The 57,033-nt window shown below is 69.3% G+C and carries 49 protein-coding genes and 3 pseudogenes (2 of these 52 cut by a window edge); 21 read left to right on the forward strand and 31 right to left on the reverse strand.

Going from position 1 to position 57,033, the window contains the following annotated elements; translation table 11 throughout:
- A protein-coding gene (locus DIE21_RS04000; RefSeq protein WP_124496244.1) for a LysR family transcriptional regulator crosses the window boundary here: on the reverse strand, positions 1 to 127 show its 5' portion. The gene continues 743 nt to the left of window position 1, outside the view; 127 of the gene's 870 nt are visible here — the first part of the coding sequence; the start codon lies at positions 125 to 127; its stop codon lies off the left edge, out of view.
- Positions 128 to 302: 175 nt separating this feature from the next.
- Between DIE21_RS04000 and DIE21_RS04005 the strand changes: the two genes are divergently transcribed.
- Positions 303 to 1,691, forward strand: a complete 1,389-nt coding sequence (locus DIE21_RS04005; protein WP_124496246.1) for a DHA2 family efflux MFS transporter permease subunit — start codon at positions 303 to 305, stop codon at positions 1,689 to 1,691.
- 25 nt (positions 1,692 to 1,716) lie between these two features.
- On the opposite strand, the gene DIE21_RS04010 is transcribed toward DIE21_RS04005, so the two are convergent.
- Complete coding sequence (locus tag DIE21_RS04010) at positions 1,717 to 2,097, reverse strand: DUF4377 domain-containing protein (protein WP_124496248.1); 381 nt, start codon at positions 2,095 to 2,097, stop codon at positions 1,717 to 1,719.
- A 333-nt stretch (positions 2,098 to 2,430) separates the two neighbouring features.
- Between DIE21_RS04010 and DIE21_RS04015 the strand changes: the two genes are divergently transcribed.
- Positions 2,431 to 3,624, forward strand: a complete 1,194-nt coding sequence (locus DIE21_RS04015; protein ID WP_124496250.1) for a tyrosine-type recombinase/integrase — start codon at positions 2,431 to 2,433, stop codon at positions 3,622 to 3,624.
- A gap of 22 nt (positions 3,625 to 3,646) precedes the next feature.
- On the opposite strand, the gene DIE21_RS04020 is transcribed toward DIE21_RS04015, so the two are convergent.
- Genes DIE21_RS04020 through DIE21_RS04030 form a run of 3 tightly spaced genes read right to left on the reverse strand, consistent with a single transcriptional unit; the run spans position 3,647 to position 6,493 of the window.
- On the reverse strand, positions 3,647 to 3,865 hold the full coding sequence (locus DIE21_RS04020; protein ID WP_124496252.1) for a YXWGXW repeat-containing protein: 219 nt from the start codon (positions 3,863 to 3,865) through the stop codon (positions 3,647 to 3,649).
- A 58-nt stretch (positions 3,866 to 3,923) separates the two neighbouring features.
- The gene (locus DIE21_RS04025; protein ID WP_124496254.1) at positions 3,924 to 5,087 is read right to left on the reverse strand and encodes a DUF1501 domain-containing protein; all 1,164 of its coding nucleotides are present in this window, start codon (positions 5,085 to 5,087) and stop codon (positions 3,924 to 3,926) included.
- Between the two features lie 2 nt (positions 5,088 to 5,089).
- Complete coding sequence (locus DIE21_RS04030) at positions 5,090 to 6,493, reverse strand: DUF1800 family protein (RefSeq protein ID WP_124496256.1); 1,404 nt, start codon at positions 6,491 to 6,493, stop codon at positions 5,090 to 5,092.
- Between the two features lie 62 nt (positions 6,494 to 6,555).
- On the opposite strand from DIE21_RS04030, the gene DIE21_RS04035 reads away from it, so the two are divergent.
- Positions 6,556 to 6,759, forward strand: a complete 204-nt coding sequence (locus DIE21_RS04035) for a hypothetical protein (RefSeq protein WP_124496258.1) — start codon at positions 6,556 to 6,558, stop codon at positions 6,757 to 6,759.
- Between the two features lie 38 nt (positions 6,760 to 6,797).
- Here DIE21_RS04035 and DIE21_RS04040 read toward each other — a convergent pair whose 3' ends face one another.
- The 5 genes from DIE21_RS04040 to DIE21_RS04060 all read right to left on the reverse strand — a co-directional run bounded on the left by DIE21_RS04040 (position 6,798) and on the right by DIE21_RS04060 (position 9,930).
- Positions 6,798 to 7,643, reverse strand: coding sequence for a GNAT family N-acetyltransferase (locus tag DIE21_RS04040; protein ID WP_124496449.1), 846 nt, complete (start codon positions 7,641 to 7,643; stop codon positions 6,798 to 6,800).
- A gap of 75 nt (positions 7,644 to 7,718) precedes the next feature.
- Entirely contained in the window at positions 7,719 to 8,222 is a 504-nt protein-coding gene (locus tag DIE21_RS04045; RefSeq protein ID WP_124496260.1) for a periplasmic heavy metal sensor, read from the reverse strand.
- Positions 8,219 to 8,644: a hypothetical protein gene (locus DIE21_RS04050; RefSeq protein ID WP_124496262.1), complete on the reverse strand. Its 426-nt coding sequence runs from the start codon at positions 8,642 to 8,644 to the stop codon at positions 8,219 to 8,221. Before DIE21_RS04050 ends, DIE21_RS04045 begins: the two co-directional genes overlap by 4 nt.
- Positions 8,641 to 9,405 (reverse strand): RNA polymerase sigma factor, encoded by a 765-nt coding sequence (locus DIE21_RS04055; RefSeq protein ID WP_124496264.1) that lies wholly within the window; start codon positions 9,403 to 9,405, stop codon positions 8,641 to 8,643. The genes DIE21_RS04050 and DIE21_RS04055 overlap by 4 nt, the downstream gene beginning before the upstream one ends.
- Positions 9,406 to 9,621: 216 nt before the next feature.
- The gene (locus tag DIE21_RS04060) at positions 9,622 to 9,930 is read right to left on the reverse strand and encodes a YXWGXW repeat-containing protein (RefSeq protein WP_124496266.1); all 309 of its coding nucleotides are present in this window, start codon (positions 9,928 to 9,930) and stop codon (positions 9,622 to 9,624) included.
- Positions 9,931 to 10,237: 307 nt separating this feature from the next.
- Between DIE21_RS04060 and DIE21_RS04065 the strand changes: the two genes are divergently transcribed.
- Positions 10,238 to 11,923: a metallophosphoesterase family protein gene (locus tag DIE21_RS04065; protein WP_124496268.1), complete on the forward strand. Its 1,686-nt coding sequence runs from the start codon at positions 10,238 to 10,240 to the stop codon at positions 11,921 to 11,923.
- Between the two features lie 127 nt (positions 11,924 to 12,050).
- Here DIE21_RS04065 and DIE21_RS04070 read toward each other — a convergent pair whose 3' ends face one another.
- The gene (locus tag DIE21_RS04070; protein WP_124496451.1) at positions 12,051 to 12,683 is read right to left on the reverse strand and encodes a LysE family translocator; all 633 of its coding nucleotides are present in this window, start codon (positions 12,681 to 12,683) and stop codon (positions 12,051 to 12,053) included.
- 131 nt (positions 12,684 to 12,814) lie between these two features.
- Positions 12,815 to 13,711, reverse strand: a complete 897-nt coding sequence (locus tag DIE21_RS04075; RefSeq protein ID WP_124496270.1) for a LysR family transcriptional regulator — start codon at positions 13,709 to 13,711, stop codon at positions 12,815 to 12,817.
- A gap of 405 nt (positions 13,712 to 14,116) precedes the next feature.
- Here DIE21_RS04075 and DIE21_RS04080 point away from each other — a divergent pair, with 405 nt between their 5' ends.
- Together DIE21_RS04080 and DIE21_RS04085 are read left to right on the forward strand one after the other, a co-directional pair.
- Entirely contained in the window at positions 14,117 to 14,377 is a 261-nt protein-coding gene (locus DIE21_RS04080) for a hypothetical protein (RefSeq protein ID WP_006760082.1), read from the forward strand.
- Between the two features lie 263 nt (positions 14,378 to 14,640).
- On the forward strand, positions 14,641 to 14,940 hold the full coding sequence (locus DIE21_RS04085) for a DUF4148 domain-containing protein (RefSeq protein WP_124496272.1): 300 nt from the start codon (positions 14,641 to 14,643) through the stop codon (positions 14,938 to 14,940).
- A gap of 98 nt (positions 14,941 to 15,038) precedes the next feature.
- Here DIE21_RS04085 and DIE21_RS04090 read toward each other — a convergent pair whose 3' ends face one another.
- From DIE21_RS04090 to DIE21_RS04100, 3 genes are all read right to left on the reverse strand, one after another.
- A complete protein-coding gene (locus tag DIE21_RS04090) occupies positions 15,039 to 16,820 on the reverse strand; it encodes a diguanylate cyclase domain-containing protein (protein WP_124496274.1) in 1,782 nt (593 codons plus the stop codon).
- Positions 16,817 to 17,941, reverse strand: a complete 1,125-nt coding sequence (locus DIE21_RS04095; RefSeq protein WP_124496276.1) for an extracellular solute-binding protein — start codon at positions 17,939 to 17,941, stop codon at positions 16,817 to 16,819. The genes DIE21_RS04090 and DIE21_RS04095 overlap by 4 nt, the downstream gene beginning before the upstream one ends.
- Positions 17,942 to 18,153: 212 nt before the next feature.
- Positions 18,154 to 18,876: a FadR/GntR family transcriptional regulator gene (locus DIE21_RS04100; RefSeq protein WP_124496278.1), complete on the reverse strand. Its 723-nt coding sequence runs from the start codon at positions 18,874 to 18,876 to the stop codon at positions 18,154 to 18,156.
- Between the two features lie 18 nt (positions 18,877 to 18,894).
- Here DIE21_RS04100 and DIE21_RS04105 point away from each other — a divergent pair.
- The 5 genes and pseudogenes from DIE21_RS04105 to DIE21_RS04125 form a co-directional block, all read left to right on the forward strand.
- A pseudogene (locus DIE21_RS04105) lies at positions 18,895 to 19,095 on the forward strand (MFS transporter); the annotation flags it as partial.
- A gap of 159 nt (positions 19,096 to 19,254) precedes the next feature.
- The gene (locus DIE21_RS04110) at positions 19,255 to 20,688 is read left to right on the forward strand and encodes a PLP-dependent aminotransferase family protein (RefSeq protein ID WP_124496280.1); all 1,434 of its coding nucleotides are present in this window, start codon (positions 19,255 to 19,257) and stop codon (positions 20,686 to 20,688) included.
- 86 nt (positions 20,689 to 20,774) lie between these two features.
- Positions 20,775 to 21,176 (forward strand): hypothetical protein, encoded by a 402-nt coding sequence (locus DIE21_RS04115; protein ID WP_124496282.1) that lies wholly within the window; start codon positions 20,775 to 20,777, stop codon positions 21,174 to 21,176.
- 199 nt (positions 21,177 to 21,375) lie between these two features.
- On the forward strand, positions 21,376 to 23,160 hold the full coding sequence (locus DIE21_RS04120; RefSeq protein WP_124496284.1) for a nitrite/sulfite reductase: 1,785 nt from the start codon (positions 21,376 to 21,378) through the stop codon (positions 23,158 to 23,160).
- Entirely contained in the window at positions 23,157 to 23,615 is a 459-nt protein-coding gene (locus tag DIE21_RS04125) for a DUF934 domain-containing protein (protein WP_124496286.1), read from the forward strand. Before DIE21_RS04120 ends, DIE21_RS04125 begins: the two co-directional genes overlap by 4 nt.
- A 73-nt stretch (positions 23,616 to 23,688) precedes the next feature.
- On the opposite strand, the gene DIE21_RS04130 is transcribed toward DIE21_RS04125, so the two are convergent.
- The 7 genes and pseudogenes from DIE21_RS04130 to DIE21_RS04165 form a co-directional block, all read right to left on the reverse strand.
- Complete coding sequence (locus tag DIE21_RS04130) at positions 23,689 to 24,969, reverse strand: virulence factor family protein (RefSeq protein ID WP_124496288.1); 1,281 nt, start codon at positions 24,967 to 24,969, stop codon at positions 23,689 to 23,691.
- A complete protein-coding gene (gene mprF / locus DIE21_RS04135) occupies positions 24,966 to 27,560 on the reverse strand; it encodes a bifunctional lysylphosphatidylglycerol flippase/synthetase MprF (protein WP_124496290.1) in 2,595 nt (864 codons plus the stop codon). The genes DIE21_RS04130 and mprF overlap by 4 nt, the downstream gene beginning before the upstream one ends.
- Positions 27,561 to 27,929: 369 nt before the next feature.
- Positions 27,930 to 28,034 (reverse strand): annotated as a pseudogene (locus DIE21_RS37625) (LysR family transcriptional regulator); the annotation flags it as partial.
- 71 nt (positions 28,035 to 28,105) lie between these two features.
- Positions 28,106 to 32,293: a bifunctional nitrate reductase/sulfite reductase flavoprotein subunit alpha gene (locus DIE21_RS04150; RefSeq protein ID WP_124496294.1), complete on the reverse strand. Its 4,188-nt coding sequence runs from the start codon at positions 32,291 to 32,293 to the stop codon at positions 28,106 to 28,108.
- Positions 32,294 to 32,309: 16 nt separating this feature from the next.
- The gene (nirD, locus tag DIE21_RS04155) at positions 32,310 to 32,657 is read right to left on the reverse strand and encodes a nitrite reductase small subunit NirD (protein ID WP_124496296.1); all 348 of its coding nucleotides are present in this window, start codon (positions 32,655 to 32,657) and stop codon (positions 32,310 to 32,312) included.
- A gap of 38 nt (positions 32,658 to 32,695) precedes the next feature.
- Complete coding sequence (gene nirB, locus DIE21_RS04160; protein WP_124496298.1) at positions 32,696 to 35,281, reverse strand: nitrite reductase large subunit NirB; 2,586 nt, start codon at positions 35,279 to 35,281, stop codon at positions 32,696 to 32,698.
- Positions 35,282 to 35,302: 21 nt separating this feature from the next.
- Positions 35,303 to 36,628 (reverse strand): MFS transporter, encoded by a 1,326-nt coding sequence (locus tag DIE21_RS04165; protein ID WP_124496300.1) that lies wholly within the window; start codon positions 36,626 to 36,628, stop codon positions 35,303 to 35,305.
- A gap of 656 nt (positions 36,629 to 37,284) precedes the next feature.
- On the opposite strand from DIE21_RS04165, the gene cobA reads away from it, so the two are divergent.
- From cobA to DIE21_RS04205, 6 genes are all read left to right on the forward strand, one after another.
- Positions 37,285 to 38,055 carry a uroporphyrinogen-III C-methyltransferase gene (cobA, locus tag DIE21_RS04175; protein ID WP_124496302.1) on the forward strand — a complete coding sequence of 257 codons (771 nt, stop codon included), beginning with the start codon at positions 37,285 to 37,287 and terminating at the stop codon, positions 38,053 to 38,055.
- A 165-nt stretch (positions 38,056 to 38,220) separates the two neighbouring features.
- The gene (locus DIE21_RS04180) at positions 38,221 to 38,814 is read left to right on the forward strand and encodes an ANTAR domain-containing response regulator (protein WP_124496304.1); all 594 of its coding nucleotides are present in this window, start codon (positions 38,221 to 38,223) and stop codon (positions 38,812 to 38,814) included.
- Between the two features lie 5 nt (positions 38,815 to 38,819).
- Positions 38,820 to 39,863, forward strand: a complete 1,044-nt coding sequence (locus DIE21_RS04185) for a CmpA/NrtA family ABC transporter substrate-binding protein (protein ID WP_124496306.1) — start codon at positions 38,820 to 38,822, stop codon at positions 39,861 to 39,863.
- Positions 39,864 to 40,025: 162 nt separating this feature from the next.
- Positions 40,026 to 40,625 carry a uracil-DNA glycosylase family protein gene (locus DIE21_RS04190; protein WP_124496308.1) on the forward strand — a complete coding sequence of 200 codons (600 nt, stop codon included), beginning with the start codon at positions 40,026 to 40,028 and terminating at the stop codon, positions 40,623 to 40,625.
- 298 nt (positions 40,626 to 40,923) lie between these two features.
- A complete protein-coding gene (locus tag DIE21_RS04200; protein ID WP_124496310.1) occupies positions 40,924 to 41,865 on the forward strand; it encodes a helix-turn-helix domain-containing protein in 942 nt (313 codons plus the stop codon).
- A 129-nt stretch (positions 41,866 to 41,994) separates the two neighbouring features.
- On the forward strand, positions 41,995 to 42,693 hold the full coding sequence (locus tag DIE21_RS04205) for a fumarylacetoacetate hydrolase family protein (protein ID WP_124496312.1): 699 nt from the start codon (positions 41,995 to 41,997) through the stop codon (positions 42,691 to 42,693).
- Positions 42,694 to 42,813: 120 nt separating this feature from the next.
- Here DIE21_RS04205 and DIE21_RS04210 read toward each other — a convergent pair whose 3' ends face one another.
- Both DIE21_RS04210 and DIE21_RS04215 read right to left on the reverse strand, forming a co-directional pair.
- Entirely contained in the window at positions 42,814 to 44,397 is a 1,584-nt protein-coding gene (locus DIE21_RS04210) for a trypsin-like peptidase domain-containing protein (RefSeq protein ID WP_124496314.1), read from the reverse strand.
- A 259-nt stretch (positions 44,398 to 44,656) separates the two neighbouring features.
- Positions 44,657 to 45,532, reverse strand: coding sequence for a LysR family transcriptional regulator (locus DIE21_RS04215; protein ID WP_124496316.1), 876 nt, complete (start codon positions 45,530 to 45,532; stop codon positions 44,657 to 44,659).
- 146 nt (positions 45,533 to 45,678) lie between these two features.
- Here DIE21_RS04215 and DIE21_RS04220 point away from each other — a divergent pair, with 146 nt between their 5' ends.
- On the forward strand, positions 45,679 to 46,932 hold the full coding sequence (locus tag DIE21_RS04220; RefSeq protein ID WP_124496318.1) for an MFS transporter: 1,254 nt from the start codon (positions 45,679 to 45,681) through the stop codon (positions 46,930 to 46,932).
- Between the two features lie 39 nt (positions 46,933 to 46,971).
- On the opposite strand, the pseudogene DIE21_RS04225 reads toward DIE21_RS04220, so the two are convergent.
- From DIE21_RS04225 to DIE21_RS04245, 5 genes and pseudogenes are all read right to left on the reverse strand, one after another.
- Positions 46,972 to 47,777 (reverse strand): annotated as a pseudogene (locus tag DIE21_RS04225) (alpha/beta fold hydrolase).
- A 94-nt stretch (positions 47,778 to 47,871) separates the two neighbouring features.
- The gene (locus tag DIE21_RS04230) at positions 47,872 to 49,089 is read right to left on the reverse strand and encodes a pyridoxal phosphate-dependent aminotransferase (protein ID WP_124496320.1); all 1,218 of its coding nucleotides are present in this window, start codon (positions 49,087 to 49,089) and stop codon (positions 47,872 to 47,874) included.
- Positions 49,086 to 49,721, reverse strand: coding sequence for an RraA family protein (locus tag DIE21_RS04235; protein ID WP_124496322.1), 636 nt, complete (start codon positions 49,719 to 49,721; stop codon positions 49,086 to 49,088). Before DIE21_RS04235 ends, DIE21_RS04230 begins: the two co-directional genes overlap by 4 nt.
- Positions 49,722 to 49,724: 3 nt before the next feature.
- The gene (locus DIE21_RS04240) at positions 49,725 to 50,405 is read right to left on the reverse strand and encodes an RraA family protein (RefSeq protein WP_124496324.1); all 681 of its coding nucleotides are present in this window, start codon (positions 50,403 to 50,405) and stop codon (positions 49,725 to 49,727) included.
- 29 nt (positions 50,406 to 50,434) lie between these two features.
- Positions 50,435 to 51,094 (reverse strand): RraA family protein, encoded by a 660-nt coding sequence (locus DIE21_RS04245; protein WP_124496326.1) that lies wholly within the window; start codon positions 51,092 to 51,094, stop codon positions 50,435 to 50,437.
- Positions 51,095 to 51,294: 200 nt separating this feature from the next.
- Between DIE21_RS04245 and DIE21_RS04250 the strand changes: the two genes are divergently transcribed.
- On the forward strand, positions 51,295 to 52,191 hold the full coding sequence (locus DIE21_RS04250) for a LysR substrate-binding domain-containing protein (RefSeq protein WP_124496328.1): 897 nt from the start codon (positions 51,295 to 51,297) through the stop codon (positions 52,189 to 52,191).
- A gap of 51 nt (positions 52,192 to 52,242) precedes the next feature.
- Here DIE21_RS04250 and DIE21_RS04255 read toward each other — a convergent pair whose 3' ends face one another.
- Positions 52,243 to 53,715 (reverse strand): PLP-dependent aminotransferase family protein, encoded by a 1,473-nt coding sequence (locus DIE21_RS04255; RefSeq protein ID WP_124496330.1) that lies wholly within the window; start codon positions 53,713 to 53,715, stop codon positions 52,243 to 52,245.
- Between the two features lie 186 nt (positions 53,716 to 53,901).
- Between DIE21_RS04255 and DIE21_RS04260 the strand changes: the two genes are divergently transcribed.
- Complete coding sequence (locus DIE21_RS04260; protein ID WP_124496332.1) at positions 53,902 to 55,101, forward strand: GNAT family N-acetyltransferase; 1,200 nt, start codon at positions 53,902 to 53,904, stop codon at positions 55,099 to 55,101.
- Between the two features lie 23 nt (positions 55,102 to 55,124).
- Here DIE21_RS04260 and DIE21_RS04265 read toward each other — a convergent pair whose 3' ends face one another.
- Positions 55,125 to 55,619 carry a DUF3331 domain-containing protein gene (locus tag DIE21_RS04265; RefSeq protein WP_124496455.1) on the reverse strand — a complete coding sequence of 165 codons (495 nt, stop codon included), beginning with the start codon at positions 55,617 to 55,619 and terminating at the stop codon, positions 55,125 to 55,127.
- A gap of 545 nt (positions 55,620 to 56,164) precedes the next feature.
- Here DIE21_RS04265 and DIE21_RS04270 point away from each other — a divergent pair.
- A protein-coding gene (locus DIE21_RS04270) for a 2,3-butanediol dehydrogenase (protein WP_124496457.1) crosses the window boundary here: on the forward strand, positions 56,165 to 57,033 show its 5' portion. It continues 196 nt past the right edge of the window; only the first 869 of its 1,065 coding nucleotides appear in the window; its start codon is at positions 56,165 to 56,167; its stop codon lies beyond the right edge, outside the window.

The raw sequence follows: 57,033 nt of genomic DNA on the forward strand, positions 1-57,033 counted from the left end.
TCTCTTCGAGACGACGGATGTGTTCGCTGACGCTCGACTGGTTGAGCCCGAGCTGCCGGCCCGCTTCGGTGAAGCTGCGGCAGTTCGTGACGGTCGCGAACGTCTTGAGCCAGACGGGATTGAGCATTCCCGCATTGTCATCGGCAACTCCGATGACAGTCAATGTCTTCAGGCGGCTTCCCGATGACTGGCGGAATCGGTACCATCGAACGCTTGTAGACCGGCCGTGCGCCGGCGCGAGCCTGCCAGGCCGTGTCGCCCGTCACGTCGCCATCGCCGGTCGCCGCACTTCCCATTTCGTCATGCCCCGCGAACCCTCACACTCCGCGCTGCTGTGGATCGTCGCCGCCGCGTTCTTCATGCAGTCGCTCGACACGACGATCGTCAACACCGCGCTGCCGTCGATCGCCCAAAGCCTGCATGCGTCACCGCTCGCGATGCAGCCGGTCGTGGTCGTCTACACGCTGACAATGGCGATGCTCACGCCGGCGTCCGGCTGGCTCGCCGACCGGTTCGGCACGCGCCGCGTGTTCTCGGTCGCCATCCTGGTGTTCTCGCTCGCGTCGATCGGCTGTGCCGCGTCGCACACGCTCGGCCAGCTCGTCGTCGCACGCGCCGTGCAGGGTATCGGCGGCTCGATGCTGCTCCCGATCGGGCGGCTCGCCGTGTTGCGCCGCGTGCCGGGCGAACGGTACGTCGCGGCGATCGCGTTCGTGTCGATCGCCGGGCAGCTCGGCCCGATCGTCGGACCGACGCTCGGCGGCTGGCTCACGCAGGCGATTTCCTGGCACTGGGTGTTCATCGTCAACGTGCCGGTCGGCGTGGTCGGCTTCCTCGCGGTGCAGCGCTTCCTGCCGCACGACCAGGCGACGCAGCCGCCGCCGTTCGACTTCGTCGGCTGCGCGCTGCTGTCGGTCGCGATGATCGCGCTGTCGCTCGCGATCGATCCGCCGATGCCCGCGCACCGCACCGGCTGGGCGATCGGGCTGGCCGTGCTCGGCGTGGCGAGCGCGCTCGCATACCTGCCCCATGCACGACGCCGCGCGCAGCCGCTGTTCCGGCTCGGGCTGTTCCGCGAGCCGAACTTCGGCTCGGGGCTGCTCGGCAACCTGCTGTGCCGGATCGGCACGAGCGCCGTGCCGTTCATGCTGCCGCTGCTGATGCAGGTGCAGCTCGGCTATACGCCGCTGCAGTCGGGGATGATGATGCTGCCGGCCGCGATCGCCGGCGTGATCGCGAAACGCTGGATCGCGCCGCTCGCGAAACGCTTCGGCTATGCGACGTTCCTGGTCGTGAACACGGGGATCGTCGGCTGCGCGATCGCGGGGTTCGCGCTGGTATCGGCACGGCCCGCGCCACTGCTGGAGATTGCGTTGCTGATCGTGTTCGGCGCAGCCAACTCGATGCAGTTCGCCGCGATGAACGCCGTGACGCTCAAGGGGCTGTCACACGCCGACGCCGGCAGCGGCAACAGCCTGTTCACGATGATGCAGATGCTGGCGATGGGGCTCGGCGTATCGATCGGCGGCGGGCTCGTGAACCTGTTCGCCGCGCATTGGGGCTCGATGGCGAACGGCTTCATGCTGTCGTTCGCGTGCATGGGCTCGGTCACGCTGCTGTCGTCCGTCGTGTTCCGGCGGATCGACACCGCCGCGCCGCCGAGACCGGTCGCGCCGCGGCCGTCCGTATGAGCGGTGCCGCGGGCGGACGTGGCCGTCAGTTCACCTGGCGGCGCTCGACGACACGCCTGAGCACCCAGCGGATCGACGAACCGTCGGCCGGGGGTTGCGCGACGCGGTACTCGTCGACTTCCAGTACGTATTGATAACCGGGCTGGTACGCAAAGCCTTCGATCCCTGCGTACCACAGGCTCCACGGCTCGGCCGGGCTGCCGCGCACCTGCAGGCAGTCCATCGGCGCGACGCCCGTGCAGCGCGCCGCCTGCGGCGCGACATGAACGGTCCTGGTCACGGGCCGGCCGTCGGCCGGGCGGGCCGCGCGCGCGGCCGTCGCGGCCGCGTCGGTCTGGCATCCGGCCAGCAGCGTGCTGCCGGCAATCACGGCCGCGCCGAGCAGCCTTTGGGTCTTGCGAATCATCCGATGTCTCTCAGGAAGCGTTGGCGGGCCGGTTAGACGAGTGGTGCGCCGGGAAAGTTCACAATCGGCTTACAGCAGGCGTACCGCCACCTTCATTCGACGTCGGCAGGAACACCGCGCACTCGCATCTGCGTGCGATCTTTTCGAAGACGGATGTCACGCGGCCGGCGACGCTCGTGCGGACGTTGCTGAACAGCGTGTTGTCGCTGGAGCGATGCGATCGACGGCGGCTTCACCGCGTGGTGATCGTGTATTACCATCGGCGCTTCCTCGTACGCTTCGTCGCGCCGCCTGCGCCTGCCCGGCCACGGGCAGGCAGCGCCCCCTGTTCGCATGACCTCACCCGTTCCGTCCGACGCCGCGCTGCGGCCGCAGCCGATCGATGCGCTGACCGTGCCGGCCGCGCTCGACGGACGCGCGGGCACGAACCGCTCGACCGGCGCACACCCGCAGATCGCCGCGACCCATGATCTCGATGCCGTGCGCGCATGGCTCGCGCGCTTCGTCGATACGCCCGCCACATTCCAGAACTACCGCAAGGAAGCCGAGCGCCTGCTGCTGTGGGCCGTGATCGCGTGCGGCAAGCCGCTGTCGTCGCTCACGCACGAGGATCTCGTCGTCTACCGGCAGTTCCTGCTCGCGCCCGCGCCGGCCGACGTGTGGTGCGCGAACGGCGGCCGCAAGCATCCGCGCGGCGACCCGCGCTGGCGGCCGTTCTACGGGCCGCTGTCGGCGGCCAGCCAGCGCCAGGCGATGGTGATCCTGAACGTGATGTTCTCGTGGCTCGTGCAGGCCGGCTATCTGGCCGGCAATCCGCTCGCGTTGTCGCGGCAGCGGCAACGGCGGCCCGCGCCGCGCGTCACGCGCCATCTCGGGCCGCCGCTGTGGCAGGCGGTCAAGGACGCGATCGCCGCGATGCCGCGCGACGATGCGCGCGCATCCTTCCATGCGGACCGCGCGCGCTGGGTCTTCACGCTGCTGTATCTCGGCGGGCTGCGCATCACCGAGGCAGCCGATACGACGATGGGGCAATTCTTTGCACGGCGCGACGCGAACGGATACGATCGCTGGTGGCTCGACGTGACCGGCAAAGGCGGCAGGCAGCGGCTCGTGCCGGCCACCACCGAAATGATGGCCGAGCTCGCGCGCTACCGGCGCGCGCACGGCCTGCCCGCGCTGCCCGCCGACGGCGAGGACACGCCGCTCGTGCTGCCGGCCGGTCACACGCGCAAGCCGCTCACGCGCGCCGCGCTGCACCGGATCGTGAAGCAGGTGTTCCGGTTCGCGGCCGACCGGTTGCGCGCGCAAGGGGATGCCGGCGAGGCACAGGCGCGCGTGCTCGACCAGGCATCCGCGCACTGGCTGCGCCACAGTGCGGGCTCGCACATGGCCGACGGCCGCGTCGACCTGCGGCTCGTGCGCGACAACCTCGGACACGTCTCGCTGACGACGACGAGCCAGTATCTGCATGCGGACGACGACTGGCGGCACAGCGAAACCGACGAGAAGCACCGGATCGGCTGGTGAGCGGCGGGCCGTCCGGTCCGCTTCAATACACGGCCACCCAATGCCCGGGCACCCACGCCCAGTGGTTGCCGGCCCAGCGGTAATGGCCCTTCGCCCAGCGATAGCCGGGTGCGGGCGGCGGCGGCGCCACCTCGGCGACCGGTGCGGGCTGCGGCGGCCGCGCGGGTTCGACCACGCACGCGGACAGCAGCGCGGCGCTCGTGGTCACCAGTACGGCAAGCGATACGGATCGGATCTTCATCGTCACTTCTCCCTGTTGTGTCATCGGTTGGCGGATGCGAACGCGCGCCTGCCGCGCGTCACGCGGTTCCGCGAACGAGGCCCGTCATCGGCCGCGTCGCGCCGCTTTCCGCGAACAGCGTGGCCGCGGTGCGGCCGGGATCGAGCCGCAGGCTTTCGGCGGCCGCGCCCGCGATCAGCGCATCGAGCGACGCGGTCGGCTTCAGGTCGCGCCCTTCGTACAGGTCGGCCGGCCGCAAGCCCGGCCAGTCGGCGATCACCCGGCCGCCCGCGACCGCCCCGCCCGCCAGCATCGCGACCGACGCCTGCCCGTGATCGGTGCCGCCCGTGCCGTTCGCGGCGGCCGTGCGGCCGAACTCGGTCGCGACCAGCACGGTGGTCTGCTGCCACACGGGCCCGAGACCGTCGCGCAATGCGGCGAGCATCGTGTCGAGCGCCTTCAACTGGTTCGCGAGCCGTGCGTTCTGCGCGCTGTGCGTGTCCCAGCCGCCCGTCTCGATCATCGCGATCCGCGGGCCGTCGTCGCGCGCGAGAAACGCCGCCGCGAGCGTGCCGACGCCCGCCGGATCCTGACGCGCATGCGCATCGCCGGCGAGGCCGCGCGCCGCCATCGCCGATTGCCACAGCGGCGCGAGCTGCGCATCGGCCTCGTAAAGCGCCGACACGCGCGCGAGCAGGTCGTCCGGCGCGGCCGGCAAACCGGACGCCGCATACGACGCGGCCTGCACGCTGCCGCGCAACGCAAGCGGCACCGTCGGCGCGAACGCGATCGCGCGCTCGCGCGTCGCCGGCAACATCGCGGCGAGGCGGTTCAGCCAGCCGTCCTTCACCTGGTATGGGGCGCGGCCGCCCGTCTCGAGCACGTTCTGGCCGTCGAAATGCGAGCGGTCGCGATACGGCGACGCGATCGCGTGAACGAACAGCGCCTGTTGGTCGCGAACCATCTGCGCGGTCTGGACAAGCGACGGATGCAGCGCGAACGTGCCGTCGATGCGCGTCGCCGCCGCGGCATCGATCGCCAGCGGGCCGCGCAATGACGCATACGCGGGTTCCGCATACGGGACGACGATGTTCAGCCCGTCGGCCGCGCCGCGCTGGATCACGAACACGAAGCGCCGGTCGGTTTCGACGTTCGCGAACACGATGCGCGGCGCGACGAGGATCGCGCCCGCGCCGGCCGCCGCGACGCTCAGGAAATGACGACGGGTAAGGGATCGAGCCATGTTCATCTCCGCTGGAAATCGGGCGACACGAGCAGCAGCGCGAGCGACGTCGTCGCGCTTTCCGCGCGCGACAGCGCGGTCGCCGTCGGTGCGCTCAGCGAGCCGGCCAGCAGCGTGTTGCCGAGCGTGCGTGGATCGAGCCGGTCGCCCGTACGCGCGGCGAGCCGCTGCGCGATCTCGACACGGCGCACCAGCGCGTCGGGCGCGGCCCAGCTCGCGGCGACGTCGTCGTAGCCGGCCGGCGACCCGGGCCGCCACACCGGCTGGCCGAGTTGCGCGAGCAGCGGCGCGGCCTTCAGGTCGCCGAAGTCGCCCGTATCGCGCCAGCCGAGCCCGCGCAGCGACGACACGGCCCACTCCCACGGCGTCTTGAACTTGCGGTTGACCGGCAACCAGGCATCCGGCGCATCGACGAGCGCGCGATAGACGGTCGGCAAATCGCCGCCGCTCGTCTCGAATGCGCGCGCGAGCCGGTCAGTGAGCGCGGGCGGCGGGTTGTCGGCGACGAAATGGCGAGCGAGCTGGAACGCGATGTGCCGGCCCGTCGCCGGCGAAGCTGCGAGGTCGCCCAGGATCGCGCGCGCCTGCGCTTCGCCCGGCTGGTCGTAGGCGCGGCCCATTACCGCGCGCACGCCCGGTTCATGCAGCTTCGGGCGAAACACGAACGCGCCGGGCGCCGCGTCGCCGGGCTGCGGCCCGCGTTCGCCGGCAATGCTCCAGCCGGTCAGCGCACGCGCGAATTCCGTCACGTCCGTTTGCGTGTAGCCGGTGCGTACGCCGAGCGTATGCAGCTCCATGATTTCGCGCGCGAGATTCTCGTTGAGACCGCGCCGCGCCGCGGGATTGCGCGCTTCGGCGCGCAGCGCGGCCGGACTGTCGGGGCCGACCGAGCGCGCCTGGTCGAGAAACAGCTGCATCGCGGGATGCTGCTCGGCGGCGACGAGCATGTCCTCGAAGCGGCCGAGCACGTGCGGGCGGATCGCATCGCGCTCGAATGCGCCCGCGTACGCGGCGACCTGCCCCTTGTCGACCGACACCGCGAAATGGTTCGCCCAGAAATGCACGAGCCGCTCGACGAACGGCGCGGGCGTGGCGAGCGCGCTGTTCAGCCGCGCGGCGACCGCGCTGCGATACGCGTCGTAGCCATCGCGACGGATCGACTGCGCGGTCGCGCGCTTGGCCGCCGCGTCGTCGCTCGTCATCGCGTGGCGGGTGTTCGCGAACCGGGTGGCGAGCGTGACCGCGTCCGGCTCGGCGGCCCACGCGGCGGGACGCGGGTCGTAGCGATCGAACTGGGCGACCAGCGCGGCCTTCGGGTCGACCGGCGGCGCTTCGTTGGCTCGCGCGCCGAGACCGAAGCGGTTCAGCGCGATGGCGGCCGGTGAGATGTCGTTCGGATGGTCCATGACGGGGGCTCTCGCGATGCGTACCCGTGTTTAACGGGGGCCGGCGGGAAATCCGTCGCGGGATGGGCGAAATATTTCGGATGCGGCGCGGCGATGCTGCCGGACAGCACCGCCTGAACAACCTCACGGACCTCACGGAACGGGATATCACCGGTGGCACCGGCAAGTTCCGCGGCATCCACGGCATCGTGCGCGCGGAAACCGTATCCGACGCCAAGGCCTTCAACCGGACCCACACTGAATTCGAAGACTGGTTCGACAAGTAGCCGGGAGGATGGCCTCGGGTCGGCGACGCCCGTGACGATCACCCCAGCTCGAACGACGTCACCCCGAACACGCGCTCGATCGCCATCGCGGGCACTTCTTGCGTATACATCCGCGCGGTTTCGAATACGCTCGACATGCCGTGCCGTTCAGCGAGCGCGACGGCCGCGGGGTTCGTTTCAGGCACGTCGAGCACGATCACCTCGCCGGGCATGCGCGACGCCAGCGCACGAAACAGCCCCGTGGCGACGCCTGCGTCATCGGCGAAGAGCGGGCCGATCTTGCAACCCGCCCTGCAGCGGCGCACGACGCCGTACCCGGCGACACGACCGGCCTCGACCGTTGCGAGCGCAACGGCATCGGGTTGCGCGATCCAGGCGGAAACAAAACGCTCGCGCGCCGCGGGAAAACACTGGCGATCGTAGGCAAGCAACTGCTGGAACGGCACATCGGCCACGGACGCCACATGAGCGCACCCGATGCCGTCCACGCGCCCCTGATAGCGGATGTTGCGATACGCGAGCCGGAACCCGGACTTCCTGTAGTTCGCCTGCTGGGCCACGACGCCGTCGAGACCGACGTTGCGGTCTCCGAGGTAGCGCATGCCGTGCTGCCAGATGCGCAAACCGAAGCCCTGGCCGCGAAACCCGGGTTTTACGATGTAGAGACCGATGAAGCCGAAGCGCTCGTCATAGGCGACGGCGGAGATGCACGCAACCGGCTCGCCGCGCAACACCCCGACGAAAAAGCCGGCCGGGTCCGCTTCCCTGAAGCACTGCGGATCATGCCGGCCGGGGTTCCACCCTTCGGCAGCCGCCCATTCGACCGACATGGCCACCTCATCGGCCGACATGGTGCGCACGATAAAGTCTTCGCTTCGATCCATGGTTCGCCCCCATCGCGGCACTCGAGATGGCCGCCAACTGATTCGCGAACGTCGCGCGTCGTCACGCAACGCCGCTTACTGACTCCCCGCCGCGTCGCGTTTGCTCTGCAATTTCGCCGGCAACCGCCAGTTCCCGCTCCGCCGCAACCCGTCGACGAACTTCGCGCGCTCGTCCGGCGTCAACGTCGCCGCGAAATCGACGACACTGCGCTCCACCTGCCCGCGCAACGCACTGTCCGCCGCCCGCGTCCGGTCGAGCGCCGCATCGATCGCCGGACGATCGAGCTGCGGCGCAGCCAGCAGATCCAGCACCGTAATCCGCCCGTCACGCCCTTCCCGCGCGACATCCCGGCCGTCCTTGCGCGCCGCCTTCAGCGCGGCGGCAAATTCCTGCCGACGCGCATCGGACAATTCGTCCGCGGCGAACCGCAACGCCGTACGCTGCCCGGGCATCCCGGCCCCATGCAGATCGCGATGCGTCGCGAACCACTGATACGCGCCGCCGCCAATCGCGCCGAGCATGAACACGTTCAGCACGACGGACCCGACGAGAATGAATTTCCAGCCGCGCTCGCTCAATCGTCGCCTCCGTCGATACTTGGGCCGCCGAACGTCGTCGTCAGGTAGCCCGGTTCGTGTTGCGCGACCGGCGCGCTACCGAGCATCAGCATCGACACGGCCACCGCGCCCGCCAGCGCGCCCGCCAGCCCGACGCCCGCGAACGCCGCGCCCGACCACCACACTCTTCCTCGCCGCCGCGCACCTCGCGGCGCAGGCGCCGACGCGACGATGCGTTCGACGAGCGCCGGCGCCGGCGCCGGCGGCGTGACCGCATCCTGCGCGAGCCACGCATCGAGTTCGGCGGCTTCGTCGAGCGCCTCCAGCGCGTCGCGCGGATGCGCTTGCGCCCACGCTTCGGCCGCCGCGCGTTCGCCTGGCGGCCAGCGCCGCGCATCCGCGCCGTACGCGGCGACGATGGTACGAAATCGTTCGGGTGTCATCGCTTGTCCTCGCTAGGTGGGTCGCCGGCCAGTTGCGCGCGCAGGTTGCGCCTCGCGCGCGCGAGCAGGCTTTCCAGCGCATCGACGGTGATGCCCATCAGGTTGGCCGCTTCAACGTTCGACATCTCCTGATAGTACTGGAGCACGAGCGCTTCCCGCTGCCTGGGCGGCAACGCGGCGAGCGCCTGCCGTACGCGCGCGTCGCGCGAGCGCGACTCCGCGTGCGCGGCCGGCTCCGGTTGCGGGTCCGGCACGTCGGGCAGCGCGTCGACCGGCTCCTCGCGCCGCCCGCGCAAGCGGTCATAGCACAGGTTCAGCACGACGCGATGCAGCCAGGTGTCGAAGCGCGCTTCGCCGTCCCGCCAGCGCGGCGCGTGATTCCAGATCCGCAGGAAGGTTTCCTGCGCAACGTCTTCCGCCTCGCTCCGGTCGCCGAGCATGCGCGTCGCGAGCGCGAGCAAGCGCGGCAGCTTGCGTGCGACGAGCGCGCGCACGGCCGACGCGTCGCGCGCGCCGACCCGCGCGACGAGTTCCGCGTCCGGATCGGCGTTGCTCAACGCGGACTGCTCCACAACGTGCCGGGCGAACGCCGCATGCTGCCGGCGGGTCTGCCCGCCGTCCGGCTGAAGCTCATCGTCGTGCTCTCCTTGCATGCGCCGGGCCGGCGCCGGACGGCGCCATGCCGGCGCGTCGGCAACGCGCGGTGCGCCGCGCCCGAGATCGGCCTGGTCGGTTTCGTCGACATCCGGTTCGAAGGGCATATCGATCCTGTCGATCGCCAGCCGGCCGCGCGATCAATATACGACGACCGGCGCGGGCCGGTAATACACGGGACGCGCCGGCACCACGACACAGCCGGTCAGCACGGCGGCCGCGGCTGCCAGGATCACGAGGGTTCGAAAAGGCATGGCTCGACTCATGAGGTTGCGTGGAAGTCCCGCCGCACGGACGCTGCGCGCCGCGCGGCACCGTGCGCGTCACGCCCAGTGACCCGGCACCCAGCGCCAGTTCGGGCCGCGCGCGGCCCAATGCCCGGGCACCCAGTGATAACCGGCACGAACCACTTGCCAGTGCCCGGGGATCCATACGTAGCGACCGTACCGCCAGTGCCAGTGGCCCTGATCCCATACGTAACCCGCGCGCGGCGCCGGCATCACTTCGACGCGCGGCGGCGGCGGTGCGACCGGCGCGACCGGCGCGACGATGACGGCCTGAGCGAATACGGCGGATGTCGCCAGCGCGGCCGCGCACGCCGCGGCAAACCGTAATGAAATGGAAAGTTTCATGCAAGACTCCGAAGCATCGTGTATCGACCGTTCATGGCCGGACGCGGCCGTTCATTCGTTAAACGACGCATGCGGCAACAATCCGTCGCGACACCAGCAAAAAAATTTCCGCCGCGCCTGCCACGCCACACGCGCCCATCGACGCATCGGGTCCGCGCACCGATTACCGTCTGTCACAACCCGGCAAAACTGCGCTTCGACAATGCGTGTCACCGGGATCCCGCTCGTTTCCGGCCCACGCCCCGGACGCGCTCGCGCACGGCCGGGCGGTTCCGCATCTCGCGTGCCACTCAACGAAAATACGATCATGTCGAACCAGGACAACTTCCCCGCCGAGTCGAACGAGCCGGCCGCTTCCGTATCGCGTCGCGGCTTCCTGAAACTGGCCGGCGTCTCCGGCCTCGCCACCGCCGCGGGCGGGCTCGCGGCCACCCGGGCCGCCGCATCGAGCCCGGACGGCACCCCCGAACAGGTGCACCTGACGTGGGGCAGCGACCCGACGTCCGAAGTCTCGATCTCGTGGGCGTCGCTCGCGCCGGCCGTCAATCCGCGCGCGCGCATCGTCGCCGACGGCGAGCCGGCACACACCGTGCATGGTGTTCAACGCCTCTACACCGACGGCCTGAACGGCGAAACCGTGTTCACGTACCACGCTCGCGTGCACGGCCTGAAGCCGAACACGCGCTACCGCTACGAACTCACGGCCGACAACGACAGCAACGCCGCGCAGCCGTTTGCCGCGACCTTCACGACCGCGCCGCGCGGGCGCGCCCCCTTTCGCTTCACGAGCTACGGCGACCTCGCGACGCCGAACGGCGCATGGGTGCTGTCGTCGCCGCAAAGCCGCTTCGCGGTGCAGGCCGTCGAGCAGTTCCAGCCGCTGTTCCACCTGCTGAACGGCGACCTCTGCTATGCGAACCTGAACCCCGCGCACCAGCCGGAAGTGTGGCGCGACTTCGGCAACAACAACCAGACGTCGGCCGCGAACCGTCCGTGGATGCCCTGCCCCGGCAATCACGAGATCGAATTCAACAACGGTCCGCAGGGGCTCGACTCGTATCTCGCGCGCTATACGCTGCCCGAGAACGGCACGCGCTTCCCGGGCCGCTGGTACAGCTTCCGCGTGAGCTCGGTGCTGTTCATCTCGCTCGACGCCGACGATGTCGTGTACCAGGACGCCGCCGCGTTCGTCGGCGGCCCCAATCCGCTGGTGCCGGCCGCGAGCACCGGCCGCGCGCCGATCGAGCCGGGCACGTCGTTCTACGTGCGCGGCTACAGCAACGGCGAGCAGACGCGCTGGCTCGAGCACACGCTGCGCCATGCGTCGCACGACGACGACGTCGACTGGATCGTCGTGCAGATGCACCAGGATGCGCTGAGTTCGTCGAAGACGGGCAACGGCTCGGACAAGGGCATCCGCGAGGCATGGCTGCCGCTGTTCGACCGCTACGGCGTCGACCTCGTGCTGTGCGGTCACGATCACGACTACGAGCGCAGCTACCCGGTGCGCGGCTGCAATCACCGCGCGGGTGTCGATGTGTCGACCGGCGAAGTCGTCGAGACGCTGCAGCCGCGTCCGGTCGGATCGACCGATCCCGATCGCACGACGTTCGACACGAGCCACGGCACGATCCACCTGATCCTCGGCGGCGGCGGCACCAGTGCGCCGCTCGACGTGTACGGCGAGAACCCGGCGACCGGCTATGCGCAGGCCAAGGTCTTCACGAAGCCGAACCGGCCGGTGCCGGGCGCGGCGGCGAACACGTTCGTGCGCAAGCCGGCCGATGCGCTGGAGGATGCGATCTGGTCCGCGCGCCGCGATACGGGCACGGGTTACGGGATCGCCGTGTTTGACCACGACCCGGGCAAGCCGGGCGGCCACACGACGATCACGATGCGCTACTACCACGCGCCGGGCGCGGATCAGCACCCGACCGCCCAGTACGAGCTGTTCGAGACGATCGAGCTGAGCAAGCAGCGCGGCGAGCGCTGATGCGGCGGCGGCCCGCGGTGCGTGATGGCGCCGCGGGCCGGCGGAGGTCCGGTCATGCGGAGCACATCGCGCGCAATGCGCCCCCTCCGCTCACCCTTGCACCGGCCGCCGGAAACCGCCTCGCCGTCTAGCTGCGCGACTCGAGCGCGATACGCACCGCCAATCCCGCCAGCACGGTCCCCATCAACCAGCGCTGCACCCGTGCCCAGACCGGCCGATCGGCAAGAAAGCCCGCGATCGAGCCGGCCATGCACGCGATCAGCGCATTGACGCAGACGCTGACCGCGATCTGCACGCAGCCCAGCGCCAGCGATTGCGCGAGCACACTGCCGTGCCCCGGCGAAATGAACTGCGGCAGCAGCGATAGATACATCACCGCGATCTTGGGGTTCGCCAGGTTCGTGACGAAGCCCATCGTGAAGAGTCTCGCGCCGCTGTCGTGCTGCAACTGCCTGACCTGAAACGCCGAGCGGCCGCCGGGCCTGAGCGCCTGCCACGCGAGATACGACAGATACGACGCGCCGGCAAACCGCAACGCGTCATATGCGTACGGCACGGTCAGCACCAGCGCGGTAATGCCGAATGCCGCGCAGAACATGTAGAACACGAACCCCAGCGCCACGCCGCCGAGCGACACCAGACCCGCGCGGCGGCCCTGGCAGATCGAGCGGGAAATCAGGTAGATCATGTTCGGGCCGGGCGTCAGGACCATGCCGAGCGATACGAGTCCGAAAGCAATCAGGGTGGGCAAGGCCGGCACGGTGGTCTCCTTCGACGCGATGAAGTCAGGGTGAGTGTCCAACAATGTATTGCATGCCGACCGCTGTCAGCATGAATAAACTGCAAGCCCCTCATGAGCGCACTTCATCGCCTCATTGCGCTGCCGATGCGCTACTTTCCCTTTTTCGCCCGCGCCTGAATCCCCTTTCCTGCCTTCGCGCGCCGCGCATCGACCAGCTTCACGAATGCGTCGGCGACCGCATTGCCGGTCGCGTTCCACGACAGCCGCACGGAACGGTGCAGCCTGGGCGACAGCTCCAGCACCCGGCCGCCGAAGCGCGTATAGGTGAGCGTGATGCGCGGAACGATCGACACACCCATTCCCGCTTCCGCCATCGACAGGATGGTCCGCATCTCGACCACGTTGAACGCCGCGCGAAGCGACGCACCGTTGCGCGCGAAGTAATCCGCGATGACCGGCCCGCACCCCGCCTTCGAGAAAATGAACGGCATGGCGGACAACAGTTTCGCCGACACGCTCTTGCGGCCGTCGAACATGCCGTGCGCCGCCACCGCGACGAAATCCTCGTCGAGCAGCGGCAGATTGTTCGCGAACGTCTTCGTGCCGGCGACCACGCCGATGTCGGCGGTGCCGTCCTCCAGCCACCCTTCGACTTCCGCGTCCGTGCCTTCGAGCAGTACCGCCGTCACGCCCTCATGTGCCGCCTTCAACGCCTCGAGCGCGGGGACGACCAAGGCGAGCGATACGCTCGGCAGCGACGCAACGACCAGCCGCCCTTCGAGCTTGCCGCGCGCCAGGCCGAACTGCTGGCGCAGCGTCTGCGCCTCCCGCACGACGTTCTGCACGTATGGCCACAGGCGTTCGCCGGCAGCGGTCAGGACGACCGGCTGGCGGTCGCGCAACAGCAACCTGACCTCGGTGATGTCCTCCAGTTCGGTCAACGCGTGGCTGATCGCGGACTGGCTGCGGCTGAGCCGGTCGGCCGCGGCCGTCAGCGAGCCGAGTTCGACCACGGCAGCCAGGGCCTGCAATTGCGCAAGCGTCATTTCGCCTCCTTGTTCCGGTCCATGTATTTTCCACATGATAGGGCGACGCGTCATGAATGGGATTGAAGCGGGCCATCGATATTCGACGGCGTGCGGCACCGCACGCACCGCCAACGGGTGCCGTCGACCGAACTCGCTTTCGCTCATGTCGATAGCGGGCAGGCAGGCGCGAAATGACGGGGATCCGGTCACACCGGCATCGGACTTCCGCGGCGCAAGCAACCCGCAGGCAGAAGCACGGCGAACCGCATCTTCCTGTCGATGAGCACCACCCGGTCGATTCGCAGTCCGACATGAACGGCACGCGGCTCACGACCGGTGCGGTCGGCCGCATCGCGCCCGCGAGTCCAGCCCCCGCCCATTACCCGTTCAGCCGCGGTCCGCAAGACGCGTTAGACTGTTTCGATGGAACAATGCCGTTATTGCCAGAGAATCCGCGATGAATGGGATTGCCACGGGGACGAATGCCGCCGGGCAATCGCGAAGGCACTGCGCCGGCAGCGCGCGGGCCTGCCGATGGTGCCCGATCGCATCCGCAACGAGCTGCCGTCCGGCGCCCCGACCCAGCAGGTGATCGCGGTCCTGTCGCGCCAGCGCCTGCGGGCGCGCCGCGGCAACGAGGAACGCCGCGAGCGCAAGGAGATCGACGACGCCGACGGCGTCTGATCCGGCAAGCCCCGATCCCGCCCCACGTGCCGGCACCACGCCGCCGGGCGCTCGCCCGTGCGCGGCGCCGCGCCGCTCCCCCCGATTGCAATTCCCGCCACGTACGATGGGGCCGGATCCAATTTATCTTGAAATTATTGCCTCGGATGCAATGATCTTTCGCTGGAATCCACGTTTACCCTGGATCCAGCGACGCCTACGATGTAATCAATCGCTTACGACATGGTGTCGGCAGCGAAGTCAATAGAACATCGGAGGTCATCATGAAGTCGCTCGTTTCCGCAGTCGTCGCCGCTGTCGCCCTGTCCGCTTCGTTCGGCGCATTCGCTCAAAGCACCGTGACCCGCGCACAAGTGCGCGACGAACTCGTCCAGCTCGAAAACGCCGGCTACAAGCCGAGCCGGTCGAGCCCGTACTACCCGGCCGACATCCAGGCCGCGCAAGCGCGCGTGCACGCCGCCGACAACAGCGGCTACGGCGCACAACCGGCCCCGGTCGTCCAGGGCGGCGCCCCGGCAGTCAAAGTGCGGAACGCGCGGGACTCGGTCTACTTCGGCCACTAAGCCCGCCGCTGCGCGCGTCGCGCGCAGTCCGCCGCAAGATGCGACGAGCCTGTCCCGCGACGGGCTCGTCGCGTTTGTGCCGCCCGCACGGCCGGCCGTCAGCGGCTGCCTCCCGCCGCCACGCGGCCCGCGGCATCCGGGCAGACGCCGCCGCCACCGCCGAGCAATTCCTGATAACGCACGCACGCGCACTGCGCGGACGCCTTCGACGCATACATCGCCGCGTCGGCCTTCACCAGCAGTTCCTCGGCCGACGCGCCGTCGGCCGGATATTCGCTGACGCCGATGCTCGCGCCCACGGCCAGGCGCCGGTCGCCGAACTCCAGTTCCTCGGCCATCACGATCTGGATACGCGACGCGATATCGCCGATCACCGCCGGCGATCGCACGTCCGAAATCAGCACGATGAATTCGTCGCCGCCGAGCCGCGCGGCCATGTCGCCGCCGCGCAGCACCTGGCTCAGCCGTTTCGCGACCGCGACGAGCGTGCGATCGCCCGCAGCGTGCCCGTGCTGGTCGTTGATCTGCTTGAAGCGATCGAGATCGACGAACATCACCGCCAGCCCCTCGCGCACGGCGGCCGCATGCCGGATCGCAGCTTCGAGATGCTCCATGAACAACAGGCGGTTCGGCAGTCCGGTCAGCGGATCGTGACCGGCGAGGTGCGTGAGCTCCAGCTGCTTCGCGCGCAGCATCGCGACCTGCGTGCGGATCTCGACCCGCATGCTGTCGAAACAGCGCGCCAGCACGCCGATCTCGTCGGCCCGTGCAACGGGCAGCCGTTCGGCGACCGGATCGTCGAACACGTGGGTCGCCGCACGCGCGAGCATCTGCAGCGGCCGCGTGATCGCGCGTGCAAACAGGATCGCGAGAATCACCGCGGCCAGGCTCATCAGGAACACCATCCGGATGATCCGTTCACCGAGCATCCCGGCCGGCGTCAGCACGTCCGTGAGCGGACGCGCCATGCCCAGCACGACGAAGCGGTTGCCCTCGCTGTTGCCGAACGGCGTGCGCACGAACGCGACCATCTGGCCCGGCGCATTGCCGGTCGCGGCGAGACCGTCGAGCGTCACGTTCGTCCTCGTACCGGCGAACAGCAGCCGCGTGTCGGGAAAGGTGTCCTGCATCAGCACGCGCCGTCCGCGATCGAAGCCGAACGTTTGCGACGGATCGGGATGCACGATGAAATCGCCCCACTCGTTCGCGAGATAGACCGCGTAGTCTTGCGGCAGATCGCGCTCAAGCCGATCGAACACCCGCGACAGTTCGATGTCGACGATCAGTGCGCCGACGACCTGGCCGGCCGTGTCGACGACCGGCGTGCCCACGCGCAGGATCGGCAGATCTTCGGCCGCGTGCGAACCGGTCTCGTGATTGATCACGATCGGCGACAGGTAGATATGGCCGGGGGCCGTCGCGAGCGTATCGAATACATAGGAAAACTGCCCTTTCTCCTGGAACGCACTCTCCGGCAGCACGACGATGCCGCGCGCGTCGCGATCGACACGGATCCGCTCGATCCCGAAATTGTCGCGCGCGATCAGCCTGATCTGCAGGTACTCGGGGTGATTCCTCATGAAGCTGCAATACACCTGCTCGAGCCGCGTGCGCGGCGCGCGATCGGCGCCGTCGCTGTCCGCGACGAGCGCCGACGACGGCAATTGCGCGAGCACGAGCGCATCGTCGGCCACGTCGGACAGTGCGCTCGTGAAGCGCTGTCCGAGCAATTGCGTCGACATCAGCAGGCTGTGCTGCGCTTCCTGCACGAGCATCGTCCGGTTCGCACGGTAGGCGTAGTAGCCGGTCGTGCCGGACGCAATCACGCCGATGCACGCGAACAGCACCGACAGCTTCGACGTGAGCCCGAGCCGGATCATTTTTCGAACCGCTCCGGCCGGTCGCCCGACACGATGCGGCTCCACAGCGACTCGCGCCGCGCGATGTCCTCGACCGGCTGGATCCAGACGAGGTGCTGGTGGCCGGTCTCGATGCCGGGTGGCGGGGCGAGCGTATTCGCGAGCCCCTGGCGCTCGGTCAGCAGCGTGCCGATCGCCGGTTCGAGCATGTAGTTGATCCATGCGAACGCGAGCGCGCGATGCTCCGAGCCGCGCGTGACGCCCCAGCAGTCGAGCCACGCGAGCGCACCTTCTTCCGGAATCACGTAGCCGACATCCGCCCCGGCGCGACGCAGCTGTTCGACCTGCTGCGTGCCGTAGTTGCCGAACATCAGCGCCGCGCGATGCTGGACGAACAGCGCGGTCGCTTCTTCCGGAAGCGTGTAGTAGGTGAGCAGGTTGCGGCGCAGGTCGACCAGCTTGTGCGCGACGGCGAGCGTCTGCGCGGGCGACAGGTGAAACGGATCGGGATAGCGGAGCGCAAGCGCGGTGAACGAAAAATTATGCTGTGCGCTGTTGAAGTCGAGCACCTTGCCGCGGTAGCGCGGATTCCAGAGCTCGAGCATCGAGCGCGGCGCGGACGGCACCTGCTTGCGATCGTAGATCAGTCCCATGGACGAATACGTGAACGGAATCGCGTAGGTCGAGCCGTTGCGCACGAGCCCGCCGATCGTCGCGAGCTGCTGGAAATTCGGCAGTTGCCGCCGGCGGTTCGGGATCTGCGCCAGGTCGATCGGCGTAAGCAGGTCTTCGCGTGCATAGCGCTGGATCTCGGCCGTGTTGGCCGCGAGCACGTCGTACGGCGGCGGCGACGCGCTGTGCAACCGCGTCCACAACGCTTCGTCGGAATCGACGAACGTCACTTCGACGCGCACATGGAATTGCGTCTCAAATGCATTGACGACATCGTTGTCCGCATAGCCGGGCCACGCGAGCACACGCAGCACGGTGTCACCGACGGTTTCGGGAGAAGCGGCGAATGCCGGCAGGACGAGCGCGCTCAGCGTCAGCAGGGCGAGCAAGCGCCGCGCAGCACGATGCCCACGCCTGCGCGCGCCAATTCCCCATATGAATGGGACCCCGTACGAATGGCCCGACTGCATTGACCGTCCTTTTTCGCGTCGACGCGTTATCGTGCAACGACACCATAAAAAACAATGCCATGCAATCGGAATTCGCCGTACATGACCGTGCATCCGAATGGCGACAAGGCTCGCACGGATGCGCTCACATGTCGTTGCGGGCACAGGAGATCGTCAGCGCGGACCGGCAATGATCAGGCAAAAGCACATTGTCACGCGTTTGCCATTTGCTTTCAGCGCCACGCTTGCGTGAATTCCGCGATCACGCGCGACAAATGCGCACGCATCGCATCGCGTGCGCCGTTCGCATCGTGCGCCATGATCGCCGCGAAGATCCGCTGATGATCCTCCTGCGAGGCCTTGCGCAGCGCGCTCGAGTGAAAGTGTTCCTCGATCTTGTCCCACAGCGGATCGCCGCGCGCACAGTCCCACATCGCCGTGATCATGTGCAGCAGCACCGCGTTGCCGGTCGATTCCGCAATCCGCAGATGAAACTGGCGATCGGCCGTGTCGTACGCGGTCTTGTCGTTCATCTGCTCACGCATGGTCGTCAGCGCGAGGAACAGCCGGTCGAGATCGGCGTCCTTGCGTTCGGTCGCCGCGAGCGCCGCGACTTCCGCCTCGATCGGCCCGCGCGCGCGCAACGTCTCGATCGGCCCCGGGCCGCGCGGCACTTCGAACGTCACCGGACGCGCGGCGTCGGCAGCCGACACGTAGATGCCCGAGCCGACCCGCACCTCGACGATCCCCTGCACCTCGAGCGCGTTGATCGCCTCGCGCACCTGCGTGCGGCTCACGCCGAACGGGTCGGCCAGGCTGCGCTCCGACGGCAGCCGCGCGCCGGCTTCGAACGCACCGGCCGCCACCATCGCGTGAATGTCCCGCGCAAGGCCGATATAGGAGCGGTCCGCGGCTTCGGCATCGCGGTGGGCGGGCAGGCTGGAAAGATCGGTCATCGAAAGGCTCGCAACAGGCTCGCCTGCATCTTCATCATGACGTTCACCGGCGTGATGCTGTCGATCACGAAGGGCTCGTTCGTCGTGCCGCTCGCCGTCGCCGGTGCGCTGTGCGTGGTCGGCGCGCTGTCGTACCTGTTCGTCGTCGGCAAGGTCGAGCCGCTGCCGCCGCTGCGCGACGGCGCGAACGGCCGCAACGCGGAGCCGAACGCGGCCTGACGCAGCGCAAGCATCGGCGGCGCCGGGACAGCGCGACGCGCCGCGGCCGTCGCGCTTTCCTTTTCGGGCTGCTCGTCGGACAATGCGCCTGAGCCGCGCCCGCCGGCACGGCGCCGCACCGGCCCCGCGCGCGGCGGCCACGTGCGCCCGTCCGCACCGATGAAACGCTACGAAACCCTCGCCCACACGATCGCCGACGAAATCCGCCACGGCAACCTCGCGGTCGGCACGCGCCTGCCGTCGCTTCGGCAGATCATCGCGCAGCATGGCGTGAGCCAGTCGACGGTGTTTCGCGCGTACTACCTGCTCGAACAGTGGGGGCTGATCCGCGCACGCGAACGCTCCGGCTATTACGTCGCGCCGGGCGCGGGCCCGGCGGCGAACCCGCCCGTGAAACGCCGCGCGAGCCGCGCCGGCGAGACGCGCAAGGTCGATATCAGCGATCTCGTGTTCTCGGTGCTCGACGCCGCGACGCAGCCCGGCATCGTGCCGCTCGGCTCCGCCTTCCCGTCGCCGCAGCTGTTTCCGCTGCCGCGCCTCGCGAAGTCGCTCGCGCAGGCGACGCGGCTCGTCAGCCCGTGGAGCACGGTCGTCGACCTGCCGCCCGGCAACGAGGCGCTACGCCAGCAGATCGCACGGCGCTATCTGGCGACCGGCATCGCCCAGCCCGTCGAAGATATCGTCGTTACGAACGACGCGCTCGAAGCACTCAACCTGTGCCTGATGGCGGTTACGCGGCCCGGCGACGTCGTGGCGGTCGAATCGCCCGGCTTCTATGCGGCGCTGCAGGCGATCGAGCGGCTCGACCTGCGCGCGGTCGAGATTCCCGTCGATCCGCGCACGGGCCTCGATCTCGATGCGCTCGCGAACGCGCTCGACCGGCACGACATCCGCGCGTGCTGGTTCATGACCAATTTCCAGAACCCGACCGGCGTCACGCTGCCGGTCGACAAGAAGCGCGCGCTCGTGGAGATGCTTGCCGCGCGCGAGGTGCCGCTGATCGAGGACGACGTGTACGGCGAGCTGCATTTCGGCCCCGACTACCCGCTGCCCGCGCGCGCCTTCGACCGGCACGGCCTCGTGATGCATTGCAGTTCGTTCTCGAAGACGCTTGCGCCCGGCTACCGGATCGGCTGGGCCGCCGCCGGCCGTTTCGCGGAAAAGGTGCAGCGGCTCAAGCTGATGACCACGCTGTCGGCAAGCATTCCCGCGCAGGCAGGCATCGCGAACTATCTGGAGCATGGCGGCTACGATCGTCACCTGCGCAAGCTGCGCGGCGCGCTGCAGACGCAGCTCGCCCGCATGGACGACGCGCTGCGGCGCTGGCTGCCGCCCGGCGCGGAGTGGGTGCGGCCGGACGGCGGGTATTTCCTGTGGCTGTCGTTTCCCGATGCGATCGACGCGATGGAGCTGCATCGCCGGGCGATCGCGCGCGGCATCAGCTTCGCGCCAGGGCCGCTGTTCTCGGCCGCGCACGGCTTCGAGCGCTGCGTGCGCGTGAACTTCGGCCATCCGTGGAGCCGCGACATCGAACGCGCGATCCGCGTGCTCGGCGAGCTGGTCGCGGAGCCGACGGTACGCAAGGCCGGTTGAGCCGCACGCCGGCCGACGCCGTGCAGCCGACGCGCACACGGGTTACAGTGCAAGCCCCTTCGCTCCTTCGCACGCCCCCCCATCTCATGAGCGCATTGCCCTACCTCGATCACGCCGCGCTGCTGAAGCGCGCGGCCGAAGCCGCCGGCGTCACGCAGCCGTGCACCTGCACGAAGGCTCCGCTTGCCGGCTGGACGAGCCTGCCGCTGTCGCTGCAGGGCACGCAGCTCGCCGAAGTGGCGACGCTCGCGCCGCCCGACGACCGCGAGCCGACCTACGACGAATACCATCCGGCCGGCACGCGCTACGGGTCCGACGACGCGCCGATCGCGCCGCGCCACTTTCCGTACAACCGCTGCAACATCAGCCGCTGCGTGTCGTGCGGCCGCCTGTTCCTGCGCTACCAGGAAGGCGGCGGCTACTTCGTCGACCAGCGCATCCGCGCACTCGATCCGGCGTTGATCGTCGACGCACAAGCACAAGCCTGAGCCTGACGCGGGCATGCGCGGCGCATGCCCGGCGTTCACCGGCGCGCTACCGATCTGCTGCGCCCTTTTCGTTCCGATCTGCTGCTTGTCCCGCCGCCCCGCGTTCCCTACGCTGTCTCCGGTTGCCCGACACCCGTCGCAACGTCCCCTCCCGAGCGGCGCGCCTTCCCGCGCCGCCGCTCCTCTCGCGTATCACGTCATGTACCGATATACCGATTTCGACCGGGCGCTCGTGCACAGCCGCGCCGCCCAGTTCCGCGACCAGCTCGAACGCTGGCAGCACGGCTCGCTGAGCGAGGACGCGTTCCGCCCGTTGCGCCTGCAGAACGGCTGGTACGTGCAGCGCCATGCGCCGATGCTGCGTGTCGCCGTGCCGTACGGCGAACTGTCGAGCGCGCAACTGCGCGTGCTCGCGCGGATCGCGCGCGACTACGACGTGCCCGACGACGCCACCTATCGCGCCGCCTGCGACGCGCAGGCGCTGCTCGGCACGCTGCGCCTGCCGACCCGCAACGCGCACTTCACGACGCGCACCAACGTGCAGTTCAACTGGATTCCGCTCGCGAAGGCGGCCGACGTGATGGACCTGCTCGCGACCGTCGACATGCACGGGATCCAGACGAGCGGCAACTGCATCCGCAACATTTCGTGCGACGAGCGCGCGGGCGTCGCGCCGGACGAGATCGCCGATCCGCGCCCGTTCGCCGAAGTGATGCGCCAGTGGACGACGCTGCATCCGGAGTTCGCGTTCCTGCCGCGCAAGTTCAAGATCGCGATCACCGGCGCGGCCGAGGACCGTGCGGCGACCGACTGGCACGACGTCGGGCTGAGGCTCGTGCGCAACGACGCTGGCGAACTCGGCTTTCGCGTGAGCGCCGGCGGCGGCATGGGCCGCACGCCGCTGATCGCGACGCTGCTGCGCGCGTTCCTGCCGTGGCGGCACGTGATGAACTACATCGAGGCGATCGTGCGCGTGTACAACCGCTACGGGCGGCGCGACAACAAGTACAAGGCGCGCATCAAGATCCTCGTGAAGAGCGAGGGACAGCGCTATATCGACGACGTCGAGGAAGAGTTCCGCCAGATCGTCGAGCACGACGGCGGCCCGCACACGATCCCGCAGGCCGAGTTCGACCGCATCGCGGCATCGTTCGTGCCGCCGCATCTCACGCCGCGCGCGCTCGACCTGCAGGAAGCCGAAGCGCGCATGGCCGCGCACGCCAATCGCCACCCGGCCTTCGCGCGCTGGCTCGCGCGCAACGCCGCCGCGCACCGCGATCGCACGCTGCGCATCGTCACGCTGTCGTTCAAGCGCCGCCTGCAGGCGCCCGGCGACGCGTCGCCCGAGCAGCTCGACGCGCTCGCCGAGCTCGCCGACCGCTTCTCGGCCGGCGAGGCACGCGTCACGCATGCGCAGAACGTGGTGCTGCCGTGGGTGCACGTCGACGACCTGTTCCTGCTGTGGGAACACGCGCGCGCCGTCGGTCTTGCCAGCGCGAACGTCGGACTCCTGACCGACATGATCGCATGCCCGGGCGGCGACTTCTGCGCGCTCGCGAACGCGCGCTCGATCCCGATCGCCGACGCGATCGCCGAGCGGTTCCAGGATCTGGACATGCTGCACGACGTCGGCGACATCGACCTGCACATCAGCGGCTGCATCAACTCGTGCGGCCACCATCACAGCGGGCACATCGGCATCCTCGGCGTCGACAAGGACGGCGCGGAGTGGTACCAGGTGACGCTCGGCGGCTCGGACGGTTCGAGTGCGAGCGGCCCGGCGCGACCGGGCAAGGTAATCGGCCCGTCGTTCTCGGCGGACGAGATCGTCGATGTCGTGGACGCGCTCGTCAACGCGTATCTCGACGCGCGGCTCGACGCCGACGGCCGCAGCGAACGATTCATCGACACGGTGCGCCGCATCGGCGCCGAGCCCTTCAAGGCGGCGGCAAACGACGCACGTCACCAGGCGGAGCACGTATGAAACCGACCGACGAAAACGCTCACGCGAGCGCGAACGCACGCATCCGGCTGCTGACGCCGGCCGCACACGCCGACGATACGAACGCGCCCGACACCGCGACGCTCACGATCCTGACGATCGCCAACGACGAGGAACTGCCGCCGCTCGCCGCACGAATCGCGCAGGCCGCGCGCATCGACCTGCATTTCCCGTCCTTCACCGACGGCCGCGCATACAGCCAGGCGTACCTTCTGCGCAAGCGCTTCGGCTTCGCCGGCGACCTGCGCGCGACGGGCGACGTGCTGATCGACCAGTTGCTGCTGATGGAACGCACGGGGTTTTCGAGCGCGGTGCTCGGCGCCGATGCGGACGTCGCGGCCGCCCGCCGGCAGCTCGACCGGTTTCCCGGCTTTTACCAGCGCGATGCGAGAACCGCACCGCCGCGGCAGGACGCCGCGATGCTGGCGGAGAAATGAAGGCGGGCGGCCCGCAGGCCGCCCGTCCGATCAACCGCGAGCACCGCGCCCGCCGCGCAGCGGGCGCCGGCGTTCAGCGCGCCGCGACCGGCTTGCCGAACCCGCCGAGGATCTTCTTCTCGAGCGCGATGTAGTCGTGGCCGAAGTGGTGGTCGCCCCCCGTCTTGATCACGTCGGCGCCGGTATTCACGAGCGCGGGACACATCGTGTCCTGCTCTTGCGCACCGTAGAAGCACTGCACGAGCCGCGGCGGCACCTTCGCGATTTCCGGCGCGACCTTCATCGCCTGGTCGCTCGCCGGCATCCCGAGCCAGCCCGTCACGCGGATCTGGAAATCCGCCGCCGGCGCGAAGCCGAGCAGCGACATCACCGAGACCTTGTCGCGCAGGTCGGCCGGCAGCCGGTTGTACGCGAACGGCATCACGTCCGCGCCGAACGAATAGCCGACCAGCGCCACGCGATTCGCATGCCAGCGCGCCAGGTACGTGCGCATCACGCGCGCCAGGTCGCGGCTCACCTGCGCGGGCGGCTTCTCGCTCCAGAAGTAGCGCAGGCTGTCGATGCCGACCACCGACACGCCGTCGCGCTGCAGCGCCTCGGCGATCGTCTTGTCGAGATCGCGCCAGCCGCCGTCGCCCGAGATCACGATCGCGAGGCGGTCGCTGCCGCCCTTGGCCGGCAGTTCGACGAGCGGCAGGTCCGACACGTCGAGCTCGTCGCTGCTGGTGGTGTCGTGCAGGTGCGACGTGACGAGCGACACGAGCTTCGCGGTGTTGCCTGCCGCGGCCGTTTCGACGAAACCCGGCATCGCGCGACGCACGATCGTCGGATCGGGCGGGCACGGCTTGAAGCGCGCGTCGAGCTTCGCGGCCGGCTCGACCGACACCACGCCCGCGATGGTGCTCTCCGGCGCCATCGACAGGATCTGCTTCGCGATCGCGCCGCCCTGGCCCACGCCCGCGACGATCGGCGTGTAGTAGCGCGCCGATTGCGCGAGGCGTTCGAGCTGGTGGCTGACGGCCTCGGCGTCGCCGTCGAGGTGGTGACAGGTTTCCTGCTTCGCGGCGAGGTTCGCCGCATAGCGCTCCGAATCCACACCGACGGTCATCGCGCCCGCTTTCGCGAGTGCGTCGGCCGCCTGCTGGTCGGCGGCACCCCAGCCGCGCTCACGCGAGAACAGCACGACGAAGCCGCGCAGCGGGCCGCTCGGCTTCGTCACGGTCACGGGGCCGTAACGGCCGCCCGACACGGTTTCCGGTTTCGCCGCCGCCGGCTGGGCCGCGAGCGCGGCGCCGGCCAGCATCATTCCCGCGCAAGCGACTGCCGCCTGTGCGATACCCTTCTTCAACATCATGAACGCCGACCTCCAGCCAGCAGGGACAGATCCGCGAGCGTGACGAACACGCCGACCGAGCCCGAGGCCGCGAGATAGCGCGGCTCCCAGTGCGGCTCGAACTTGCTCTTGAATGCACGCAAGCCACGGAAGTTGTAGAAGCGGCCGCCGAAGCGCCAGACCATCAGTCCGAACCGGTGCCACGGCGACGGCATCTTCGCCGCCCCCATCCCCGAGAACGGCGCGATGCCCAGGCTGAGCTTGCGGAACCCCGCTTCCTTCAGATGCAGCGCGAGCTGCGTAAACAGATATTCCATCGCATACGGCGACGCGTCCGGCAGATGGCGCATCACGCCGACGGTCGCCTCGGTGTTGAGATCGGTCGTCATGAACGTGACGAAGGCGATCGGCTTGTCGGCCTGGCGCACCAGCATCACCGACTGCGTCGCGAGATAGCCGTCGTGGAACGCGGCCACCGAGAAGCTCTTCTCGCGCGCGTCGCGGCTGTCGAGCCAGCCGTCGGAGATGTCGCGCAGCGACGGCAGCGCGGCCGGCACGTCGGGCGGTGCGATCACCTCGACCGTCAGCGCGTCCTTGTCGCCGCGGCGCAGCGCATAGCGCAGGTGCGACCGGTTCGAACCCTTCAGGTCGAACCGGTCGAGCGCGATATGCGCTTCCTCGCCGAGCTTCATCAGCGTGAGCCCCGCGTCGAGATACAGCGGCAGCGCGTTCGCGCGCACCTGGTAGAACGCCGCGCGGCCGCTGTGCGCGTGCGCCAGCGCGATGAACTTGCCGATCAGCGCCGGCCATTCCTCACGCGGGCCGACCGGATCGTGCAGCGCGGCCCACGTGCGGCCGTGTTTCGCGTACATCAGGAACGCGCGGCGCGACTCGGAGAACAGGAACGACTTGTCGCCCATCAGCGCGAGGCCCGCATCGCTGCATTCCTGCGCGCGGATGATTTGCTCCGCATCGAGCAGATCCTGCGCGACCGGCGTCACGAAACGGCCGGGCGCCGGGCGCAGCAGTTGCCACAGCGCGAACAGCGCGACGAACACGCCGGCCGCCAGCGTCGCGCGCAGCGCCCGCGGCGCACGCTCGTCGAACGCGAAATGCGACCACAGATCGCGCGTGTACGGCACGTCGCGGAACGCGAAGCACAGCACCCACACGGCGAGCACGAGCACCATCGTCACCGACACGAACCAGCTCACCGTGAAGCGCTCGGCGAGCAGCGACGAGTGACGGTTGAAGCGGCGTCGGCTGACGAGCAGCAGCACCAGCAGCGTGCCGAGCACGCCGGCCTCGACGAATGCGAGCCCCTTCGCGAGCGACAGCGCGAGGCTCGCGAGCGTCAGCGCGAAGGTCATCCACCATGCGCCGTCGAGGCGGCGCAGCAGCCCGCGCGCGACGAACAGCAGGGCGACGCCCAGTACGCTGCAGATCACCTGCGAGCCTTCGAGCACCCACAGCGGGACGATGCCGCGCAGGATCGCGATCCGGTGCCAGAACGCGGGCGTCGCGCTCGAGATCACCAGCATCCCGCCGACCGCAAAGGTCACGAGGCTCAGGAACAGCGGCGCCAGTTGCGACACGCGCGCGGCCTGCCGCGACACGAGCCGGCGCCGCAGCGCGCGGCCCTCGAAGCTGGCCAGCAGGCCGGCCGACAGCACGAGCGGCACGCCGAAGTAGATCGCGCGGTAGGCGATCAGCGCGGCGACCATCGCATGCGCGGGCACGTCGCGGCCCAGCGTGAAGACCATCGCGGCCTCGAACACGCCGATCCCGCCCGGTGTATGGCCGATCATCCCGAGCAGCAGCGCGGCCGCATACACGGTGATGAAGGTCGGGAAGCCGACCGGCGCAGCCGGCAGCAATACCCACAGCGTCAGGCCCGCGGCCACGACGTCGAGCACCGCGTAGGCGACCTGCGCGACGAGGTCGCGCCGCGCGGGCACGTCGAACGACAGCCATTTGAAGCGCGTGACGACCGGGCGGGCGGTGTTGCCGCACGTCATCGTCATCACGGCCAGCACCACGAGCAGCGCGGCACCGCCCCACATGAGCATGCCGGGCGCGACATGCAGCATCGCGGCGAGCGTGCGCGGCACGCAGACCATGCCGACCGCCGTCATCAGCACCAGCGCGAGCGCGAGCGTGCCGCTGGTGAATACCGTCATCCGGCCGATCTGCGCGGGCGTGACACCCGACACGCCGTACACGCGCGCACGCACCGCGCCGCCCGTCAGCGCGCCGAAGCCGGTCGCGTTGCCGAGCGCGGAGCCGGCGATCGCGCCGATCCACAGCGCGGCGCGCGGCACCCTGGCGGCGACGTAGCGCAGGCCGACCGCATCGCGGGCGACGAGCGCGAGATAGCTGAGGGCCGTCGCGGCCAGCGACGCGCCCCATTCGCCCGCGGACAGGTGGCGCAGCTGGCGGATCACCGACCGGTAGTCAACGGATTCGGACAGGTGCTGGAACACCACGATCAGCAGCAGGCCGATGCCGAGCGCGAGCAGCGGCGACAGCACGCGCTCGTTGCGGATCAGCGTCGCCACACGGGCGATCGCCGCCGCGGCACGGCCGGGCGGCCCAGGGTGGCGGGAAGACATAGATTGTTCAGTGGTGGCGCATAGCATGTCGCGGCGCGGGACGGCCGGGCGGCGACGGATCTGGTTGTTCTGCGTGAGCGGCCAGCCTAGGTCGGAGGCTGGTGGCGCCTGAATCAGAAATTACGAGTATACGGAATTTATATTACAGAATCTTTCGATCGCGCACAGGGCAGTTCGGGCGCGGCGGGCGCATCGACGAGGCATCAAATTCATGCGCAAGGTGCGCATCATACCGGGAACGGCAGGGGATTTTTCATCGGATGAATGACTGGTGATGCATTTGGGAGAAATTCTCCCGGCCCCCCGCGCGAGCGAGCGCAAAACCGCGAGCGGCACGGGATTCGGGGAATGGGGACGGATTGCGCCCCCTCACTTCGCTCGCTCGCGCGGCACGTCGCTGAATGCGCGCAGCTTCGCCGGCACGTGCGTGTGGTTCCCGTCATGGAGCGTCCTCGGCGGCAGCGTCCGGCTCGCGCGCGCGGGATCGGCGGCAACACGCCGCCAACAGCGCGGCGAGTGCCGGACGGCGCCCGCCGCGCACGCGGTCAGTACACGTCCCGCATGTAGCGGCGCGCCTTCGCGAGCCGCGCGACGTAGTCGTTCGCGGCCTCGTCCGACATCCCGCCGTGCTCGGCGACGACCGCCTTCAGCGCGGTATCAACGTCCTTGGCCATCCGCGCGGCGTCGCCGCACACGTAGAAGTGCGCGCCCTCCTCCAGCCACTTGTACAGTTCGGCGCCCTGCTCGCGCATCCGGTCCTGCACGTAGATCTTGTCGGCCTGGTCGCGCGAGAACGCGAGATCGAGCCGCGTCAGGAAGCCGCTGTCGCGCATCGCGCTCAGTTCGTCGCCGTAGTAGAAGTCGGTCTGCGCATGCTGCTCGCCGAAGAACAGCCAGTTGCGTCCGCGCGCGCCGCGCGCCTGCCGCTCGTGCAGGAAGCCGCGGAACGGCGCGACGCCGGTGCCGGGCCCCACCATCACGACCGGCACGTCGCCGTTTACCGGCGGCCGGAAATGCGCGGACTTCTGCACGAACACCGGCACCCGGCCGTCGTCCGCGCGATCGGCGAGGAACGTCGACGCGACGCCTTTGCGCGCGCGCCGGCCGTTGTGATAGCGCACGGCCGATACGGTCAGGTGGATCTCGCCCTGGTGCGCGCTCGGGCTCGACGCGATCGAATACAGGCGCGGCTGCAGCCGCTTCAGCATCCCGACCAGCTCCGTGCCCGACAGATCGACCGGAAACTCGTGCAGCACGTCCGCGAGCTGTTGCCCCCACAACCATTGCTTCAGGTCGGCCTTGCGATCGTCGCCGAGCAGCGCCTTCAGCGCGCCGTTCGCGCTGCGCGACGCGATGAACGCGAGCGTGTCGGGATGCGGGCGCGTGATGTCGAAGTGGCGCGCCAGCGCATCGCCGAGGCGCACGTCGCCGACGCCCGCGACCGACACGGGCGCGTCGGCCTTCAGCGCGGTGACCGACAGCAGCTCGTCGACCAGCTCCGGGCAGTTGGTCGGCCACACGCCGAGCGCGTCGCCGGCTTCGTATTCGAGGTTCGCGCCTTCGGTCGACAGCGACACGTAGCGCGTGTCCTTCGCGGCGCCCGGCCGATTGAGCCGCAGGTTCGCGACGAGCTTCGACGGCGCCGGATGCGCCTTGGTCGGCAGCAGCCCCGACGGGCTCAACCCGGCGGACGGCACCGCGTGCAGCGCCGCATCCGCTTCCTTGATCCGGGCGACCACGCGTTCGAGCCACTGGTCCGCATCGCGCTGGAACTCGACGTCGCAATCGACCCGCGCGCACAGTCGCGCCGCGCCGAGTTCCGCGAGCCGCGCATCGAGTCGCCGGCCATGCCCGCAGAACTGGTCGTAGTTGCGGTCGCCGAACGCGAGCACCGCGAAGTGCACGCCGTCGAGGCGCGCGGCGCTGCCGGCCTGCAGCGCATCCCAGAACTCGCTGCCGTTGTCGGGCGCATCGCCATCGCCGAACGTGCTCGTCATCAGCAGCACGTATTGCGCGCCGGCCAGCGACGCGGCCGGATAGTCGGACATGCACGCGGTGCGGATCTCGAAGCCCGCGTTCATCAGCTGCGTCGCGTAGTCCTCCGTCAGCGATTCGATGTTGCCGGTCTGCGATGCCCACAGCAGCACGACCTTCGGCCGCGTGCGCACGATCCGCACGCCGCCGGGCGCGGCGTCCTCGGCCGGCAGCGCGCGCGCCGCGGCTTCCGCCGGGTGGGCCGGCAGCGAGCGGCTGAACAGCCCCGCGAGCATCCCGTCGAGCCAGAACCGCACCGGCGGCGCGAGCGGCGCACCGGCCGGCAGCACCGGCACGCTGCCGTCGCGCCGGCCGGCGCTCGCCTTCAGCCCGCTGACGAGGCCGGCCACATACAGGCGCTCCGCATCGGAGAGCGGCGGCGGCGCGAGATCGGCCACGCCGAGCGCGGCCGCGAAAGTGTCGAGGTCTGCCATGTCGGATTCCTGTGAAGCCGTGATCTGCACCGTCGCCGGCGCGGTCCGCGCGTCGGCCGCGGACGCATCGGGTTGCGCCGTGTCATCGTCGGCGGATGCGAACGCATCCGTGTCGACGCGCGTCAACGCGACCGCGCAATATTTCAGTTCGGGCTGCTGCGATTCCGGATCGATCGCGTCGTTGGTCACCGCGTTGATGCACAGGTCGTCGCCGTACACGTCGTTCCAGTGCATCGGCGCGAAGCAGTTGCCGCGCTGCACGCGCTCGGTCACGACGGCCGGCAGCACCGCGCGGCCGCGAGCCGAACGGATCTCGACGCTGTCCTTCGTCGCGATGCCGAGGGCGCTCGCGTCGTCCGGATGCAGTTCGACGAACGGGCGCGGATTGAGCTTGTTCAGCATCGCGACCTTGCCCGTCTTCGTCATCGTGTGCCATTGATGCTGCAGCCGCCCGGTGTTCAGCACGATCGGGAACGTGCCGTCCGGCAGTTCGGCCGGCGCGACGTGCGGCCGCGCGAAGAAGCGCGCCTTGCCCGACGGCGTCGGGAACGCGATGCGCGGCGCGTCGTGCCCGTCGGCCGCCGGACGCGGCGTCTGGCTCACGCCGTCGTTCAGGTAGCGGATCGGGTGCCGCTCGCGCGCGGTGCCCGGCGCGACCGGCCATTGCACCGGGCCGTCGCGCAGCGCCGCATGGCTCGCGCCGCGCAGGTCGTAGCCGGTCGCCGGATTCGAAAAGCGCACGATCTCGTCGAACACGTCGGCCGCCGACGCGTAGTCGAACGCATCGCCGAAGCCCATCGCGCGCGCGACTTCCGCGACGATGCGCCAGTCGGGCAGCGCATCGCCGGGCGGCGCGATCGCGGCGCGCATCAGCGTCATGTTGCGCTCGGAGTTGATCATCACGCCGTCGCCCTCGGCCCACAGCGCGCCGGGCAGCAGGATGTCCGCGTAGCGGTTGGTCTCCGTATCGAGAAACGCGTCCTGCGCGATCACGAGCTCCGCTGCCTGCAGCCCCGCGATCACGTTCTGCCGGTTCGGCACGGTCGCGACCGGGTTCGTGCAGACGATCCAGCACGCCTTGATGTCGCCGGCCGCCATCCGTTCGAACAGGTCGACGGTGCCCTTGCCGGTTTCCTTGCGCAGCGTGCCGGCTGGCACGCGCCACAGGTGCTCGACGAAGCGCCGGTCGTCGTCGGACAGCACCGAACGCTGGCCCGGCAGGCCGGGGCCCATGTAGCCCATCTCGCGCCCGCCCATCGCGTTCGGCTGGCCGGTCAGCGAGAACGGCCCGCTGCCCGGGCGGCAGATCCGGCCCGTCGCGAGATGCAGGTTGCAGATCGCGTTGGTGTTCCACACGCCGTGCGTGCTCTGGTTGAGCCCCATGGTCCAGCAGCTCATCCATTCCTGCGCGTCGCCGATCCATTGCGCGGCCGTGCGGATGTCGGCTTCCGCGAGCCCCGTGATGTCAGCGACGCGCGCCGGCGTGTAGTCGGCGAGGAACGCGGGCATCGCGTCCCAGCCTTCCGTGTACGCGTCGATGAACGCGGCGTCGGTACGGCCGTTCGCGTGCAGCAGGTGCAGCAATCCGTTGGTCAGCGCGAGATCGGTGCCCGGCCGGATCTGCAGGAACAGGTCGGCCTTGTCGGCGGTGCCGGTACGGCGCGGATCGACGACGATCAGCTTCGCGCCGGCCTTCACGCGATCCATCATCCGCAGGAACAGGATCGGGTGGCAATCGGCCATGTTCGCGCCGGTCACGAAGAACAGGTTCGCGCGATCGAAGTCCTGGTACGACCCGGGCGGGCCGTCCGCGCCGAGCGACTGCTTGTAGCCGGTGCTCGCGCTCGCCATGCACAGCCGCGAGTTCGACTCGATGTTGTTGGTGCCGACGAAGCCCTTCGCGAGCTTGTTCACGAGATATTGCGCCTCGATCGACATCTGCCCCGACACGTAGAACGACAGCGCATCGGGCCCATGTGCGTCGAGCACCGCGCGCAGCCGCCGGGCGGTCTCGGCGATCGCGTCGCGGGCCGGCAGCGGCACGAGGTCGTCCTCGCGCGCGCGCCGCACGAACGCGCGGTCGAGCCGCCCGGAGCGGCGCAACGCGACGTGCGCCGACGAGCCCTTCGTGCACAGCCGCCCGAAGTTGGTCGGATGGTCGGAGTCGCCGGATACCTTGACGACTTCGTCATCCTCGACGTGCAGCACCATCCCGCAGCCGACGCCGCAGTACGGGCACACGCTCTTGACGGGGGTGGCGCTCATGCGTGCTCCGGGGCGTTCAGGCGGCGATCCACACGAAGCCGTCCTCGACCCGCGACGGATACGCGCTCACCGACTTGTCGGGCGATTCGAGGCATTCGCCGGTACGCAGGTCGAAATGCTGCTTGTAAAGCGGCGACGCGACGACGACGCGCTCGCCGAGGCTGCCGATCAGCCCGCGCGACATCACGGCCGCCTGCGACACCGGGTCGACGTTGTCGATCGCGAACACGCCGCCTTCTTCAGCGTGCGCGACGTGAAACACCGCGACCTGCTCGCCGTTGACGAGCGCGCACACGCCGGTGTTCGGCACGATGTCGTCGAGCGGGCACACACGGGTCCAGGACAGGGGAAGACGATCGTTCATGATGGGCTCCTTGGAAAAGACGCAAGTGTCGGTCGGGGTCAAACGGTGGCCGATTCGGTTGCGGGTTCGGCGACGACGGGAATCGAAACGGGCTTGCCACCCACGCGCTCGTCGGGCGTCGCGGGACGGATCTGGCCGCGCGTCTCGACGAATTCGATGGTTGCGTCCGGCGCGTCGCTGTTCACGAAGTGACGGAAGCGCTTGCGCGTTTCCGGATCGGTGACGGCCTTCTTCCATTCGCATTCGTAGGTGTCGACCACGTGCTGCATGTCGGCCTCGAGTTCGGCCGCGATCCCGAGCTTGTCGTGCACGACGACGTCGGTCAGGTAGTCGAGCCCGCCTTCGAGGTTGTCGCGCCACACGCTGGTGCGCTGCAGCCGGTCGGCCGTGCGCACGTAGAACATCAGGAAGCGGTCGATGTAGCGGATCAGCGTGTCACGGTCGAGGTCGGATGCGATCAGTTCCGCGTGGCGCGGCTTCATCCCGCCGTTGCCGCACACGTACAGGTTCCAGCCCTTCTCGGTCGCGATGATCCCGATGTCCTTGCCCTGCGCTTCCGCGCACTCGCGCGTGCAGCCCGACACGCCGAACTTGATCTTGTGCGGCGCGCGCAGGCCCTTGTAGCGGTTCTCGATGTCGATCGCGAGGCCGACCGAATCGTCGACGCCGTAGCGGCACCACGTCGAGCCGACGCACGACTTCACCGTGCGCACCGACTTGCCGTACGCATGCCCGGATTCGAAGCCGGCCGCAATCAGCTCTTCCCAGATCGACGGCAGCTGCTCGACGCGCGCGCCGAACAGGTCGACGCGCTGGCCGCCCGTGATCTTCGTGTAGAGGCCGTACTTCCGCGCAACCTGGCCGACCGCGATCAGCCCTTCCGGCGTCACCTCGCCGCCCGGCATGCGCGGCACGACCGAGTACGTGCCGTCGCGCTGGATGTTCGCGAGGTAGTAGTCGTTCGAATCCTGCAGCCCCGCATGCTCCTTCTTCAGCACGAACTCGTTGAAGCACGACGCGAGGATGCCCGCGACGGCCGGCTTGCACACGTCGCAGCCGAGCCCGCGGCCGTGCTTTTGCAGCAGTTCGTCGAACGTCGTGATGCGCTCGACGCGGATCAGGTGGAACAGCTCCTGGCGCGAATGCGGGAAGTGCTCGCACAGATGGTTGTTGACCGCGAGGCCCTGCTTCTTCATCTCGGCCTTCATGATCTGCGTGACGAGCGGCACGCAGCCGCCGCACGACGTGCCCGCGCCCGTGCACGACTTCAGTGCGCCGAGGCTCGTCGCACCGTCGGCCACCGCCGCGCAGATCTGCGACTTCGACACGTTGTTGCACGAGCAGATCTGTGCGCCCTCCGGCAGCGCGTCGACGCCGATCGCGGGCTTCGCCGCGCCGTCCGACGACGGCAGGATCAGGAATTCCGGCGACTCGGGCAGCTCGATGCGGTTCAGCATCATCTGCAGCAGCGTGCCGTATTCGGCCGCGTCGCCGACCATCACCGCGCCGTGCAGGAACTTGCCGCAGTCCGACACCACCAGTTTCTTGTAGACCTGGCGGCGCTCGTCCGCGTACTGGTAGGTGCGGCTGCCGGCCGTCGCGCCGTGCGCGTCGCCGATGCTCGCGACGTCGACGCCCATCAGCTTCAGCTTCGTGCTCATGTCGGCACCGGCGAACGCGGCCCCGGCCGCGTCGTCGAGGTCGCCGCCGAGCTGCTTCGCGACCACGCGCGCCATGTCATAGCCCGGCGCGACGAGGCCGTACACCATCCCGTTCCAGGCCGCGCATTCGCCGATCGCGTAGATGTCGGCGTCGCTCGTGCGGCACGCGTCGTCGATCGCGACGCCGCCGCGCGGGCCGATGTCCAGCCCGCACGCGCGTGCCAGTTCGTCGCGGGCGCGGATGCCGGCCGAGAACACGATCATGTCGGTGTCGAGATGCGAGCCGTCGGCGAACGCCATCCGGTGCGTGCCTTCCTCGCCGTCGACGATCTCGAGCGTGTTCTTGCCCGTATGCACGGTCACGCCGAGCGCCTCGATCTTCGCGCGCAGCATCCGGCCACCGCCGTCGTCGACCTGCACCGCCATCAGGCGCGGCGCGAACTCGACGACGTGCGTGTCGAGCCCCATGTCGCGCAGCGCCTTCGCGCATTCGAGGCCGAGCAGCCCGCCGCCGATCACCACGCCGCGCTTCGCGTGCGTGCCGCACGCCTGCATCGCTTCGAGATCCTCGATCGTCCGGTACACGAAGCAGCCCGCGCGATCGCGGCCCGGCACCGGCGGCACGAACGGACGCGAGCCCGTCGCGAGCACCAGCTTGTCGTAGGCGAGCGTTTCGCCGGACGCGAGCGTGACCGTGTGTGCGGCACGATCGATCGACGCGACCTGGGCGTTCAGCCGCAGGTCGAACCGCGGATGACGCGCGAAGAAACCGGGTTCGACGAGCGACAGATCGTCCGCCGACTTGCCCGCGAAGAATTCCGACAGGTGCACGCGGTCGTATGCCGGGCGCGGTTCCTCGCCGAGCACCGTGACCTGCAGCGCGTCCGCCGTGCCGGCTTGCGCCGCCAGGCATTCGAGGAGCTTGTGGCCGACCATCCCGTGGCCGATGACGATGAGTTTCATGATGACGTTTCCCTCGGTCGATCAGTTCGCGGCGTTGGCGGCGGCCAGCGCGCGATCGCGCAGTTCGGCCTCGCGTGCCTTGTGTTCTTCGCTGAAACGCACGGCCATTGCGCACAATGCGGTCGCGGTGACGGCGAGCCCGAGCAGGCTCAGCGTGTGCTGCACGTCGCCGACGCCCTTCAGCAGGAAGGCCGCGGCCACCGCGCCGACGTTGCCGCCCGCGCCGACGATCCCCGCGACGCCGCCGAGCGCCTTGCGGTCGATGAACGGCACGAGCGCATAGGTCGCGCCGCAGGCCATGTGCGTGAAGAGGCCGAAGGTCAGCATCGCGACCAGCGCCATGCCGATGCCTTGCGCATGCGAGAACCAGATCAGCCCGAGCCCTTCGCCGATGATCAGCGCGCACAGCAGCGCCGCGCGCACGTCGAGGCTGCGGCGTGCGGCGACCTTGTCCGACAGCCAGCCGCCGAGCGCGCGGGCGAACAGCGCGAGCAGCCCGAACAGGCCGACCGCGAAGCCGGCATCCTTCAGCGACAACTGGAAGTGATCGACGTAGTACAGCGCGGCGATGTTGTGGATGAACACCTCGACGCCGAAACACGCGCCGTACGTGACGAACAGCATCCACACGCGATAGTTGCCGCACGCCGCGAAGAAGCTCGCCCAGCCGCCCTTCTTGCCGCTGTCGACCGTCACGCCCTGCTTGCGCAGCGCGACGAAGTCGCCTTGCGGGCAGTCCTGCGTGAAGCGCCAGTACGCCCACGCCATCGCGAGCATCGCGACGCCCGGCACGATGAGTGCGATGCGCCACGACGCGTCGTCGCCGAAGCCGAGCATCAGGCCGGCGGCGACGAGCAGCGGCATCATCGCCTGCGTCGCGCCCGCGCCCGCGTTGCCCCAGCCGGCCGTCGTCGCGTTCGCGGTGCCGACCACGTTCGGCGCGAACATCACCGACGTGTGGTACTGCGTGATCACGAAGCCCGCGCCGATCGCGCCGATGCCGAGGCGGCAGATCAGGAACGACAGGTAGTCGTGCGTGAACGACACCGCGAACACGGGAAGCGCGCCGAGCAGCAGCAGGCCCGCATAGACGCGGCGCGGGCCGAAGCGGTCGCACATCGGGCCGACCAGCAGCCGCACGGCGATCGTCGCGGCCACGGCCGCGATGTTGATGTTCGCGACCTGTGCCGCGGTGAGGTGGAATTCGCGCGCGATCAGCGGCATCAGCGGTGCGCAGGCGAACCATGCGAAGAAGCACACGAAAAACGCCATCCACGTCATGTGGAACGCGCGCATCGGCGCGGTGCGGAAGCTGAAGAGATCGATACGGGTAGCTTTGTCGGTCATGTCATCCGCCAAACGAAAAACGGCATCCTGCGCAGCCGGTCTCGTCGAGAGATCCGATGCGTAGGACGCCGTTGCCCATGAAGCCCGTTGCCGGGCGCGTCAGTAATCGGTACTGCGGACGAATCGCCGTTGATCCGCCCGAACCAGCTAACGCAAGCGCCGTGCCACGTCGGCCCGCATCGCGCCGAGCGCCCCGCCACACAAGGCTCGCCGCCCGTCACACACGTCGCCGCGGTGCGCCGCGCGCGATGCGTCGGGATGCACGGAGGCACAGATGTGGTGCGCTGCAGCACTGTCGCCGTGCGACATCGCGGTGCGCGCTGGCGGGGCGGGATGCACGCCGATGCGGCATCGCGTGCGTCCTGGCCCCGCGGCTGCGGGCATGTCCGGGGCCGATGCGGCCGTCGCGCGGCGGATGCCGCAGGGTTCGCGGGTGGTTGGCCCGGATATTGCTGAATCCGGTGCACACACCGGCAACGGCGCCGGTGGGCAGTCCCCGAAGTCAGGCCCGCCATCGCAGGCGGGTGCAGCAGATCAGGACAACGATGTCCCCCCGTGCGCGGCACGGCAGGATGCCGTGGTTGCTTCGACCGCCCGCCGCCGCGCGCAACGACATGCAATCGACCGCCGCACGCACGCGGCACCAGGAACACGACATGACGACTGGCAAAGTCACGCTGCTGGGCGCCGGCCCCGGCGATCCCGATCTCCTCACGCTGAAGGCCGTGAAGGCGCTGGCGGCCGCCGACGTGCTGCTGCTCGACGATCTCGTCGCGCCCGGCATCGTCGAACTCGCGCCGCACGCGCGCGTGATCCGCGTCGGCAAGCGCGGCGGCTGCCGCTCCACGCCGCAGGCATTCATCGAGCGGCTGATGCGCCGCTACGCGCTGCGCGGCGCGCACGTCGTGCGCGTCAAGGGCGGCGATGCGCTGCTGTTCGGCCGCGCCGGCGAAGAACTCGCGACGCTGCGCGCCGCCGCGATTCCGGTGGACATCATCAACGGCATCTCGTCGGGATTCGCGGCCGCCGCGAGCCTCGGCATCTCGCTCACGCACCGCGAGCACTGCCAGGGTGTCACGTTCGTCACCGCGCACCGCCAGGATCACGGCGAGCCCGACTGGGCAGCGCTCGCGGCGACCGGCACCACGCTCGCGATCTACATGGGGATGAGCCGGGTCGACAGCATCGCGGCGGGTCTGCTCGCCGCCTTGCCCGCAGCCACGCCGGCCGCCGCCGTACAGTGGGCCGGCACGCCGCACGAACGCCGCTGGACCGGCACGCTCGGCGGTCTCGCGCGCGGCGTCGAAGCAGCGCGGCTCGGCAGCCCGGCCGTGATCCTCGTCGGCGGCGCGATCGGGGAAGCGGCCTTGCACGACGTGCCGGACGCGGGTGCCGCGTTCGAAACGACCTTGTCCCGGGCCGCGTAGCATGCGTGACACCACGCTGCAACGGCCGCCCGCCTATCATGAAAGCAGCGGCGCGGCTCGCACCGGCCGCCTGAGCGCCGCGCGCGGTGCCGACCCGATGTCCGCACGGGGCCACGGCTCCCGATCCGCGCATCGCGCCACGATTTTGCCGCCGCCGTTTGCCTCATGAGTACGCCCGCCCCACCCCTGCGCCTGCGCGTGCTGCTCGTCACCGACACCGACAAGCCGATCGGCGAACTCGGCGACGCGCTCGCGCGCCTCGGCTACGAGATGCTCAACGACGTCGCGACGCCCGCCCGCCTGCCCGCCGCCGTCGAGGAGCAGCGCCCCGACGTCGTGATCATCGATACCGATTCGCCGTCGCGCGACACGCTCGAGCAACTGGCGGTGATGCACGCCACCGCGCCGCGCCCCGTGCTGATGTTCAGCCACGACGCCGACCAGGCGCTGATTCACGCGGCGGTCGGCGCGGGCGTCAGCGCGTATCTCGTCGAAGGGCTGTCGGCGGAGCGCCTCGCGCCGATCCTCGAAGTCGCGCTCGCGCGCTTCTCGCACGACGATGCGTTGCGCCGCCGGCTCGCCGACGTCGAGCGCGAACTCGCCGAACGCAAGCTGATCGACCGTGCGAAGCGCCTGCTGATGGACCAGCGCAGGCTGTCCGAGCACGACGCGTATGCGCTGCTGCGCAAGCGCGCGATGGATCACGGGCTGCGCATCGTCGACGTCGCGCGGCAACTGCTCGACGCGCCACCTCAATGACCGCCATGAACACTTCACCTCCCGCCGCGCCGGAACGCGCGCATCTTCGTCTCGGGTTCGTCGCGCTGAGCGACGCGGCCCCGCTGATCGTCGCGCAGCAGCTGAACCTCGGCGCGCGCCACGGCCTGACGCTGGAGCTGAGCCGCCAGCCGTCGTGGGCCGCCGTGCGCGACAAGCTGCTGACCGGCGAGCTCGACGCCGCGCACGCGCTGTACGGGCTCGTGTGCGGGCTGCAGCTCGGCATCGGCGGGCCGCAGGCCGACATGGCCGCGCTGATGGTGCTGAACCGCAACGGCCAGGCGATCACGTTCGCCCGCGGCCTCGCCGACGCGTACCGCGCAAGCGGCGACGTGCGCGCGGCGCTCGCGACGCTCGGCCGCAAGCCGCTGCTCGCGCAGACCTTCCCGACCGGCACGCATGCGATGTGGCTGAACTTCTGGCTCGCGTCGCACGGCGTCGACCCGCTGCGCGACGTGCGCAGCGTCGTGATCCCGCCGCCCGAGATGGTCGCGGCGCTCGCGAGCGGCGAGCTCGACGGCTTCTGCGCGGGCGAGCCGTGGCACGCGGTGGCCGAAGCATGCGGCGCGGGCCGGACCGTCGCCGTCACGAGCGAGATCTGGCCCGATCATCCGGAGAAGGTGCTCGCGACCCGGCGCGATTTCGTCGCGCTCTATCCGGCCACCGCGCGTGCGTTGATCCGCACGCTCGTCGATGCGTGCGCGTGGCTGGACGATGCCGCGCACCGTCGCGACGCGGCCGACTGGCTCGCGTCACCCGATGCGCTCGGCGTGCCGGCGCGGCTGATCGCGCCGCGCCTGCTCGGCGACTACGGCGCGGGACCGTTCGCGCAGCCGCCGCTGCCGATCCGCTTCCACGACGGCGGCGCCGTGAACCGGCCCGATCCGCGCGACGGCCAGTGGTTCCTGTCGCAATACCGGCGCTGGGGCATGCTCGACGGGGCGCACGACGACGCGGGGATCGCCGCGGCGATCGCGCAGACGGCGTTGTATGATGCTGCGGTCGCCGAAGGCGGTTCAGCGGGCAGGTGATTCCGATACGGGGGATGCCGGCACCACAGGGCCGCAGGGCCGACGCACCGCGCGATGCCGCGCCATGCGGAACGCCTGACGCGATGCGCCGGTCCGCACCGGCCCCGCGCCGCCCGGACGCTTTCGTGTCCGTGCCGCCACATCCGTCCCCGTCCAGAATCGATGCCGAAACGAACGCGCACGCCGCTCGACGTGCTGCTCACCGAAATCCGCGCGTGCCGCGCCTGCGAAGCCGACCTGCCGCTCGGGCCGCGCCCCGTCGTGCGCGCCCGGCGCGACGCCCGCATCCTGATCGTCGGGCAGGCGCCCGGCGCCCGCGTCCATGCGAGCGGGATCCCCTGGGACGATGCGAGCGGCAAGCGGCTGCGCGACTGGCTGGGCGTCGACGCCGACACCTTCTACGACGAGACGCGCTTCGCGATCGTGCCGATGGGCTTCTGCTACCCGGGCCGCGGCGCGAGCGGCGACAACCCGCCGCGCCCCGAATGCGCGCAGCTGTGGATCGACCGGCTGGTCGCCGAATTGCCGTCGATCCGGCTGACGCTGCTGATCGGCCAGTACGCGCAGCGGCATTTCCTGCGCGACACGCGCAAGGCGACGCTGACCGACACCGTGCAGGCGTGGCGCGACTATGGCGCCGACGTGCTGCCGCTGCCGCATCCGTCGCCGCGTAACCAGGCGTGGTTCAAGCACCACCCGTGGTTCGACGCCGAGGTCGTGCCCGAGCTGAGGCGGCGCGTCGCGCCGCTGATCGCCGGCTGACCGAAGCCGGCCGCAGCGCCGGCATGGACACTGCGCACGAATCGCGCCGCGACCGCCGACACGCGCCGATCGGCCGGTGCCTCCAGCCGCCTCGCAACCGACGAGGCCGGCACGCACTGCCGCCATCCGGGCGTTCATCCGGCCGCCTGATTTCCCTGTCGCCGCGCCGGGCGCGCGCCCCGCCATCCCGCGCGGCCGCCCATCCGGACCGCCTGCGCGGATCGACCGGCGGATTCCGGCCGCGCGCGGTTCGCTGTACCATCGCGGCTCAACCGCGTCACGAACAGCAGAATCCTTCATGCCCTCCACCGCCCCGCCGCGCCTGTACGGGATGCCCGAACGCAGCGACCGGCTCGATTTCTACATCCGCGACCAGGCGTCGCGCCAGGCGATCACCGAGCCGCACCGGCACGCGTACTTCCAGATCCAGTTCAACCTCGGCGGCGACACCGAGCAGCGGATCGGCGGCGTCACGCGGCCATTTCCGCGCGGCGCGCTCGCGTTCGTGCTGCCGCACCGCGAGCACCTGATTCCGCATCCGGAAGGCGCGCACTTCATCGTGATCAACTTCAGCCAGGCGTTCCTGCGCGCCGATCTCGACGTCGATCCGCTCGATCTCGAGGATGTCCCCGCGCACCGCGTTCCGGAGCTGACGCCGTTCCGCTTCCAGGAACATCTCGACTTCATCCTGACCGGCGACGCGTTCGACGAGGCGCGCCGCCTCGCGCTGTGCATGCTCGACACCGACCGCGTGCGCACCTTCGGCTCGACCACGTTGCTGCGCGGCTACCTGCTGCAGCTGATCGGGCTCGTCTGCACGCAGTACGCGGGCGCGCTCGACAAGCTCGCGCAGCGCGGCGCCCAGCGCGCGGGCCGGCGCGACGCGCTCGCGCGCGTGCTGCGCCACGTGCGTGCGAACCTGACCCGCGAGGACCTGACGCTCGCGGCCACCGCCGAGGCCGCGTTCCTGTCGCCGAACTACCTCGCGCACCTGGTGCGCAAGGAAACCGGCAGCACCTTCACCGATCTCGTGACCGAGCGCCGGATCGCGCTCGCGCAATCGCTGCTCGCGCATACGAGCCGGCGCATCGCGGACATCGCGCGCTCGGTCGGCTTCCGCGACGAAGGGTATTTCGCGCGGCGCTTCCGCGCACGGGTCGGCGTGTCGCCGAAGGCATACCGGGACGCGAACGCCGCGCTGCCGGACGTCGACGAAGCACCGGTGGCCGGCGACGCGTAGATTTGTCCGGTTAAAACGCAGTTGCGTCGCATCCGGGCGCGCATGCGTCGGGTATCGTTCCATGCATGCCGGCCCGCAATGTACTGCGCGGGTGGCGGCATCCGTCTTTCCATCGAACGAGGCCATCCGATGTCCGCATACGTCATCGACGCTTCCGAGCGTCCTTCCGTCGAAGTCGAACAATCGTCCGCGCGCTTTCCGGTGCGCCGCGTATTCTGCGTCGGCCGCAACTACGCCGACCATGCACGCGAAATGGGCGCCGATCCCGACCGCGAACCGCCGTTCTTCTTCTCGAAACCGGCCGACGCAATCGTCCCGGCCGGCGGCACCGTCCCGTATCCGCCGCTGACCGGCGACCTCCATCACGAAATCGAGCTGGTCGTCGCGATCGGCAAGGACGGCCGGTCGATCGACCCGGCCGATGCGCTGTCGCACGTGTGGGGCTACGGCGTCGGTGTCGACCTCACGCGCCGCGACCTGCAGGCCGAGGCAAAAAAGCTGAGCCGGCCGTGGGACTGGGCGAAGGGCTTCGACGCATCGGGCCCCGTGACCGCGCTGCGCGCGGCCACCGCCACCGGCCATCCCGCAAGCGGGCGGATCTGGCTCGCGGTCAACGGCGAAACGCGCCAGCAAGGCGATCTCGCCGACATGATCTGGGCCGTGCCGGACGTAATCGCGTACGTGTCGCGCTCGGTCGAGCTGAAGGCCGGGGATTTGATCTTCACCGGCACGCCGGCCGGCGTCGGCGCGCTGCAGCCGGGTGATCGCGTGACCGGAGGCGTCGATGGCGTGGCGTCGTTCGAGTTCGTGATGGGGGCGAAGCCGTAACGGTTGCGCCCGCATGAAGCCGGGCCGTCATGCCGGCCTTTGCCCCATGCTCGCCCCACGAATCGCCGTGGGGCGTTCCTGCATGCACATAAGGCGCACGACGGCAACGCCGTCAACGCCCTACCGCGCGCGCACCGACACGAACTTGCGCGCGTTGCCGCGCTGGATCAGCACGGCGATCACGCCGCCGCGCGCTTCGAGCGTCTGCACGTCGTCCGGCGTTTCGAGCAGCGTGTCGTTGAGTTCGAGCACGACGTCGCCCGGCCGGATGCCCGCGCTCGCGGCCGGCCCGTGCACCGCATCCACCATCATCCCGACCGCGAGCCCCGTCGAACGCCGTTCGGCGTCGCTCAGCGGATGCATCGTCAGCCCGAGCCGATCGCCGGTGTCAGCCGGCTGTGTGGCAGCCATCGCCACGCCGGCGGCACCGGCCGTGCCGACCGCGCCCGCGCCAGCCGTGCCCGCGCTGCCCGTCGCGGCCGCGTTATCGATCGCGTCGCCGGTCGCCGCCCCCGTGACCGTCAGCCTCATCGGCGTGCGGTTGCGGATCAGCCGCAGCGGCGCCTTCCCGCCGGGCGGCAACGCGGCGGCCAGCTCGTTCAGCTCGGCCGACTGGCCGATCGGCTTGCCGCCGAACTGCACGATCACGTCGCCGGGCTTCACGCCAGCCGCGGCTGCGGGCGAACCGGGATCGACGCCGTTGACGAGCGCGCCGGCCGGACGCGGCAGGCCGAACGCGGCGGCCAGCCCGGCGCCGACATCCTGCACGTCGACGCCCAGTGAGTTGCCGGACGACGCGCGCTGCGCCTGCGCATTGGCCCGCATCTGCGCCTGCACCTGCGCACGCACCTTGACGGCGAGCGCGATCGGAATCGCGAACGTCGTGCTCGCATAGCGGTCGGCGTCCGTATAGACCTGCACCGCAATGCCGATCACGTCGCCCGCGCGGTTGAACACGGGGCCGCCCGAGTTGTCGGGATTCACCGCGATGTCGGTCTGGAAGAACGGAAACGCGCTGCCGTCCGGCAGCGCATGCGACGTCGCGCTGACGATGCCGGCCGTGACCGTGTTGCCCGAGCCGTCCGGCGCGCCGATCGTCATCACCGGTTCGCCGGCACGCACCCGCGACGAATCGCCGAGTCGCACGACCGGCAGCTTCGTCGCGTCGACGTGCAGCACGGCGACGTCGCTCTGCGGATCGACGGTCACCACCGTCGCCTTCAACTCTCGATGATCGGCCAGTCGCACCGTCACGTCGGTCGCATCGGCCACGACATGCGCGGAAGTCAGGATCACCCCGTCGGCGCTGACGATGAAGCCCGAGCCGAGGCCCGCGATCGCGCGCGGCGACGTATCAGGCACCGGCGCCTGTGCGCCTTGCGCGGGCGGCAGCGGCGCGCCTCGGCGGAAGAACGCGGAAAGCGGATCGTCGGGATCGAGGTACACGAACGCCGGACCGCCTGCCTGCTGGTCGGTCGCCGCGGTCATGATGGTCACGACCGCCGGGCCGTAGCGGTCGACGATCGCCGAGAAGTCGACCGGCATCGAGTAAGGCCGCACCGCGGGCCTGTTCTTCATCACGGGTGGTGTGGCGGGCGGCGCGACGGTCCCGGCCACGGTTGGCGGCGGCGACAGGAAAAAGGCGAATGCGCCCCCGATCAACGCAGTGCGAAGCACGGCGCGAGCAAGCGTCTGGCGAACCACGGTGCACCTCCCCCGGCAGTCGCGGCGCCGTCATGCGCGAGACGCGCGGAGCCCGACAAGCACCGGTACACGACTCCATTTATAGTCCACGCCGCTCGGGAACATACGAATCGAAACCCGCATGCCGGCGGGTCGCGCAGCGCGCGGAACCGCGACAGCGCTCGTTCCGGGCAAAGTCGGCGGTTCGTCAATCGGAATATTCACCGCGGATGGCAGGCGATGCGCGCAGCCGCGCCGTGTCTCGCACCACCGTTCCGCGCTACCACGCCAACGCCAGAAAATTCCGCACCACCGCCGACGGATCATCGCGCCGCGACGCGATCGCCAGCCTCGCGCGCAGCCCGTTGCCCGCGACCGGCCGATACACGACACCCGCGACCTGTACCTGCGTGATCGCCTTCGGCACGATCGACACGCCGAGCCCGGCCGCGACGAGCGTCACCGCCGACGCGATTTGCGGCGCGGGCTGCGCCATGCGCGGCTGGAAGCCCGCGGCATTGCACGCGGCGACGATGTCGTCGAACAGCGCGCTGCCCGCTTCACGCGGCACCTGCACGAACGCCTCGTCGGCCAGCTCCGCCAGATCGATCCGACGCCGCTGCGCGAGCCGATGCGCGACCGGCATCGCGACGAACATCGGCTCCTCGTCCCAATCCGCTGCGCGCAACGCGTCCGCGATACGCCGCTCCGGACGCACGATCGCGACATCGAGCCGCCCGGCCTCCAGCGCCTCGAGCAGCACGCCCGAGGTCGCTTCCTGCAACGTCAGCTCCGTGTCCGGAAACGCTTCGCGAAAACGTCGAATCAGGCCGGCGACTTTCGAATTGAAGGCGGCCGTCCCGGTAAAACCGACGCGAAGCTGCCCGATTTCCCCGCGCGCGGCCCGTTTTGCCGCCCGTGCCGCGCGCTCCGCGTCGTCGAGCACGCGTCGCGCCTCTTCCGCGAACACCTCACCGGCCACGGTCAGCTCGGCGCCGCGTGCGGTCCGCTTGAACAGTTCCACGCCGAGTTCGCTCTCGAGCGCCTTGATCTGCTGGCTCAGCGGCGGCTGCCCCATGCCGAGCGTTTCCGCGGCCTTCGTGAAGTTCGACGTGGCGGCCACGGCCAGAAAGTATCGGAGATGCCGAAGTTCCATGCGCGATGTGATCTCGGGTGGACAAAAGCGGGACGCGGCCTTCAGGCCAGTCGTAAAACGTATCGCAACGGTTTCTTTCATATATTGGACATATGTATGAGCCTGCGCAAGAATTCTGGCATTCCCTAGCCCATCGGGTACAAGCCATGTCTTCTCGTGCGATTTCGCCCGCCGCGACTCGCGTTCCGAACCCCGCGCCCGATGCGCTGCCCGCCGGCGTGTCGCCGCGCTCGGCGGCCTACAAGCGAATTGCGCTGGCGCTCTTCCTGGCCGGCTTTTCCACCTTCTCGCTGCTGTACTGCGTCCAGCCGTTGCTGCCCGCGTTCGCGCGCGAATTCCATATCGGCGCGGCATCGAGCTCACTGTCCCTGTCGCTGTCGACGGGGATGCTGGCCGTCTCCATCCTGTGCGCCGGCGCGCTGTCCGAACGCGTCGGACGACGCGGGCTGATGTTCGCGTCGATGACGCTGGCCGCGCTGTTCAACGTGCTGGCGGCGGTTTCGCCGAACTGGAACCTGCTGCTGGTCTGGCGCGCGCTCGAAGGTTTCGCGCTCGGCGGCGTCCCGGCAGTGGCGATGGCCTATCTTGCCGAGGAAATCGCGTCCGACGGGCTCGGCCTGTCGATGGGGCTCTATGTCGGCGGCACCGCGTTCGGCGGCATGATCGGGCGGATCGGGATGAGCGCGCTCGAGGAATATTTCTCGTGGCGCACCGCGATGCTGACGATCGGCGTCGTCGATCTCGTCGCGGCGATCGCGTTCGTGATGCTGCTGCCGCGGTCGCGGCGCTTCGTGAAGCGAACCGACCTGACGCTGCGTCATCACCTGCGGCTATGGAACGCGCAACTGCATCACGCTCGCCTGCCGTTCGTGTTCGCGATCGGCTTTCTCGTGATGGGCGCGTTCGTCACCGTCTACAACTACGCCGGGTTCCGGCTGACGGCCGCGCCGTTCAACCTGAGCGCGACCGCATGCGGGCTGATCTTCGGCGCCTACCTGTTCGGGATGGTGTCGTCGTCGAGCGCGGGCGCCCTCGCCGATCGTCTCGGGCGTGCGCCCGTCCTCGTCAGCGGGATTCTCGTGTTCGCGGCCGGCCTCGCGCTGACGCTGTCGCATTCGCTCGTCGCGATCATCGTCGGGATCGTGCTGATCACGATCGGCTTCTTCGTCGCCCATGCGGTCGCGAGCGGCTGGGTCGGGCACCTTGCCGGATCCGCGAAGGGGCACGCCGCGTCGCTGTACCTGCTGGCCTATTACCTCGGGTCGAGCGTGCTGGGTTCGGTCGGCGGCACGTTCTGGCAACACGGTGCGTGGGGTGCCGTCGTCGCGTATGTCGCGGTGCTGCTCGCGCTGAGCCTGGCGGCGGCCCGGCGGATCATTCGCGCGGAACGCGCGCGATGAACGATGTCACGACGCGCTCCGGGCACAGGATGATTTGCTTCAACCCGCACGCGCATGAAAGTCCGCGATCGCCTTCCACATCAATACCGGATTCGAGTACATCGGAAAGTGCCCGCAATCCGGGATTTCGGACAGCACGACGCCGTGCGCCTCGAGCGCGCTCAAGTATGAAAGCGACGCGTTCTGCTCGCCGTACATGAACATTCTTGGAAACGGCAGGCCGAGGAACTTGCGCATCAGGTTGCCGTTGTCGGACAGTTCGACCATCGAGCGGAAAATCCCGCCGACGGCTTCGGCCCGCACCTTGTGACGCAGGCTCGTCGAATACAGCGCGCTCGCATAGGCCGGCGCGCGACGGATGCGGTCGATGAAATCGTCGAAGAACCGCTCGGCGCTGTCGCGCGGATGATCGACGATCTGCCGGCTCAGGAAACAATCCTCCGGCGCATATTTCCTTCGATGTCGACGAAGCTCAGCACGCGTTCCGGATGTCGGTGCGCGAGCAACAGCGCCGTCAATCCCCCCATCGAATGACCGACGAGGTGGAAACGCGCGAAACCGATTCGTTCGATCACGTTCAACGCCGTTTCGACGAGGAACGGGATCGAGATAGTCGACAGGTCCGCGCAGCGCGTTTCGCCGCAGCCCGGCGCGTCGTAGGCGACGAAAGGCCGGCCGTCGAATTCGCGATGGCGCACGATGTCCGCGTAATCCTCCTTGGTCGAGCCGAAGCCGTGCAGGAACACGACGGGCGCGAGGTCGCCGCCGCGATGAAGGGCCGATACATCCAGTTCGGTGCCATCGACGGCGAACGACAGCCGCGACTGGGAAAACTCATCACTCATCTGATCCAATCCCGGGTAAAGAGGGCGTGGCGCCCGCCCCGATGCGGCAGGGTCGACAGAAGCGCACCAGCAGCCGTCGGACGGACAACGACCGTCAGGCCGTCAACGTCCGGCAGAAATCCTGGATCGCCGTGCACGCGCGCAGCAACGCGTTGTCGTCGAGCGCATAAGCGATCCGGATATACGGGCCGAGTCCGAACGCGCTGCCGTGCACGGTGGCCACGCCGGCTTCGTCGAGCAACGCGTTCACGACGTCCTCGTCGCCTTCCAGTCGCACGCCCGCACGGGTCGTCTTGCCGATCAGCCCCGCGCACGACGCAAACGCATAGAACGCGCCCTGCGGGACGGCGCAGCACAAACCCGGCGCCAGGTTGAGTTGCTCGACGACCAGATCGCGTCGCCGCTCGAACGCGACGCTCGAATGCGCGATGAAATCCTGCGGCCCGGTCAGCGCGGCGAGCGCCGCGTGCTGCGAAATCGTCGACGCGCCCGACGTTTGTTGCCCCTGTAACTTCTCCATCGCATCGATCAGCCAGCGCGGCCCCGTACCGAAGCCGATGCGCCAGCCCGTCATCGCATACGCCTTCGACACGCCGTTCATCGTCAGCACGCGTTCGCGCAGCCGCGGCTCGACCTGCGCGATCGTGAAAAACTCGAGGCCGTCGAAAATCAGGTGCTCATAGATGTCGTCGGACAGCACCAGCACATGCGGATGTGCCAGCAGCACCTCGGCGAGCGCCTTCAGTTCCGCGCGGCTGTACACGGCACCGGTCGGATTCGACGGCGAATTCAGGATCAGCCATCGCGTGCGCGGCGTGATCGCCACCTGCAGCGCGTGCGGCGTGAGCTTGAAGCCGCTTTCCGCACCGCAAGCCACGGTGACGGATCTGCCGCCGCAAAGCTGCACGATTTCCGGATAGCTGACCCAGTACGGTGCCGGGACAATGACTTCGTCACCTTCGTTCAGCGTCGCGGCCAGCGCATTGAAGATCACCTGCTTGCCACCGCTGCAGACGAGCGTGTCGCGCCAATCCACGTCGAGGCCGTTCTCGCGCCGGAACTTGTCGGCAATTGCTTCACGCAGTGCGCGCAGCCCGGCCACCTGCGTGTAGCGTGTATGGCCCGCACGGACCGCGGCGATGCCGGCGTCACGCACGTGCTCCGGCGTATCGAAATCGGGCTCGCCGGCGCTCAGCGAAATCACCGCGGCACCGCTCGCGCGCCGGGCGGCCACGCGGTCCATGACCTTGTAGGTCGCCGACGGCCGTGCGGCGGCGAGGAAGCGGTTCAGCGTCTCGATCGGTGCGCTCATCGCGCGTTCCTCCAGTTCGTCAGCTCCAGCGTGCTGCGCCCTTCGCGCAACGCGTCCATCATCCTTGCCTCCTTCTCGGCGCGCGCCTGCCCCTGGACCACTGTCGCGTCGACGTGCGCAACCGGAATCACGAGCACGCCGTCGTCGTCGGCCACGACCAGATCGCCGGCCGCCACCGGCGTGCCCGCAAAGCTGATCGGCTGCCCGACCGACGGTGCGCTCGCCTTGATCGTGCCGCGCATCGACACGCCGCGCGTGAACACCGGGAAACGGCGGGCCACCAGCGCCGCGATGTCGCGCACGCCGCCATCGATGACCAGTCCGGCCACACCGGCCGCTTCGGCGGCCACCGTCAGCACTTCGCCCCAGTAGCCGGACACGAAGCCGCCAGTCGAGACGACCAGCACACTGCCGCGCGGCACCTGCTCCATCGCGATATGGATCGCCAGGTTGTCGCCCGGCGAGCATTCGAGCGGGTAGGCAGGACCGGCGACCGCCGCGCCGGGCCACACCGTGCGGATGGCCGGATCGACGGCGCTGGTGGACAGACCCGAGGCCTCGAACAGCGTGGACGTGCCGAGCGTGCGGGCCTGTTCCAGCAGCGCCGGCTCATAAGTGCGGGTTGTGTTCATCGCTCAGGCCTTGCTTTGCAGTGTGTGATAGCCGAGCGCCGCACGTGCGCCTCCGAGCGTCTTGCCCTGTGCGATCTGTTCACGGATGTGCGATTCGACTTCTTCGATCCGGCGCGCAACCTGTGCGACTTCGCGCGCACGGCCGCGCGGCACGATCACGACGCCGTTCGCATCCGCGACGACGATGTCGCGCGCCGCCACGCGCACGGTGCCGATCCCGACCGTCGCGTTCACCGACTCGACCTGCACACGATCCTTGCCGGTCCGCATGAAGCGCCCTGCGGTGAACAGCGGATAGTTGTCGCCCAGTGCCTTGTTCACGTCGCGGCACACGCCGTCGATCACGGTGCCCGCGATGCCGCGCAGCCCCGCGTACTGGGTCATGATGTCGCCCCACACGGTGCAGTCGGTGCGGCCGTCGTTGTCGATCACGACCACGTCGCCGGGTGCGACGTCGTCGATGAAGTCGCCGACGGTGCCGGGCGGCACGCTGGCCGGCACGTACTTCACCGTGAATGCGGGACCGGCGACGACCTTCGTGTAGTCGGCCAGCGGCATGATGCCGACCGCCTGCCCGTGCAGCCCGAGCTTGTCCAGTGCATCGGACACGCCGGGCGTGTCGAGCCCTTCGAACAGCGCGACCAGCTCCTGGTCTTCCGCCGCAGCCTTGTTGGGATTCGTCATATCAAATATTCCGGAAGAAGGATGAGTGCTCAGCGCACCGCGATGGCTTCGAATTCCTTGTCGTGCATCACGTCCGCGACCGGACGGCCCGCACGCACGGCGGCCACCATCCCGTCCTGCCGCTTCGCGATACGCTCGCCGAGATCGAGCACGTCCTCGATACACCTGGCCGGCACAAACACCGTGCCGCAGCGATCGGCGATCACGTAGTCATCCTGATGGACGGTCACGCCTGCCATCTGCACCGGTGTGCCGGAGTCGATCTGGATCATGCGGTTGCGCGCGCTGATCATCGTGACGCCGCGCCCGTACACCGGGTAACCGATCGATTCGCTGCCCTCGATGTCGCGGCTCGCCCCGTCGATCACCGAGCCGCGAATCCGTTTCGCGGTCGCCGCGTTGGCCAGGATGTCGCCCCAGCAGGAAATGCCGTCCGCGCCGCCGGCAATCACCAGCACGCGATCGTCCGTCGTGACGGCGTCGACGACGGGCGAAATGAGGTGCACCGTCGGCCTGGCATCCGTTTTCGGTCCGAGCTGAATCGTGCTGGCGCGCCCGACGATCTTCGGGCAATCCCACAATGGACGCAGGCCGACGGTCGCGCCGGGCATGCCGAGAAAGTCGAGTGCATCGGATACGGTGTTCGTGTCGAGTGACGCGAGGCGCTCGAGCAAGGAAGGCTGGTTCATCACGCTGATCCCCGTTGACAAAGTGCAACCATCGTCGCCTCGGCAGCATGACAAGTAAAATTCGCATTTCGTATCTGCGTGATACGATTTCCGGAATACGGGAAATGCAATCTCTCGCGTGGCCGGCGACGCATGATGTCGAGCGGTAGCACCCGCCCCGCGACGGTTTCCGCGCGATTTTATCCCTGGGCATACCCGACATGAGCAACACGATCGACTACCGGCTGATACGACAGCTCTGGATGTTTCTCGCCGTCGCCGAGGAGCAGCATTTCGGGCGGGCGGCGAAGCGGCTGAACATGTCGCAGCCGCCGTTGACCGAGCAGATCAAGGTGCTGGAACAGTCGCTCAGGATTCAGTTGTTCTACCGCTCGCGTCAGGGAACGCAACTGAGCCCCGCCGGCGCCGCGATCCTGCCGGCTGTCCGGCAATTCGCCGGCCAGGCGGAGCGGCTGCAGCGCGTCGTGCGCGAGGTTGCGGCCGGGCAGTCGGGCGTGCTGCATGTCGGCGCGATTACATCCGCGATGCTCGATACGGTGCCGCCGCTACTGGACACGCTCAAGCGCGCGCATCCGAACCTGACCGTGTTCGTCAACGAGATCGACAGCGTCGACGCAATTCCGGCGCTGGAGGCCGGCGAGCTCGATCTCGCCTTTGCGCGCGTCGATGGAGAGGTGGCGAACGGCATCGCGACGATGCCGCTGGCCGAGGACCGGCTGGCCGTGGCGCTGCCGAAGGACCATCCGCTGGCGGCGACGGCGAGGGTGCGGCTGCGCGCGTTGATGGACGAACCGCTGATCATGTCATCGCGGCAGGTCAGCCCCGTCTACTTCGACATGCTGACGTCCGTCTGCCGCACGCACGGGCTGACGCCGCGCGTGATTCACGAGGTACGTTCGGTGACGTCGCAAATCGCGTACGTCGGCTGCGGTCAGGGCGTGGCGCTGGTGCCTGCGTCGATGCGCAAGCTCGCGCCGGAAAATGTCGTCGTACGGCCGTTGAAGGAAAAGGTGATGGTCGTGACGGCGGCCGCTGTCTGGAATACGGGCCGGCATCATCCGATGGTCGATGAAGTGCTCGCCATGCTGAAAAAGTAGCGACGCGCGGCAATCGTGCCGCTTCCGGCTCCGCCTCGCTCGCGCGTCGTTTCACTCCCCCGCGACCCGATGCGCGATCGCCGACAACGTCCGCAGCATCGGCGCGAACGCATCGGCCGACGTATTGCCGAACCCGAGCACGAGCCCGTTGGCCGCCGGCGTCGCGTGGATCGAAAACCCCGACAGCGGAAACGGCCCGATCCCATGCTCGCGCGCCGCCTCGACGATCGCGGGGTCGCGATAACGCGCCGGCAACCGCAACGCGAGATGCAGCCCGCACGGCCCGCCCTCGACCTGATGCGGCACGGTGAACGCATCGTCCAGCGCGGCGAGCAGCAACCGCCGACGGTCGCGATACAACCGGCGCATCCGCCCCAGATGCCGCCCGTACTCCCCCGTCTCGATGAAATCGGCGAGCGCGAGCTGCACGTGACGTGTCCCGCCGCGCAGCATCTCCGGCAACGCCGGCCGCACCGCGGCCAGCAGCGCGTCGGGCAGCACGAGAAAACCGATCCGCAGCGCCGGAAACATCGTCTTGCTGAACGAGCCGAGATAGACGACCGGTGAATCGGCCGCGAGCCCGTGCAACGCGCCGATCGGCTCGCCGGTGTGACGGAACTCGCTGTCGTAGTCGTCCTCGATGATCCACGCGCGATGCCGGCGTGCGGCATCGATCAAAGCGAGCCGGCGCGAGATCGACAGCACCGCGCCGGTCGGGAACTGGTTCGACGGTGTCGTGTAGACGAGCCGCGGCGTGCGTTCGCGCCAGTCCGCGTCTTCCGCGCGCAGCCCCTCCGCGTCGACCGGCATCGGCACGACATCGAGATCGGCCGCCTGCATCGCGGTGCGCGCGCCGCGATAGCCGGGCTCCTCGACCCAGACCGTGTCGCCGGGATTCGTCAGCAACTGCGCGCACAGCGCGATCGCGCCCTGCGCGCCTTCGGTGATCACGATCTGCTCGGGATCGCAGCGCACGCCGCGCGTCACGGCCAGGTGGCGCGCGATCGACTCGCGCAGCGCGCGCTCGCCGAGCGGGTCGCCGTACGCGAGCAGGTCGCGGCCGGCGCGGCGCAGCGCGCGATCGATCACGTGCCGCCACGCATCGACCGGGAAATGCGACAGCGCGGGCACGCCCGGCCGGAAGCCTTCCGACTCGCCGGTGCCGATCAGGCTCGGACGGATCCGGCCGAGCCGCTGCGCGACGGCCGGCGGCGCGGCCCGCCGGCGCGGCGCCGCCGGCCGCGACAGGCCGACCACGCGCGTGCCGCGGCGATCGGATTGCAGGAAGCCTTCGGCGACGAGCTGCTCGTAGACGGCCGCCGTGGTGTTGCGCGACACGCCCAGCGTCTCGGCCAGCGCGCGCGTGCCGGGCAGCCGCGTGCCGGCCGGCATCGCGCCGCCGAGAATCGCGTCGCGCACGCGGCGCAGCAATTGCCGCTGCAGCGAAGGCGCACCGGCCGTGCGCGCGAGCGGCGCGTCGAGCGGCAACAGCGGTGCGTCGCCGGAAGGAAGGGCTGTCGTCATCGAGGTATCGCGGCGTGGAAGTGTCGGAGCATGGCGCGTCGATCGTGGCGCAACCACGGCATCGCCGCGGCATGATCGTGGCACCATAAATTTGCCGTTGTCTGGCGCTTCTCATGGTACCTCGCCGGGACTACGATCGTCTGCATGCCGGCATGTCGCCGGCCGCCAACCGAAGCGAGATCGACCTTGTCCACGCTCACCAACGACTTCCAGCAGCCCATCGGCCATCCCGTTCCCGACTGGTCCGCGCGCCCGCGCCCGGAGCGCATCGCGCTCGAAGGCCGCTACTGCCGCCTCGAACCGCTCGACGCCGAGCGCCATGCCGCCGACCTGTACGCCGCGTATGCGCAGGCGCCCGACGGCAGCGACTGGACCTATCTCGCACACGGGCCGTACACCGACGAGTCGAGCTACCGCGACTACGCGCGCGGCGCGGCGGCGAGCGCCGATCCGCTGCACTACACGGTGATCGACCGCGCGACGAACCGCGCGGTCGGCACGCTCGCGCTGATGCGCATCGATCCGGCCAACGGCGTGATCGAGGTCGGCTCCGTCACGTTCTCGCCGCTGCTCAAGCGCACGCCGATTTCGACCGAAGCGCAGTACCTGCTGATGAAATACGCGTTCGACACGCTCGGCTACCGGCGCTACGAATGGAAGTGCGACGACCGCAACGAGCCGTCGCGCAAGGCCGCCGCCCGCCTCGGCTTCCGTTACGAAGGCACGTTCCGGCAGGCGATCGTCTACAAGGGCCGCAATCGCGACACCGCCTGGTTCTCGATCGTCGACGGCGAATGGCCGGCCGTGCGCGCCGCGTTCGAAGCATGGCTCGCACCGGAGAACTTCGATGCGAAGGGTGCGCAGCGCGAGTCGCTCGTCGCGATCCGCCACGCGCAGGCGCGTGCGCGCGAAGCGGCCGGCCGTGCGAACGACGCGACGCGCGTCGCGGTCCGGCCGCTCGTCGCCGCCGACGAAGCCGCATGGCGCCCGCTGTGGCAAGGTTATCAGCAGTTCTACGAGACCGCGCTGAGCGATGCCGTGTTCGCGACGACGTGGACGCGGCTGATGGATCCCGCCGAACCGATGTTCGTGCTCGGCGCATTCGACGCGTCGGATACGCTGGTCGGCATCGTGCATGCGATCTACCACCGCTCGTGCTGGACCGAAGGGCCGTACTGCTACCTGCAGGACCTGTTCACGGCGGCCGACGCACGCGGACAAGGCGCCGGCGGCGCGCTGATCGAGGCCGTGTACGAGCGGGCGCGCGAAGCCGGTGCGAGCCGCGTGTACTGGCTCACGCACGAAACCAATACGACGGCGCGCGCGCTGTACGACAAGCTCGCGAACAACGCGGGGTTCATCCAGTACCGGAAGGATCTCAAGTAACGCGCGGGTGCAACCGGTCGCGCTCAGCCAAGGGCGTCGACCGGATCCGCCGCCTCGCCGCGGGCGGGCGCGACGTGACACCCGGCGCCGGCCGCGCCCGGCACCGACGCCGGGCGGATCATCTCGTCGCCGTTGACGGGCACCGGCCGCCGCACCGGCCGGTACACCGGCTCGCCCGGCGCGATCGCCTGGCCCGAGATCGCGCAGCGGCCCGCCTGCAACGCGACGCGCAAGCGCCAGCGCTGCTCGCCGTAATGGCAGCGCCCGCTTTCGCTCCAGCGCACCAGCAAGCCGTCGTCACCAGCCTCCAGGACCGTCACGAACAGTTGCGGCCGCAACGGTGAAACGCCCGGTGCGACCGGCTCCGGAACCGGCGCGCGAGCGGCGCTCGCCGACGGCCGGACCATCCCGGCCTCTGCCGGCGACGGCATCGCGCTCCGCTCGTCGGCCACCAGCATGTGGTACGACACGTATTCGCAGATCAGGCTTTCGATGAAGTTCGACGTGCTTGACGACATTCCGTGAAGATTGAAACGGGCCGGCGGCGCGGCGAGCGTGCCCGCGACGGACGATCCGGTCATGCTCCGCCACCGGTGACGCCGCCACGCACGGCACGCGATCGGACTGTCGCAGATGATACAAATTGAAGTTAACTTCAAGTAAAGAGGCAGCGTGCGCAATGATGCGTTTCACGGATCGGCACAATGGGCTGGCACGACGGCGGCGACGGCGAAGCCGATCGAGCCACGCGTCTCGCGTTTCGTCTCAAACGGCCGAGACGAATGTCTCGGCGTCTCACCCGAACCACGTCATCGCAGTTGCAGCAAATTCCGCGCGCGATTCACGCGACACCGCCTGATGCCGATGCAAGGCGCCCTGCTGCATCGCACACCGCCCGCGCGACTCGGCCGCCGCGCGACCGCCCATTCGAGCTGGCCCCGTTCCTGCATGTCGGTCGCTCGCGCAATCGCGCGACGGACGCCCCGGCTGCTTGCCGCGCGTCCGACGACAACCTGACGGAGACAGCAACGTGAGTACACCGGCAACGAACACCGCACCCAGCATGAAGGCCGCCGTCTGGCACGGCCGCAACGACATCCGCGTCGAAGAGGTTCCCGTTCCGGCGCATCCGCCGGCCGGCTGGGTCCAGATCCGCGTGCACTGGTGCGGCATCTGCGGCTCCGACCTGCACGAATACGTCGCCGGGCCCGTGTTCATCCCCGTCGACGCGCCGCACCCGCTGACGGGCCTGAAGGGCCAGTGCATCCTCGGCCACGAGTTCAGCGGCGAAATCGCGGCGCTCGGCGCGGGCGTGACGGGTTTCGCGGTCGGCGACCGCGTGACGGCCGACGCGTGCCAGCATTGCGGCACCTGCTGGTATTGCAGGCACGGGCTGTACAACATCTGCGAGAACCTCGCGTTCACCGGGCTGATGAACAACGGTGCATTCGCCGAATACGTGAACGTGCCGGCCGAGCTGCTGTACAAGCTCCCCGACCACTTCCCGACCGAGGCCGGCGCACTGATCGAACCGCTCGCCGTCGGGCTGCACGCGGTGAAGAAGGCCGGCAACATCGTCGGCCAGACCGTCGTCGTGGTCGGCGCCGGCACGATCGGCCTGTGCACGATCATGTGCGCGAAGGCCGCGGGCGCCGGGCGCGTGATCGCGCTGGAAATGTCGGCCGCGCGCAAGCAGAAGGCGCTGGAGGTCGGCGCAACGGTCGTGATCGACCCGAAGGCGTCGGACGCGATCGCGGAAGTCAAGGCGCTGACGGGCGGCTACGGCGCCGACATATCGTTCGAGTGCATCGGGCACACGGCCACCGCGCAGCTCGCGATCGACGTGATCCGCAAGGCCGGCAAGTCGGTGATGGTCGGCATCTTCGAGGAGCCGACATCGTTCAACTTCTTCGACATCGTGTCGACCGAGAA

The sequence above is a fragment of the Burkholderia sp. Bp9140 genome (assembly GCF_003853425.1).
In the GTDB taxonomy this organism is placed as follows: domain Bacteria; phylum Pseudomonadota; class Gammaproteobacteria; order Burkholderiales; family Burkholderiaceae; genus Burkholderia.

Coding starts and splice junctions, on each gene's coding strand:
- DIE21_RS04230 (WP_124496320.1), bottom strand. CDS start 49,089: ATGAGCGCACCGATCGAGACGCTGAACCGCTTCCTCGCCGCCGCACGG.
- DIE21_RS04250 (WP_124496328.1), top strand. CDS start 51,295: ATGAGCAACACGATCGACTACCGGCTGATACGACAGCTCTGGATGTTT.
- DIE21_RS04200 (WP_124496310.1), top strand. CDS start 40,924: ATGCCCTCCACCGCCCCGCCGCGCCTGTACGGGATGCCCGAACGCAGC.
- cobA (WP_124496302.1), top strand. CDS start 37,285: ATGACGACTGGCAAAGTCACGCTGCTGGGCGCCGGCCCCGGCGATCCC.
- DIE21_RS04220 (WP_124496318.1), top strand. CDS start 45,679: ATGTCTTCTCGTGCGATTTCGCCCGCCGCGACTCGCGTTCCGAACCCC.
- DIE21_RS04085 (WP_124496272.1), top strand. CDS start 14,641: ATGAAGTCGCTCGTTTCCGCAGTCGTCGCCGCTGTCGCCCTGTCCGCT.
- DIE21_RS04240 (WP_124496324.1), bottom strand. CDS start 50,405: ATGACGAATCCCAACAAGGCTGCGGCGGAAGACCAGGAGCTGGTCGCG.
- mprF (WP_124496290.1), bottom strand. CDS start 27,560: ATGTCTTCCCGCCACCCTGGGCCGCCCGGCCGTGCCGCGGCGGCGATC.
- DIE21_RS04190 (WP_124496308.1), top strand. CDS start 40,026: ATGCCGAAACGAACGCGCACGCCGCTCGACGTGCTGCTCACCGAAATC.
- nirD (WP_124496296.1), bottom strand. CDS start 32,657: ATGAACGATCGTCTTCCCCTGTCCTGGACCCGTGTGTGCCCGCTCGAC.
- DIE21_RS04100 (WP_124496278.1), bottom strand. CDS start 18,876: ATGACCGATCTTTCCAGCCTGCCCGCCCACCGCGATGCCGAAGCCGCG.
- DIE21_RS04095 (WP_124496276.1), bottom strand. CDS start 17,941: ATGCAGTCGGGCCATTCGTACGGGGTCCCATTCATATGGGGAATTGGC.
- DIE21_RS04185 (WP_124496306.1), top strand. CDS start 38,820: ATGAACACTTCACCTCCCGCCGCGCCGGAACGCGCGCATCTTCGTCTC.
- DIE21_RS04015 (WP_124496250.1), top strand. CDS start 2,431: ATGACCTCACCCGTTCCGTCCGACGCCGCGCTGCGGCCGCAGCCGATC.
- nirB (WP_124496298.1), bottom strand. CDS start 35,281: ATGAAACTCATCGTCATCGGCCACGGGATGGTCGGCCACAAGCTCCTC.
- DIE21_RS04005 (WP_124496246.1), top strand. CDS start 303: ATGCCCCGCGAACCCTCACACTCCGCGCTGCTGTGGATCGTCGCCGCC.
- DIE21_RS04040 (WP_124496449.1), bottom strand. CDS start 7,643: ATGGATCGAAGCGAAGACTTTATCGTGCGCACCATGTCGGCCGATGAG.
- DIE21_RS04090 (WP_124496274.1), bottom strand. CDS start 16,820: ATGATCCGGCTCGGGCTCACGTCGAAGCTGTCGGTGCTGTTCGCGTGC.
- DIE21_RS04010 (WP_124496248.1), bottom strand. CDS start 2,097: ATGATTCGCAAGACCCAAAGGCTGCTCGGCGCGGCCGTGATTGCCGGC.
- DIE21_RS04125 (WP_124496286.1), top strand. CDS start 23,157: ATGAAACCGACCGACGAAAACGCTCACGCGAGCGCGAACGCACGCATC.
- DIE21_RS04020 (WP_124496252.1), bottom strand. CDS start 3,865: ATGAAGATCCGATCCGTATCGCTTGCCGTACTGGTGACCACGAGCGCC.
- DIE21_RS04130 (WP_124496288.1), bottom strand. CDS start 24,969: ATGATGTTGAAGAAGGGTATCGCACAGGCGGCAGTCGCTTGCGCGGGA.
- DIE21_RS04205 (WP_124496312.1), top strand. CDS start 41,995: ATGTCCGCATACGTCATCGACGCTTCCGAGCGTCCTTCCGTCGAAGTC.
- DIE21_RS04065 (WP_124496268.1), top strand. CDS start 10,238: ATGTCGAACCAGGACAACTTCCCCGCCGAGTCGAACGAGCCGGCCGCT.
- DIE21_RS04235 (WP_124496322.1), bottom strand. CDS start 49,721: ATGAACACAACCCGCACTTATGAGCCGGCGCTGCTGGAACAGGCCCGC.
- DIE21_RS04165 (WP_124496300.1), bottom strand. CDS start 36,628: ATGACCGACAAAGCTACCCGTATCGATCTCTTCAGCTTCCGCACCGCG.
- DIE21_RS04030 (WP_124496256.1), bottom strand. CDS start 6,493: ATGGACCATCCGAACGACATCTCACCGGCCGCCATCGCGCTGAACCGC.
- DIE21_RS04110 (WP_124496280.1), top strand. CDS start 19,255: ATGAAACGCTACGAAACCCTCGCCCACACGATCGCCGACGAAATCCGC.
- DIE21_RS04180 (WP_124496304.1), top strand. CDS start 38,221: ATGAGTACGCCCGCCCCACCCCTGCGCCTGCGCGTGCTGCTCGTCACC.
- DIE21_RS04035 (WP_124496258.1), top strand. CDS start 6,556: ATGGGCGAAATATTTCGGATGCGGCGCGGCGATGCTGCCGGACAGCAC.
- DIE21_RS04150 (WP_124496294.1), bottom strand. CDS start 32,293: ATGAGCGCCACCCCCGTCAAGAGCGTGTGCCCGTACTGCGGCGTCGGC.
- DIE21_RS04245 (WP_124496326.1), bottom strand. CDS start 51,094: ATGAACCAGCCTTCCTTGCTCGAGCGCCTCGCGTCACTCGACACGAAC.
- DIE21_RS04265 (WP_124496455.1), bottom strand. CDS start 55,619: ATGTCGTCAAGCACGTCGAACTTCATCGAAAGCCTGATCTGCGAATAC.
- DIE21_RS04050 (WP_124496262.1), bottom strand. CDS start 8,644: ATGACACCCGAACGATTTCGTACCATCGTCGCCGCGTACGGCGCGGAT.
- DIE21_RS04215 (WP_124496316.1), bottom strand. CDS start 45,532: ATGGAACTTCGGCATCTCCGATACTTTCTGGCCGTGGCCGCCACGTCG.
- DIE21_RS04060 (WP_124496266.1), bottom strand. CDS start 9,930: ATGAAACTTTCCATTTCATTACGGTTTGCCGCGGCGTGCGCGGCCGCG.
- DIE21_RS04120 (WP_124496284.1), top strand. CDS start 21,376: ATGTACCGATATACCGATTTCGACCGGGCGCTCGTGCACAGCCGCGCC.
- DIE21_RS04055 (WP_124496264.1), bottom strand. CDS start 9,405: ATGCCCTTCGAACCGGATGTCGACGAAACCGACCAGGCCGATCTCGGG.
- DIE21_RS04115 (WP_124496282.1), top strand. CDS start 20,775: ATGAGCGCATTGCCCTACCTCGATCACGCCGCGCTGCTGAAGCGCGCG.
- DIE21_RS04255 (WP_124496330.1), bottom strand. CDS start 53,715: ATGACGACAGCCCTTCCTTCCGGCGACGCACCGCTGTTGCCGCTCGAC.
- DIE21_RS04025 (WP_124496254.1), bottom strand. CDS start 5,087: ATGGCTCGATCCCTTACCCGTCGTCATTTCCTGAGCGTCGCGGCGGCC.
- DIE21_RS04080 (WP_006760082.1), top strand. CDS start 14,117: ATGGAACAATGCCGTTATTGCCAGAGAATCCGCGATGAATGGGATTGC.
- DIE21_RS04075 (WP_124496270.1), bottom strand. CDS start 13,711: ATGACGCTTGCGCAATTGCAGGCCCTGGCTGCCGTGGTCGAACTCGGC.